Origin of the sequence: Klebsiella sp. MBT K-1, from assembly GCF_002556465.1 — a bacterium.
GTDB classification, from domain to species: domain Bacteria; phylum Pseudomonadota; class Gammaproteobacteria; order Enterobacterales; family Enterobacteriaceae; genus Klebsiella; species Klebsiella grimontii.
On the sequence record NZ_PDEL01000011.1, the window covers coordinates 170397 to 228067 of the forward strand.

Consider the following 57671-nt stretch of genomic DNA (forward strand, 5'->3'; position numbering starts at 1 on the left):
ACGGCGGCAGCGGCCTGCTGGCGGCGATGGACAGTGGGCAAAGCGCGCTGCTGTTACAGGCGGCGAAAGCCCGCGGCGTCACCACCAGCTTTGATTTAATCGCCCCCGACGCGCGCACCCTGGATCTGCTGCGCCCGCTGCTGCCGTCGGTGGACTACTTTATGCCTTCCCTTGAAGAAGCGGCGTATCTCTCCGGGGAAACCCAGCCGGAAGCGATCGCCCGCTTCTTCTTCGCGCTTGGCGTCGGAACCTGCATTCTGAAGGACGGCGAGAACGGCTCCTGGCTGCTGACCCGCGACGGCGCCGTCGAGCATATCGCGCCGTACCGGGTCGATGCCGTAGATACCACCGGCTGCGGCGACAGCTACTGCGGCGGCTTTATTGCCGCGCTGGCCCGGGGGTTAAGCGTCAAAGCGGCGTGCGAGGTGGCTTCCGCCGTCGCCGCGCTGGTGGCGACCGGGATGGGATCGGATGCCGGCGTGGTGGACTGGCAGCATACGCAGGCGTTTATGGCGACCCACCGTCGCGGATAACAAGCTTCGCCGCCGCATTGCGCGGCGGCAAGCGCGGCTTAACGCCACTGATAGAGCAGCGGCTCTCCGGCGACATAGCGCTGGAGGTCGGCGGCAATCATCGCCGTATGCTTAGCAATGCTCTCCCGGGTCGCCCCGGCGATATGCGGAGTAATAATCACGTTATCAAACTCGGTGACAAACGGATGGTCGCGCCACAGCGGCTCGCGATGGTAGACATCCAGCGCCGCGCCGCCCAGCGGGCCGTGGCGCAGCGCGTGAATCAGCGCTTCTTCGTCCACCACCGCCGCGCGCGAGGTATTAATCAATAGCGCGCCCGGCTTCATGCTATTCAACAGCTGCGCGTTCACCAACCCATCGCTGTGCGGGCCGCTGCTCAGATGCAGGCTCACGATATCCGCCTCGCGGAATAGCCCTTCAAGCGTCGTTTTCTGCAAACCCGGTTCGTTGATATCTTCGGCGGCGACAAACGGGTCCACCACCAGTACCGCCATGCCAAAGGCGCGGGCGATACGCGCCACCCGGCGGCCAATATTACCGTAACCGATCAGCCCCAGGGTTTTGTTGCGCAGCTCGCTGCCTTTAAACACTTCATAGGGGCTTTGCGGACTGACGTCCCACACCACATCGCGGCGCAGCCCGCTCTGGGTGGCCTGCGCGGCGTTCTCGGCGTGGGTAAATTCGCCGCGCTTTAGCGCCGCGTGCGATTGCGGAATATGCCGCGCCAGGCTCAGCATCAGCCCCAGCGTCAGCTCTGCGGCGGCGTCGGCGTTGCGCCCCGGCGTATAGAGCACGCGGATACCGCGCGCCTGGGCGGCTTTGGTATCGATGTTCACCGGATTGGCGCGCGTGCAGGCGATCACCTGTAAACGCGGGCAGGCGGCGATCACCGCTTCCGTCACCTCATCATAGCTGGTCACCAGCACCTCGGCGTCATGGGCCAGTTCGATCAGCTGGCCTGCGCTCAGCTTCGGCTTGCCCAGCGCCCAGCCTTCCACCCGCAGTTCGCCCAGTTGCTGAAAAGCGCTGAGGTCGCCGGCGTGCTCGGCGGTAAAAACAATTTTCATATGCGTTATTCCTGAGAAATACGTTGAAGCGCCTCGCGGCGGGCCTGCCACACCGGGAGCATCTGCTCGCGCAGCAGGCGGTAAACCGGATAGAGCGCAGCGTAGCGGCTATGCGCCTGCGGATTGGGCCGATAGCGGGTCTGCTCCAGCGCCGGATAGCGGCTGAGGGCATCGACGCTGCGCGCCGCCAGAATCGCCGCGCCGCGCGCGCTAAGCTCGTTGAAAGGACTGGAAACCACCGTTCTGCCGGTACAGTCGGCAATCATTTGCAGCCAGGTCGCCGAAGCCGCGCCGCCGCCGGTCAGGTACAGTTCGCCGCCCTGCGGGTAGCCCTGAAGCGAGTCGACGATGGCGTAGGCCAGCCCTTCGAACACCGCCCGCTGCAGCTCCGCGCGGGTGGTGTGCTGGCTAATGCCGAAATAACCGGCCCGCGCCTCGGGGCTAAAGAACGGCGCGCGTTCGCCGTTGAGGTAGGGCTGCCAGAAGACGCCGCCGCTGCCCGGTTCGACGCTGGCGATATTCTGTTCCAGCTGCCGTAAATCCGGCTCCAGCGAGATTTGCTGCTGGAGCCAGTCGATGTTCGGCGTCCCGGCCTGCATCGGAAAAAGGTTAATAAAGCTGCCCGCTTCGGTGTGGGTGACGTAGCGCGTCCCCTCGTTGACCGACTGGCGACCGTGGCAGACGATACCGGTGCAGCAGGTGGTGCCGAGAATGGTGTAGATATCGCCGTCGTTGACCGCGCCGCAGCCCAGCGCCGCGCTGCAGACATCCAGCGCGCCGGCCGCCACCGGCGTGTCCGCAGGCAGCCCGGTGAGCGCCGCGACTTCTTCACGCAGCGCGCCCGCCTGCGCGTCCGGCGCCAGCAGCGGCGGGAACAGATGTTGTAAATCTGCCAGGCCCATCTCATTGAGCACCACCGTGGAGAGCTTCCCGCTCTGCTGATTCAGCAAAGAGGTGCTGGCATCGGTGAGATCCAGCGCCGCGACGCCGGTGAGGCGAAAGCGGATCCAGTCCTTGGCGAAAAACAGATAGCGGGCCGCCGCCAGCCGCTCCGGCTGGTGATGCTTGAGCCAGCACAGCTGCATGCTGGTGTTGCAGGGCTGCAGGTGGGTGCCGGTATCGTCAAAGAAACGGCGGTCAAAGCCGGGGCGGCTGAGCAGTTCGCTCATCAGCTCGCGGCTGCGGGTGTCGCTCCACAGAATACCCGGCCCGACCGGTTCGCCTTCGGCGTCGCTGAGCCACACCCCTTCGCCCTGCCCGGCGAGGCCGATGGCGCGTAAACGCCCGTTTTGTAGCGCCGGATGCCGGGCGATATCGCGCAGAATCGCCACCACCGATTGCCATAGCTGGGCCATGTCCTGCTCGGCGTCACCGTTGGCCGACAGCCGCGGGCCGGTATTCTGCGCCGCGCTGGCGTACGCCTGAAAGCGTTGATCAAACAGCACCGCTTTCACGCGCGAAGTGCCGATATCGATTCCGAGATAAAAATCCATGCCTGACCCGTTGGTGAAGAGAAATTTAGTCGCGTTCGTAGCGGCGGCGCATCAGCTCGCATTCGAAGAGAAACTCCAGTCCTTCCAGCTGGCGACGGGCCTCGTTAATGTCTTTGCCCCAGCAGGTCAGGCCGTGGCCGCGCAGCAGGAAGCCGTAGCGCAGCGGGTGGGTCTGGGCATAATCTTCAATACGCGCCGCCAGAGCGTCGATATCCTGGTCGTTATCAAAAATGGCGACCGGTACGGTGTCGAGATGGCTGTGCTGGCCGGTCAGGGTTTTCTGCATTTCATAGCCCTGCAGCGCCAGGGTGGCGCCTTTTTCAATCCGCGACAGCACGGTGGCGTTGACGGTATGCACGTGCAGAACCACGTTCGCCTCCGGGAACAGGCGATACACCAGGGTATGCAGGCCGGTTTCAGCGGAGGGTTTACGCCCGGAAGGCGCTGTGTTGCTGGCGATCTCCACCTGCAGGAAATCCTCCGTCGTCAGGCTGCCTTTATCGCGCCCCGACTCGCTGAGCCAGCACCAGGTCTCATCCTGACGCACCGACATATTGCCGCCGGTAGCCGGCGCCCAGCCTTTCGCGCCGATCCAGTGACAGGTGGTGACCAGTTGCGCGAGTCTTTCTTGCCACATAGCAGTTCCTTAGTTTAGCGATGTTATATTTAGCCGTCTAAATGGCTATTCACCCGATACTAACATCGCCAGCGCAAGCGAACAATATTTCAGGAAAGACTTACTTTGATAATGGTTATATCAGAAAAGAATATGAAATTACGGTTTTTAACAACAATACAACTGAGCATTTTCATGGCGCCAAAATTACCGGCTGCGGGCGGTCAAAAAGACGGGGGATCGTGCCACCGGAAAACGGCGCAAAATTGGCAGCATTTGTCGATTTAGTCCTCCCCGCAGTTCGCGCCACCCGACAGGAATGCGCGTGCAATAGCGCAATCCCCCTGCTCCAGGGCGGTGCAAAACACGTCATTGTGCACACATTTATGGCAAACATCGGCTAAATAACGCCATTTTATGTGCACACTGCCCACCCCATTGTGTTACCCCTGCCCCGCTTTTTCTGGCACACCTCTTGCTACCCCTCAGTGATCGCTTTTCGGATAGCCACTCAGAGGTTCCACCATGTCAAACAGCAATGATTTTCCGCTCGTCGAAGCGCCCGCCTCCGGGCGTAAAGGCGTATTTTCCATCTCGATGGTTCTGTTCAGCTTTACCTTTTTTACCGGCACCATGTTCGCGGGCGGCAAGCTTGGCGTCTCTTTCTCCATCGTTAACCTGCTGTGGATTGCGATAATCGGTAACTTTTTGCTGGCCCTGTACGCCGCGTCGCTCGGCTGGATCGCCGCGCGCAGCGGGCTGAATACCGTGCTGATGGGCCGTTTTTGCTTCGGTGAAATCGGCAGCAAGCTCGCCGATTTTATTCTCGGCTTCGCCGAGCTGGGCTGGTACGCCTGGGGCACCGCGACGGTCGCCATCTCGCTGGTCAAAATCCTCGCCCTGCCTGAGGCGACGACCATTCCGCTGATGATCCTGTTCGGCATCCTGTTCTGCGTCACCGCGCTGGTGGGCTATAAGGGGCTGGATGCGCTGTCGCGCGTGTCGGTACCGCTGATGTTTATTCTGCTGGTGGTGTCGATGTATCTCGCCGCCCATCATGCCGGCGGCTGGCAGGCGATGACCCAAATCGAACCGGGCGAAACCATGAGCTGGTCGGCGGCCATCACCATGGTATTCGGCACCTTTGCCAGCGGCGCGACCCAGGCGACCAACTGGACGCGGCTGGCCAACTCCAGCCGTACCGCCATCGTCGCCAGCATGAGCAGCTTCCTGATCGGCAACGGGCTGATGATTATCGCCGGCGCCTGGTGCGCCATCGTCTACCAGCAGGCCGATATCGTCGAGGTGCTGATTCTGCAGGGGCTGTCGGTCGCCGCGGTGGTGATGCTGTGCCTCAACCTGCTGACGATTCAGGGGCCGACGATCTATAACGTCTCGGCCGCCGCCTGTCATCTGCTGCGCAGCGAGCGTCGCCGCACCCTGACCGTGGTCGCCGCCGGCGTCGGGATTTTGCTGGCCATTGGCGGTATGTATGAAATGCTGATCCCTTTCCTGGTGCTGCTGGGCAGCATCATTCCGCCCATCGGCGGCGTTATCCTCGCCGACTACTGGTTTTATCGCGGCGGCCGCTATCCGCTGCTGCACACCGCCCGTTTGCCGCGTTTTAACTGGCTGGGGCTGGGCGCCTACGCCGTGGGCGCGGTGGTGGCTTACCTGTCGCCGTGGATCGCCCCGCTGGTTGGCATTAGCGTGTCCGCGCTGGCCTATATCGCGCTGACTCGCCTGAGTAAACGCCAGCCCGCCGCTGATTCGGTCGCGGAGCAGTAGCCATGAGCCTGACGGTCGGCGAAATCCTCGCCCTGGAGGGGCTCTCCGCCATGCGCCTGCGCGCCGGTAAACAGGGGCTGCAGCTGGCGGTTCGCTGGTACTACGTGGCGGAAAATGAAAATATCGCCGAATGGATCATGGGCGGGGAGCTGGTGTTTATCACCGGGATCAACCATCCCCGCGATGAAGACAACCTGATCCATTTGCTGATGGAGGGCAAGCAGCGCGGGATCGCCGGCATGGTGATCCTCACCGGCGACGTCTTTATTCAGGCGATCCCGCCGCGCCTGATCGCGCTGGCCGACGCGCTGGGCATTCCGCTAATCGAACAGCCCTATCTGCTGAAGATGGTGATCGTGACCGAACGCATCGGTACCGCGCTGGTGCGCAGCGAAAACGCCCTGCAATCGCAGCGCGATATTCTGCTGCAGCTGTTAACCGGCGACTATCCCGACCTGCAAATTCTGCATCAGCGCGCGCTCCACCAGCAGTTGGATTTTACCCGCCCGCTGCGGGTGGCGGCGCTGCGCCTTGAGGGGATACCGCGTCTGTTTCGCCAGTTTCCGCCGGAGCAGGCCGAAGCCTGGCTGCAGCAGGCCCGCCGCACCGTGCGCCAGCGTCTGCAGCAACAGCTCAATCAGCAGGGCAATCCCTACCCTCTGGTCGAACGCAGCAATATGTTTCTCTTCCTCCTCCCGGATGAAGACGGCGAGTTTTATCAGCAGAAAACCTGGCTCCAGGCGTGGCTGATTGCGCTGGCGGAGAGCGAAGACGGGCTTTCGCTGCTGTGCGGCCTTTCGGCGCCGGTACAGCAGCTGCAGGGATATCAGCGCGCGCTGTCGCAGGCGCGCCAGGCGCTGGACCTCAGCGATAACCTGCGTCCGGCCCAGCGCATCAGCGACTACCAGCAGCTGGGGTTTATCAAGCTGCTCTCCGCCGTTAGCGACCCCGCCCTGCTGAGCGATTTTATGCACGACACCCTCGGCTGCCTGATTGAGCCGGATCGCAAAAGCCCCTGGCTGCTGCTGGAGACGCTGGAAACGCTGCTTCAGGAGAGCGGCAACGTGGTCAGGGCCGCCGAGCGGCTGGGCATTCACCGCAACACGCTGCATCAGCGTATTCAACGTATTGAAAAGCTGACCGGCTATCCGGTCAGCCATCCGCAATTTCATCTCAACGCCTCGGTCGCCTTAGCGATCTGGCGTATGTCGCAAAACCATTTACGGGAACAACCATGAAAATTATCAACGCGCGCCTGCGCCATCAAGAAGCGCTCTATACCCTCGACTTACAGGACGGCGTGATTAAAAGCATCAGCGCGCAGGCCGCGGCGCAGACGGCTGACGCCAGCGATATCGATGCCCAACAAAAGCTGGTTATCCCGCCATTCGTCGAGCCGCATATCCATCTTGACGCCACCCTGACGGCGGGCGAGCCGGAGTGGAATATGAGCGGCACCCTGTTTGAGGGTATCGCCCGCTGGAGCCAGCGCAAAGCGAGCGTCACCGTCGAAGATACGCGCCAGCGGGCGCTGAAAACCATCGGCATGCTGCGCGACAACGGCGTGCAGCACGTGCGTACCCACATTGATGTCACCGACCCTTCCCTGACCGCGCTTGAGGCGATGCTGAGGGTGAAAAAAGAGGCGGCCCATCTTATCGATCTGCAGATCGTCGCCTTCCCGCAGGAGGGCATTGAGTCCTTCCCCGGCGGACGCGAACTGATGACCCGCGCCATCGAAATGGGCGCCGACGTGGTGGGCGGCATTCCACACTACGAAAACACCCGCGATAAGGGCGTCAGCTCACTGGTTTTTCTGATGGATCTGGCCGAGCGCCACGGCTGCCTGGTGGACGTACACTGCGATGAAACCGACGACCCGCAGTCGCGCTTTCTGGAGGTGCTGGCGGAAGAGGCCCGGGTGCGCGGCATGGGCGCGCAGGTCACCGCCAGCCATACCTGCGCCATGGGCTCCTACGACAATGCCTACTGCTCGAAGCTGTTCCGCCTGCTCAAAGCCTCGGGCATTAACTTTATCTCCTGCCCGACCGAAAGCATTCATCTGCAGGGGCGCTTCGACAGCTGGCCGAAACGCCGCGGCGTGACGCGGGTGGCGGAGCTGGACCGCGCCGGGATCAACGTCTGCTTCGCTCAGGACTCTATTCAGGACCCGTGGTATCCGCTGGGCAACGGCAACATCATGCGTATCCTCGACGCCGGGCTGCATATCTGCCATATGCTGGGATACGAAGATTTGCAGCGCTGCCTCGATCTGATTACCGAGAACAGCGCCCGCACCCTGTGCCTCGGCGACAACTACGGCATTGCCGAAGGACGCCCGGCGAACCTGCTGATCCTCGATGCGCAAGACGACTATGACGCGCTGCGCCGCCAGGCCAAAGTGCTGACCTCCATTCGACATGGCAAAGTTATTTTGCAGCGCCAGGCTGAGCAGATTCGCTACCCGGCATAAGCCTGACGTTGACGCGGCGCGCATCCCGCGTCAACCCGCTGCTCGCGCACGGATTTATGTGGTACCTTCTTACTACTTTTTCCGTGCCGGCCTTGGGCTCCAGCGTCGGCGCGGGCTCACTGAGAACAACCCGTACCCTGATACTATGAGCGAAAAAAAATGGATTAAGGCAGAGGACGTTGCCCGGCTCGCTGGCGTCTCCCGTTCCGCGGTTTCCCGTACCTTTACGCCCGGCGCATCGGTGGCGGAAAAAACCCGCCAGAAGGTCCTCGCCGCGGCGGAAACCCTGGGCTATCAGGTGAATATCATCGCCCGCACGATGAACACCGGCAGCAGCAACTTTATCGGCATCGTCACCGCCGGGTTTGATAACCCGTTCCGCAGCAAGCTGCTGTCGCCGCTGGTCCACCAGCTGGCGCTCAACGGTTTTATGCCGCTGCTGATGAACGCCGACGATCCGCAGCAGCTCGCCCCGTCGCTCAGGCAGCTGCTGAGCTATCACGTCGCGGGGGTCATTATCACCTCCGGGGCGCCGCCGCTATCGCTGGCGGAGGAGTATCTGGAGCGAAAAATCCCGGTGACCCTTATCAACCGCCACGCCGAGCTGGCCGGCTGCGACCGCGTGTGCAGCGACAACGCGCAGGGGGCGAAACTGGTGGCCGAGCTGTTTGCCCAGCGCCAGTGGCGACAGGCCGGGTTTATCGGCGAAAGCCTGGATAACTTCAGCACCCGCCAGCGCTACGAAGCGTTTGTCGCCCACACCCAGGGCACGGAAGTTGCCGCGCACTTCTGCGACAGCGCCGGCTATCAGGCGGGGTTTGCCGCCGCCAGGCAGCTGCTCGCCGCGCATCCGCGGCTGCAGGCGCTGTTCTGCGCCACCGATATGCTGGCGCTCGGCGCGCTGGACGGCCTGCGGGCGGACAATCCCACGGCTTCGCTGCCCGCGATTATCGGCTTCGACGATATCCCGCAGGCGGACTGGCAGCCCTATCAGCTGACCACCGTGCAGCAGAATACCGCCCTGCTCGCCCACCATGCGGTGGATCTGCTGGTGACGAGGATCGCCAAATTCAGCCTGCCGTCACGCCACCGTGAAGTACCGGTGAAACTGATCGTTCGTCAAAGCGCGAAATGAAAAATTCATTTTATGCCGGAGCGATCACAGAATAATTTTTTTAATCCATCCACACTCATTTTGCCCTTCGGGGCTGTTTTTTTCAGGCAATTTGCACACGTGTGCAAAATAGGGAGTTATGATGAAATCACTGGAATCAAATGAACTGCAGGCCCGCTACCGTTTAGCCTGCGAGCTGGCGAAAGCCGGCGCTGAGCTGGCGTTCGAATACTATCAACAGCGCGACCGGCTGGCGGTGGATCATAAAGGCGACGACCTGCAGGACGTGGTCAGCGTCGCCGATAAGCGGGTCGAAGCGTTTGTTAAGCAGCGCATTATGGACGCCTTCCCGCAGGACGGTTTTCTCGGCGAGGAGAGCGGGACGCAGATGCCGGACGCGCGCGTGCTGTGGGTTGTCGATCCCATCGACGGCACCAGCTGTTTTCTCAACGGCCTGCACACCTGGTGCCTGTCGCTGGCCATCCTTGCCGACGGCGAACCGGTTATCGGCGTGGTGTACGACCCCAACCATCGCGAGCTGTTCCACGCCCTGAAAGGCCAGGGCGCATGGCTTAACGATGCGCCCATCGCGCCGCATCCGGCGGCGACGGTCAAAGAGGGAGTGATGGGCGTCGGCACCTCGCACCGCGTGACGCCTGCGCTCTTTCTGCCCTTCCTTGATGCGCTGCTGAGCGACGGCGGGATGTTTATCCGCAACGGCTCCGGGGCGCTGATGAGCGCCTGGGCGGCGGCGGGCAGGCTTATCGGCTACTACGAACCGCATATGAACCCGTGGGACGGGCTGCCGGGGCTGGTGCTGATGCGCGAAGCGGGCGGCCTCAGCAATGACTATCTGACAAACGACGGGATTCGTCACGGCAACCCGCTGCTGCTGGCCAGCAAGACGCTCTACCCACAATTAAAAAACATGCTTTGTCACCCATTACCTTAACCGTATCGGGTCAGGCTTTATCTGATTATGTACTCTACACAACGACGATAAACCTCACGGACGAACCACACTAATCAGTCAGGCCTCCGACCTTCGGAGATACCATTATGTCTGGAAGAATTATCGCATTTTTTCGCGCTTCGCCGCCCAAAGCGGGCGGAGAGTTCGATGAACAGCGCTTTCGCAGCGTGCGCTGGCAAACCTTTATTACCATGACCCTGGCGTACGTCACCTTCTACGTTTGCCGGCTGTCGTTCACCGTCGCCAAAAGCGCGCTGGTGGAGCTCGGCATTACCCCGACGGAGCTGGGCATGATCGGCTCAACGCTGTTTTTCAGCTACGCCATCGGCAAGCTGGTCAACGGCTTTATCGCCGATCATGCCAACGTGGTGCGCTATATGAGTCTCGGGCTGCTGCTGAGCGCCGGGATGAACCTGATGATGGGGATGACCAGCAACGCCATGCTGCTGGCTATCTTCTGGGGGATCAACGGCTGGGCGCAGTCGATGGGCGTCGGCCCCTGCGTGGTATCGCTGGCGCGCTGGTACGGCTGTAAAGAACGAGGCACCTTTTACGCCATCTGGTCGACGGCGCATAACATCGGCGAAGCGATGACCTATATGGTGATCGCGGCGGTGATTGCCGGGTTCGGCTGGCAAATGGGCTACCTGTCGACCGCCGCGCTCGGCGCCGCCGGGGTGGTGCTGATGCTGTTGTTTATGCGCGACTCGCCGCAAAGCTGCGGCTTCCCGTCAATCAACGTGATTCGCGACGAACCGCTGGAAGAGACGGAAGCCCGCGGCTCGGTGTTTAAGAACCAGCTGCTGGCGCTGCGCAACCCGGCCCTGTGGACGCTGGCGCTGGCCTCGGCGTTTATGTATATCGACCGCTACGCGGTGAACTCATGGGGAATTTTCTTCCTCGAACAGGATAAAGCCTATTCTACCCTCGAGGCTTCCGGGATTATCGGGGTCAACGCCATCGCGGGTATCGCCGGAACCATTATCGCCGGGATGCTCTCCGACCGCTTCTTCCCGCGCAACCGCAGCGTGATGGCCGGCTTTATCAGCCTGCTCAACACCGCCGGCTTCGCGCTGATGCTCTGGTCGCCGCACGGCTACTACACCGATATTCTGGCGATGATTATCTTCGGCGCCACCATCGGGGCATTGACCTGCTTCCTCGGCGGATTGATCGCCGTCGATATTTCATCGCGTAAAGCGGCGGGCGCCGCGCTCGGCACTATCGGTATCGCCAGCTACGCGGGGGCGGGACTCGGCGAGTTTCTCACCGGCATCATCATCGATAAAACCTCGATGATCGAAAACGGCAAAACGCTGTATGACTTCAGTACGCTGTCGCTGTTTTGGGTAGGCACCGGCCTCGTGTCCGCGCTATTCTGTTTTACCACCGCTGCGATTGTCGCCAGGCGACACGCGATAGAACGTCAGACCTCATTCTCATCATAACTCTTTAACCGATAAGGAATATTTTATGATGCCTGTACGACATCAGGTTTTGCTACGCCTGCTGCTCGCCTGCGCCCTGCCGCTGCTGGCCGCGCCGGGGCACGCCGCCGCGCAGTTTGCGCTGGAAAAGGTGGTTGAACTCAGCCGCCACGGCATTCGTCCGCCGACGGAGGGCAACCGGGAGGCCATCGAAGCCGCGACCCAGCGCCCGTGGACGCAGTGGACCACCCGCGACGGTGAGCTCACCGGCCACGGCTATGCCGCCGTCGTCAATAAAGGGCGCGATGAAGGCGCGCGCTATCGCCAGCTCGGTCTGCTGACGGCGGGCTGTCCGGCGAACGGGGAGATTTACGTTCGTGCCAGCCCCCTGCAGCGCACGCGGGCCACCGCCCAGGCGCTGGTGGACGGCGCATTTCCCGGCTGCGGCGTGGTGATTCATCACGTCAGCGGCGACGCCGACCCGCTGTTTCAGACTGATAAATTTGCCGCCACGCAACCCGATCCCGCCCGCCAGCTGGCGGAAGTGAAGAAGAAGGCCGGCGATCTGGCCCAGCGTCGGCAGGCGCTGGCCCCGGCCATTCATCTGCTGAAAAACGCGGTCTGCGTAGCCGACAAGCCCTGCCCGGTGTTTGATCTACCATGGCAGGTGGAGCAGAGCAAAAGCGGCAAAACGTCGATTAGCGGTCTGAGCGTAATGGCCAATATGGTCGAGACGCTGCGCCTGGGATGGAGCGAAAACCTGCCCCTCAGCCAGCTGGCGTGGGGCCATATTACCCGCGCCAGCCAGATCTCCGCCCTACTGCCGCTGCTGACGGAAAACTACGATCTGAGCAACGACGTGTTTTATAGCGCGCAAAAACGCGGCTCGATTCTGCTCAACGCGATGCTGGAAGGGGTACAAGAAGGCGCCGCGCCGAACGTACGCTGGCTGCTGCTGGTGGCGCACGATACCAATATCGCCATGGTGCGTACGCTGATGGATTTTAGCTGGCAGCTGCCGGGGTACAGCCGCGGCAACATCCCGCCGGGCAGCAGCCTGGTCCTCGAGCGCTGGCGCGATACCCACAGCGGGAAACGCTACCTGCGCGTCTACTTCCAGGCGCAAAGTCTGGACGATTTACGCCGCCTGCAAACGCCGGATAATCAGCATCCGATGCTGCGCCAGGAGTGGCGTCAGGCGGGCTGCCAGACCACCAACGTCGGAACGCTGTGCCCTTACCAGGCTGCGCTGACGGCGCTCGGCAAGCATATCGACCGGCAGTCCGCTCCGGCGGTAGAGATGGTGCTGCCATAAGTTGAAGGCGAAGCGAGGGAGATCGCTTCGCCTTTTTCGCTCAGGTTCAGGCCTTTTCTGGCTTGAACGCCCCGGCGGCGACCTGCTCCGGGGTCACCACGCCGCTATCCAGCACCCAGCCGCTGATTAACGATGCGGGCGTGACGTCGAACGCGGGATTGTAAACCGCGGCCTCTTTCGGCGCCCACTGTACCGCGCCAAAGCTGCCGGCGACGCCGGTCACTTCGGCGGCCGCCCGCTGCTCAATCGGAATCGCCGCGCCGTTCGGGCAATGGCGGTCCAGGGTGGTCTGCGGCGCGGCCACGTAAAACGGGATCTGATGATACTTCGCCAGCACCGCCAGCGAATAGGTGCCGATTTTATTGGCTACGTCGCCGTTGGCGGCAATACGGTCAGCGCCCACCCAAACCGCGTCGACCTGGCCCTGCGCCATCAGGCTGGCGGCCATCGAATCGGTAATCAACCGGTACGGCACGCCCAGCTCACCCAGCTCCCAGGCGGTCAAACGTCCGCCCTGTAACAGCGGGCGCGTTTCATCCACCCAGACGTTGGCCACGTTTCCCTGCTGATGCGCCAGCGCAATCACCCCCAGCGCGGTGCCGACGCCCGCCGTCGCCAGACCGCCGGTATTGCAGTGGGTCAACAGGCGGCTGCCCGGCGTCACCAGCGCGCTGCCCGCCTCGGCGATGCTGGCGCAAAGCTGTTTATCTTCTGCGATCAGGCGCAGCGCCTCCGCTTCCAGCGCCTGCGGATAGCGCTCCTCCGCCAGCGCCAGCTTCATGCGGTCCAGATTATTCATCAGGTTTACCGCCGTCGGCCGCGCGGCGCGCAGCGTTTCCAGCGCCTGAGACAGCTCATCGCGGGTCAGACCACGCTGCGCCAGCAGCGCCAGCAGCAGGCTCGCCGACAGGCCAATCAGCGGCGCGCCGCGCACCCGCAGGGCGTGAATATGCTCCACCAGCAGCGCCACGTTATCCGCCGCCAGCCAGCGTTTTTCCTGCGGTAAGGCCTGCTGGTCAAGAATAAAGAGCTGATTTTCGCTTACCCGCAGGCTGGTGGTCTGTAGTGTCTGCATTTAGTTAAATCCCTGTTGCGTTGTTGTATCACATTGTGTCAGGATGGAATCCAGAAGTATAGACGTCTGAACGGCTTAATCAGAATTTTGAGGATCGAGGCAATGTCGCAATACCATACTTTCACGGCCAGCGATGCGGTGGCTTACGCCCAACAATTTGGCGGTATCGAAAACCCGTCAGAACTGGTGTCCGCGCAGGAAGTGGGCGATGGTAACCTCAACCTGGTATTTAAAATTTTCGATACCGAGGGCGTGAGCCGGATCATCGTCAAACAGGCGCTGCCCTACGTACGCTGCGTGGGTGAATCCTGGCCGCTGACCCTTGACCGCGCGCGCCTTGAGGCGCAAACCCTGGTGGCTCACTATCAGCACTGCCCGCAGCATACGGTGCAGATTGTGCATTTCGACCCCGAGCTGGCGGTAATGGTGATGGAAGACCTCTCCGATCACCGCATCTGGCGCGGCGAGCTGATTAACAACGTTTATTACCCGCGCGCCGCCGGCCAACTGGGGGAATACCTGGCCCAGGCGCTGTTCCACACCAGCGACTTTTATCTGCATCCTCACAAGAAAAAGGTCCAGGTGGCGCAGTTTATTAACCCCGAGATGTGCGAAATCACCGAGGACCTGTTCTTTAACGACCCGTATCAGGTTCACGAGCGCAACAGCTATCCAGCTGCGCTGGAGGCCGACGTCGCCGCCCTGCGCGACGATACGCAGCTGAAGCTGGCGGTGGCCGCGCTCAAGCACCGCTTCTTCTCCCATGCCGAAGCGCTGCTGCATGGCGATATCCACAGCGGCTCGATTTTCGTCGCCGAGGGCAGCTTTAAGGCCATCGACGCCGAGTTCGGCTTTTTCGGCCCGATAGGCTTCGATATCGGTACCGCCATCGGCAACCTGCTGCTCAACTACTGCGGTCTGCCAGGCCATCTGGGGATTCGCGATGCCGCCGCCGCTCGCGAACAGCGCCTCAGCGATATCCAGCAGTTCTGGACCACCTTCGCCGAGCGTTTTCAGGCGCTGGCGGCGGAGAAATCCCGCGATGCCGCGCTGGCCTGGCCCGGCTATGCCTCCGCGTTCCTGAAGAAAGTCTGGGCCGACGCGGTGGGCTTCTGCGGCACCGAGCTGATTCGCCGCAGCGTCGGACTGTCGCACGTGGCGGATATCGATACTATCCAGGACGAAGCCATGCGCCATGAATGCCTGCGCCACGCTATCACGCTGGGTAAAGCGCTTATTCTTATTGCCGACCGTCTCGATAATGTCGAAGAACTGATTGCGCGAATTCGTCAGTACGGTTGAATTCTCTATCCTGTCGTTCCCGGCTCGCGCTGCGCTTAGCAGGGCTACGGGTTCACCACCGTCTGTGATCCGGTAGCCCGGGTAAGGCGTTTACGCCGCGAGCCGGGAAGCAACAACCCACCATCCCCTACCCCAGATACTCAATCACCGACAGCCCGCCGTTATAGTCGGTGCTGTAGATTATGCCCTGCGCGTCAACGAACACGTCGCAGGACTGGATCACCCGCGGACGACCGGGCCGGGTATCCATCATCTTCGCCGGCGCGGCGGGCACCAGCGCCCCGGTTTCCACCGGTCGATAAGGGTTGGAGATATCGTAAGCGCGAACGCCCGCGTTCTGATAAGTGGCGAAAATCAGCGTTGAGCTGACAAAGCTGCCGGGGCGATTCTCATGCAGGTTATGCGGGCCAAAGTGCGCCCCTTTCGCCACGTAGTCAGCTTCATCCGGCTGCGGGAAAGTGGCGATACTCACCGGATTCGTCGGTTCGCGAATGTCGAACAGCCAGATCAGCTTCTCGCCGTCCTGCTGGTTATCCAATACCGCCTCATCGAGCACCACCAGCAGCTCCCGGTCCGGAAGCGGCAGCGCGGTGTGGGTACCGCCGCCAAACGGCGGGCTCCAGTTACGGTGGCTAATCAGCTTCGGCTGCGCGCGGTCCTGCACATCGAGCAGCGTCAGGCCGCCGTCGCGCCAGCTACCGTAGGCGGTGTCGCCGGCGATAATCGCATGATGCAGCGCATAGCGCTTACCTTCCGGCCACTGCGGCGTTTCCCCCGTCGCCTGGTTCATTCCCGGCAGCCACCAGCGCCCGGCGACTTCCGGCTTACGCGGGTCGGCCAGGTCGATAGTCAGGAAAATATAGTCGCTAAAGCCGTCGATCAGCGCGGAAACGTAGGCCCAGCGTCCGCCGACGTACCAGATGCGGTGAATGCCGATGCCGTTAAGCGACAGGAAGCTGATTTCACGCGGTTTCTCCGCAACCGAAATATCAAAAATCCGCAGCCCGGCGCTCCAGCCCTTATCCTGCACGTCGCTGACCGTCTCGCCCACCGAACGGGTGTAGTAAACCTTTTCGTCGGCAAAGCGGGCATCGGCGAACAGATCCCGGGCGTTGATCACCAGCAGCAGATCGTCGTGCGCCTGTAAATGGACGTTCCAGGTACCGGGCGGCGCGGCGATGTAATTGACCGTTCGCGGATTTTTCGGGTCGCGCACGTCCACCACGGAAAAGCCCTGTGAGACCATATGGCCGATATAGGCAAAACCACGATGGACCATCAGCTGGACGCCGTCCGGGCGTCCCCCCTGATCGCTATGCCCAATCAGCCGCATATTGCGGCTGTATTCTGGTGTGGGCAAAACACTCATTTGTTTTTCGCTTCCAGGGTAGCGAACCACGGGGCGATAAAGTCTTCGGTCTGGCCCCAGCCCGGGATAATTTTACCCAGCGAGGCGACGTTCACCGCCCCCGGCTGCGCCGCCAGCAGCGCCTGCGGGATCGCCGCCGCTTTAAAGTCGTAGGTCGCAGGCGTCGGTTCCCCGGCAATCTTATTGGCGATCAGGCGCACGTTGGTGGCGCCGATAAGCTTCGGATCCACCGCCACGCTCACCTTCCACGGGCTGCCGGATTCGCGCATCAGCTGCAGATCCTGGTTGGAAATATCGATGCTGTAGAGTTTGATCTCGGTGCGGCCGTTCTCTTTCAACGCTTTATACGCGCCCTGGCTGAAGGCGTCCCAGGTTCCCCAGATAGCATCAATTTTGCCTTTCGGATATTTCGCCAGGATCGCGCCGACCTTGTTGGCGGTATCGCCCTGCACGTCGGAAGAGACCGCGCCGATGGATTCCAGCTCTTTGATGCCGGGATTTTGTTTAAGCAGCGTCTGGTAGGCCGCCTGGCGACGCTCCATCGGCGGGAAACCCGCGACCCACAGTTTGACGATATTGGCTTTGCCGTTGAAATCTTTTACCAGTTGGCCAAAGGAGAGTTCGGTCAGCGAAGCGTCATCCTGCTGGGTAACGGTAACGCCCGGGATCTCGCCGTTTACCGCGGTATCGAAGACCGATACTTTGATCCCGGCGTCCACCGCTTTTTTCACCAGCGCGGTGGCGTAGGGGTCGCGTCCCTGAGAAAGAATAATGCCGTCGTATTTCTGGCTAATCGCCTGGTTAACGAAGTCCTGGAATTTGGCGTCATCACCGTTGCTGAGGAAGGTGCTGATTTTAAACCCAAGCTTTTTCCCCTCCTGGATCGCCCCGGAGACAAACTGGGTGGTGTTATCGTCGGAGCCCAGATTGCGGATCACCGCGATGCGAATCGGCCCGCTATGTTCGGCAATCGCCGCCGGAAGCGGCGTCGGGGTTTCAGCAAAGGCCGCCGCAGCGTTGAACAACCCCAGTGCGATGAGTGAAAACGTTATCTTTTTCATAGTGTTTACCCTGTAAAATATTAGGTGCGGCGCTGAAAATAGGTCAGTGCGAGCGCGCCAGCCAGCACCAGCCCTTTAATAATGTCCATTGCGTAGTACGGCACCGAGAGCATCACCAGGCCGTTGGAGAGCACGCCCAGAATCACCGCCCCCACTAGCGTACCGAGCGCGTTCGGTTTACCTGAACCGGCCAGCGAGAAGCCAATCCACGCCGCCGCCACCGCATCCATCAGGTAGCCGCCGCCGGCGTTCACCTGCGACGAGCCGATACGCGAAGCCAGCAAAATGCCGCCGAGCCCCGCCAGCAAGGAGGCGATCACGTATGCCGCCACCTTATAACGGGTGATCCGCAGGCCGGAGAGGCGCGCCGCTTCCGGGTTGCCGCCGATGGCGTACATCCGCCGCCCGTGGGTGGTAAAAGAGAGCGCCAGCTGAGCGATAACGGTCACCACCAGCATAATGATCACTATCGTCGGCACCTGCCCCAGCGAACCGAACGCCGCCGGGATCGCGCCTTCCGCCATATCGCCGCTCGGCAGCACCATATTTTCGGTAATTGACCCGCCGTAGCTGTAGGTCATCGCCACGCCCTGAATCACGAACAGGCTGGCAAGCGTCGCCAGCATGTCGGGAATATGCAGGATCACGATAAGAAACGCGTTAAACAGCCCCACTAAGGTACAGAGCGCCAGGGTGACAACAATCGCCTCGGTGGTGCCGAAGCCGTGCCAGACAAACAGCGAAATCACCAGCGCATTGGCCAGCGAGGCGGTGGAGCCTACGGACAAATCGAAGCCGCCGATGGTCAGCGATATCGACACGCCGATGGCGATCACCGTCACGATGGCGATGGAGCGCAGGATGTTGATGATGTTAAACGGGTCGAGGAAGTTGTCCGACGCGAGGCCAAAAACGGCGATCAGCAGGACGACGGTCAGCAACATGCCCCATTTGTAGAGAAAATCGAAAAATCGCTGACGGCCCGATACCGTCGCGTTCACTGCCAGGGCTTTACTCACGCTGCTGCTCCTCCGGTGGAGTAATAAAGAATGTTCTCTTCCCGGGCCTCTGCGCCCGGAATTTCCGCCACGATGCGCCCGTCCCACAGCACGCAGATGCGATCGCACAGCCCGACCAGCTCGGAGAATTCGCCCGAGGCGTAAATCACCCCTTTACCTTCCCGCGCCAGGCCGTCAATCACGTTGAAAAGATCCGTTTTGGCTTTGACATCGACCCCTTTGGTCGGCTCATCGAAAATCAGGACATTGGCGTTGCCGCGCAGCCATTTGCCAATCGCCACCTTTTGCTGATTGCCGCCGGAGAGACGGCGCAAGGTTTGCGCCGGACCCGATGTCCGTATCCCCACCCGGGCGATCACTTCTTCCGCCCACCGCCAGGCCTGACGATGGCCAAACAGGCTCCAGCGAGAGAAGCTGCTGTCGGCGCTAACCGCCAGGTTCATCGCCACCGGCTCTTCGATAAAAATACCCTCCTTGCGCCGCTCTTCCGGCACCAGCGCCAGACCGCGCGCCACCGAATCCGCCGGGTCGCGCGGTCGCCACGGCTGGCTGTTCAGCTCGCCGCGCGTCAACCGGCTTTTGCTGGCGCCAAACAGCGCCTTGCACAGCTCGGTTTTGCCGGCCCCCGCCAGCCCGGCGATCCCCAGAATCTCCCCCTTGCGCAGGCGCAGCGAGATATCCTGCAGCAGCCCTTCGTCGTGCAGCCCTTCAACCTGTAACAGCACCTCATCGCTATGCGGCGGCCGCTTCGGCGGGAAGATATCGCTCAGCTCATGGCCGAGCATCTTTTCGACGATCTGCTCGCCGCTCAGATCGGCCATCGGCCCGCTCTCAATCAGACGACCGTCGCGCAGCACCGTCAGGGTGTCGCAAACCGCGTTTAATTCATGAATGCGGTGCGAGATAAACACGATGCCTATGCCCTGAAGCTGCAGGCGGCGCACCACCGCAAACAGGCGCTCGCTTTCGTGTTGATCCAGCGGCGCGGTCGGTTCATCAAGGATAAGAAAGCGGCAGTGATGCGACAGCGCGCGGGCCAGCAGAATTTGCTGTTTTTCCGCCAACGTGCAGCCGTCGATGGAGCGACGTACGTCGAGGCTGACGTCAAGCTGGGCCAGGGCCTCGCGCGCCAGCTGGCGCAGCCGTCCCCAGCGAAAAGCCAGCCCCGGTTCAGCCAGCCTGTCGAGCATGATGTTTTCCGCGATACTCAGGCCCGGGACCAGCGCGACGTCAACCTCCTGCTGCACCAGGTGAATCCCCAGCTGTTTGGCATCGCGCGGCGAGCGAATGCTGACCGGCTGATTGTTAATCACCACTTCGCCTTCGTAATGGGCGTGCGTGCCGCACAGCACCGCCATGAGCGTTGACTTACCCGCGCCGTTGGCGCCGGTGAGCGCGTGCACCGAGCCCCCCTTCAGGGTAAAAGACACGTTGCTCAGCGCCCGAAAGCCGGAAAAGGCCAGGCTAATATTTTGCATCTCAAGGCGATTGCCGGTCATCCCCTGCACCCTGTCGATTAATGTTCTGATTTAACGAATTTTTCATAGCCGCCCTTGACTGACAAATGCATAAAAGGCATAAGTTAAAGCAAAATAATATTAGCCATCCGGATGTCCAGACATAACATCGGGTTAGCGAAACAGCACAAGGACAGCATTGATGAGTCACAGCGATATCCGCGTGGTCCCCGGCCCCGCCAACTACTATTCCCATCCCGGCAGCCTTGCCCGGCTGCAGGATTTTTATAGCGAAGAACAGCTTTCACGCGCGGTGTGGGTGTACGGCGAGCGGGCTATCGCAGGCGCGCAGGCGTTTCTGCCGGCAGCGTTTAACGTTGCTGGCGCCAAAAAAATCTTATTTAAAGGCCACTGCAGCGAAAGCGACGTCAGCGAACTGGCCCGCGCGTCCGGTGACGATCGGTCGGTGGTGATTGGCGTGGGCGGCGGCGCGCTGCTCGATACCGCCAAGGCGCTGGCCCGCCGCCTCGGCCTGCCGGTGGTGGCCATCCCCACCATCGCCGCCACCTGCGCGGCGTGGACGCCGCTGTCGGTGTGGTATAACGATGCCGGTCAGGCGCTGCAGTTTGAGATTTTCGACGACGCCAACTTCCTGGTGCTGGTGGAGCCGCGCATTATTCTTAACGCGCCGGCGGAATACCTGCTGGCGGGCATCGGCGATACGCTGGCGAAATGGTATGAAGCGGTGGTGCTGGCTCCGCAGCCGGAGACGCTGCCGCTCACCGTGCGCCTTGGCATCAACGGCGCGCTGGCGATCCGCGATGTGCTGCTGGAAAGCAGCGAAACGGCGCTGACCGACCAGCAGCGCGGCGAGCTGACCCAGGCCTTCCGCGACGTGGTGGATGCGGTTATCGCCGGCGGCGGTATGGTCGGCGGGCTGGGCGAGCGCTATACCCGCGTCGCCGCCGCGCACGCGGTGCATAACGGGCTGACGGTACTGCCGCAGACCGAGAAGTATCTGCACGGGACCAAAGTCGCCTACGGCATTCTGGTCCAGAGCGCCCTGCTCGGCCAGGACGAGGTGCTGGCGCAGCTGGTGCAGGCGTATCAGCGCTTTAACCTGCCGACCACGCTGGCGGCGCTGGAGGTGGATATCAACAACCGCGAACAGCTGGATCAGGTGATTACCCATACCCTGCGCCCGGTAGAGTCCATCCATTTTCTGCCGGTTGAACTGAACGCCGAAACCCTGCGCGCCGCGTTTGAAAAAGTCGAACGTTTCGCCGGTTAATCCCCCGTTTTATTCGCCTCTGCCGCCCGGCGGAGGCGCTTTCGAGCCGCCTCGCAAAGCGGATGTTTCTGTCTTTATTCCGCATAAAATCTGCATTATCGTCTCCTATAAGATAATTTAAATTTACTTATAATCTTATTATTTACTTATAATGAGCTTTGACTTAAAGTGGAGGTCAGGATGATCGTTTTTTGGTCGAAAAGCGCAGAAAAACAGCTCGCCGCAATAGATTCCCGCTATCAGGAGAGAATCAAAGAAAAGCTACGCACCATGGATGATAAAAATGCGCCGGCTCCGGACATTAAAAAACTCAAGCAGTCGGGATCCGAAGATCATTATCGATTGCGTGTCGGTGATTATCGCATCATCTTCACACAGTTTGAGGGGCTATCTGAAAGCTGCTATGTCGTAGCGATAAAACGAAGAACCTCAACAACCTATCTTCACGAGGAGGCAACGCCTTATGGCAGTGCAACTAATTAAGGACGACGAGGGCAACCCGCAGTATGTGGTGATCCCCTATAACGAATACTTCCAGATGCGTCTGAAAATGGCGGAATACGATGATGAAAAAGAGGAAGAGTGGGAAGACGTCCCCTACGAATCGGATGAATACGACGATATTCCCTTACCTGACAGCGTCTGCGACATCATGGATAAAGAGAAAGTCAGCCTGCAGGCGGCCTGGCGCATTTTGCGCGGCCTGTCGCAGCAGGAGGTGGCCGATAAGCTCGGAATTAGCCAGTCTGCGGTTTCCCAGCTAGAAGCTATCGACTCCCGCCCGCAAAAGCGCACCCGCGAAAAGCTGGCGGCGATATACGGCTGTACGCAGGAGCAGATCAGCCTGTATTTGCCGAAAGAGGGTTAGCAGCACTTCGCGCCGCCTTTGCCGCCGTAGCGCGCGTCCTGACGCTCGCGAAAAAACTCTTCGTAAGTCATCGGCGTTTGTTCGGGGTGGGTCACGCGGATGTGCTCCACGTAGTTGTCGTAATCCGGGACGCCGATCATCATTTTCGCCGCCTGGCCTAAATATTTTCCTGCTTTCGAAAGGGTATCAAACATTTTCAACTCTCATAATCGCCCCCCTTCTCTCAAAGAGGGGCGATAACGTGATGGCTTAGTGAGCGCGTTTCGCCTGGGTCACCAGGCTATCAGCATCAGCAGGCATCGCCTGGTACGGGGTCTCTTTCGCCGTCGGTTTGTCCTCTTTCAGCGCCGCCAGCGCGGTCTTAATCGAGAACAGCGCCAGCACCACGACCACCACCATAAAGAAGATGGTCAGCCCGGCATCCAGACGGTTGTTAAACACCAGCTGCGCCAGCTGCGACTCGGTGTACTGCGGCGGAATATTACCGCTGTCGATCATCGCCTGGAACTTGTTGGCAATCGCCAGGAAGCCGACTTTGGTGTCGGTGCTGAACGACTTCTGCCAGCCCGCGGTCAGGGTACAAATCAGCAGCCATGAGGTCGGCAGCAGCGCGACCCATGCATAGCGCTGGCGCTTCATCTTAAACAGTACCACCGCGCACAGCATCAGCGCCATCCCCGCTAGCATCTGGTTAGCAATACCAAACAGCGGCCACAGCGTGTTGATGCCGCCGAGCGGGTCAACTACGCCCTGATGCAGGAAGTAGCCCCACGCCAGCACGCACAGCGCCGTGGCGAGAAGGTTCGCCGGCAGCGAGCTGGTTTGCTTCAGCCCGGGGCTTATCACCCCCAGCAAATCCTGCAGCATAAAGCGCGCCGCGCGCGTACCGGCATCCACCGCGGTCAGGATAAATAGCGCCTCGAACAGAATGGCGAAGTGATACCAGAAGGAGACATCCATCAGGCCGCCCAGCGAACCGTGCAGAATGTAGGCCATGCCTACCGCCAGCGTCGGCGCGCCGCCCGCGCGGGAGATAATCGACTGCTCTCCCACTTCGTGAGCGATCTGGTTAAGGGTATCCGGCGTCACGGTAAAGCCCCAGCTGCTCACCACCTGCGCCGCCGACGCCACCACATCGGTCACGCCCGCCGGAGCCAGCACCGCCATCGGGCTGTTCATCGCGAAATAGACGCCCGGGTCGATAATACAGGCCGCCACCAGCGCCATAATCGCCACGAAGGACTCCATCAGCATGCCGCCGTAGCCGATAAAGCAGGCCTGGCCTTCATTGGCCAGCATCTTCGGCGTCGTGCCGGAGGCGATCAGGGCATGGAAGCCGGAAACCGCGCCGCAGGCGATGGTGATAAACAGGAACGGGAACAGGCTGCCGCTCCACACCGGGCCGGTGCCATCGATAAATTTGGTCAGCGCCGGCATCGTCAGCGTTGGGCGCATGATCAAGATACCGATCGCCAGGCCGACGATGGTGCCGATTTTCAGGAAGGTGGAGAGGTAGTCGCGCGGCGCCAGCAGCAGCCAGACCGGCAGCACGGCGGCGATAAAGCCGTAGCCCACCAGAATCCAGGTGAGCTGCACGCCGGTATAATCAAACCACGGCGCCCAGGTCGGGCTTTCCGCCACCCAGCCGCCGGAAATAATGGCGAACACCAGCATCACCAGGCCAATCACCGACACTTCGCCAATGCGCCCGGGGCGCAGATAGCGAATATAGATCCCCATGAAAATCGCCAGCGGGATGGTGAAGGCGACGGTGTAAGTCCCCCACGGGCTGTGGGTCAGCGCTTTCACCACAATCATCGCCAGTACCGCGAGGATAATCACCATGATCATAAAGCAGGCCACCAGCGCCAGCACGCCGGCGGTCGGGCCCATCTCCTCTTTCACCAGCTCGCCGAGCGAACGTCCGTCGCGACGGGTGGAGACGAACAGCACCATGAAGTCCTGTACCGCCCCGGCCAGCACCACGCCCGCAAGGATCCAGATCATTCCCGGCAGGTAGCCCATCTGCGCCGCCAGCACCGGGCCAACCAGCGGCCCCGCGCCGGCAATAGCGGCAAAATGGTGGCCGAACAGCACCTTCTTGTCGGTTGGAACATAGTCGAGGCCGTCGTTGTGACGCACCGCCGGGGTCATGCGCGTCGGGTCGACCGCCAGTACATTTTTGGCGATATAGAGGCCGTAGAAGCGATAGGCGATCAGATAGACGCAGACTGCCGCGACGACAATCCACAGCGCGTTGATCTGTTCACCCCGGTTTAGCGCGATATAGCCCAGGGCAAAGGCTCCGATAACGGAGAGCAGTGTCCAGATGAGGTATTTCCCTGAATTATTCATCATTGTATTCCACTGGTAGGGTAATCAGGATGTTACAAGTTGTTTCTAGAACACAATGGAAGTTTTAACAACTTTGAAACGTTGCAGATGTCGCCTGACGGCAAGGATTTATCTCACATTGCAAGCGAGATCACTTCTGGCAGGAAAATGGATGAAAACGGGGAGGGATAATCTGTCACTGCATCGCATCCTGCTTCCCCGGAGGCGGCGCTTGACGCGCCTGTCCGGGCTACCGGCCCGCAGATGGCGTTGAGTTGGTCACCCGATCGCCGGCGCCACAGACGGCATGTTACCCGTAGCCCGGCTAAGACGTTCACGCCGCCAGCCGGGAACAGGCCAGGCGCATTCCCGACCCGCAGGCGGCGACAACCCCGTAGCCCGGCTAAGGCGTTCACGCCGCCAGCCGGGAACAGGCCATGCTTCAGCCGAGGATCGCCGTACTCAGCCGGCAGGTGCAGCAGCGGCGCCCCCGTTCGTCGAACACCACAATTTCCCAGCTTTGCCCCTGACGCCCCAGGTGCAGCGGTCGGCACTCGCCGCGCACTTTGCCGCTGGAGACCGCCCGGTGATGGGTGGCGTTAAGTTCGGTCCCCACCACGCACTGACCCTCTTCGGTCATCAACCACCCGGCCATTGAACCGAGGGTTTCCGCCAGCGCCGCGGAGGCGCCGCCGTGTAGCAGCCCGAACGGCTGATGGGTTCGCGCATCGACCGGCATTTCCGCCTCCAGCACGCCCTCTTCCAGCCGGGTATACACTATCCCCAGATGCGCCACCATCGTATTGACGCTGGTCGCGTTGAGTTCATCCAGCGTCAGCTGACGTTTCCAGGCCATTTATGCCCCCAGCGTCGAGCCGCCGTCCACCACGATATCCTGCAGCGTGATATGGCTGGCGTGAGCGGAGGCGAGGAACAGAATGGTATTGGCAATCTCCTGCGGACGGGCGATTTTGCCCAGCGGAATGCCCAGCTTAAACTGCTCGCCGAAACCGCGAATGCGCTGCTGTTCAGCGTCATCGCTGACCCACAGCGTGCGCTGCATATCGGTGTCAGTCGAGCCAGGAGAAACCAGATTACAGCGTACCCCGCTGCCCGCCAGCTCAAGGCCAACGGTCAGCGCCAGGCTCTTCAGCGCCGCCTTTGACGCGCCGTAGGCGCTCATGCCGATGCGCGGAGTATGCGCAGCATCGGAGGCCACCGTCACAATTGCCCCGCCTTTCTGGCGGCGAAACTGCGCCATCGTCTGCTGGAACAGGTTAAACGCCCCGCCGACGTTGACGGCGAAGGTCTGCTGCCAGTCTTCCTGGCTCAGCGCATCGGTCGCCCCCATCCGTAAAATGCCGGCGGCATTGACCAGCACATCCAGCCGTTCAATGCCAGCCAGCAGGCGGCCGCATACCTGCGCCACCTGCCGCGCGTCGGCGACGTCCAGCGTCTCGGTGGCGAACGGATAGCTTTCACCGTCGAACGCCAGATCAAAGCCGGTTACCTGCGCGCCAGCCTCAACGAACGCCAGGGCGGTGGCGTAGCCGATCCCCTTGCCCGCCCCAGTGATCCACACGGTCTGGCCGTGAAAATCGAGTCCGTTCATTATTTCACCTCGCGGGACAGCAGCGCCCACCAGGCGTCGATAGTCGGGTTTTTCGCCAGCACCACGAAGTCGATATCGCCGTACACTTTACGCCAGCGCGCGGCGAGCGCCATCATACGCACCGAGTCGAGGCCGTAATCGATCAGGTTTTCATCGTCCATCGGCTCGTCGCTTTCATCCAGCAGCGGCAACACCAGCGCGCGCAGCGCCGCTTTTGACGCCGGCAGCGGCAGCAGCTCTTCGGTCATCACCACGCGACCGGAGCGGCCCGCCACGTAGTTGAGCGCCATCAGATGCTCTTCACGGCTGAAATCGGCCAGCGCATCGGCGACAAAGAACGGCTTAATATCGCGCATAAACGCATCGGTCGCGGTGGTCATGCAGCCGATATGGGCATACACGCCGGTGATGATTAGCTGGTCGCGCCCCGCCTCTTTCAGCATCTCCTCCAGCGGCGAGCGATGAAACGCGCTGTAGCGCCACTTCACCAGCACGGTATCGTTGTCGTCCGGCGCAAGCGCGGCAATCACCTGCTGCTGCTCCGGCGAACGGGTCAGGCCCGGTCCCCACATGTCGTTCAGCAGCGCGCGGTCTTCATCGCTCTGCTCTTTCGGCTGGGCGGTGTAAAAAACCGGAATATGGTTCTGTTTGCAGAACTCGCGCAGGGCGGCGATGTTGGCCACCACTCTCTCCATCATCGGGCTGTTTTCGCCCCAGAAGTTAAGGAAATACTCCTGCATATCGTGGATCAACAGCGCGGCACGGGACGGCTCAAATGCCCAGTTCACTTTGTTCGCCGGGATATCGCTGGCTTCCGGCAGCGCGTAAGCCTGTAATTTTGGGATTGCCATTCTGTCTTCTCCTTCAGCCCAGCTTGCGTTCAGCCAGCCACTGACGTAATTGTTTTTTATCGACTTTGCCCACCGGCGTCAGCGGCAGCGCATCAACGCACTCCACGCGGTCCGGCAGTTTAAATTCTGCGACCCCTTGTTCCCGCAGGAAGCGGCGTACCGCCACCGCGCGCAGAGGCTCTTTTACCACCAGATATGCGCAGCTCTTTTCCCCCAGCAGGCTATCTTCCATGCTGACCAGCGCGACGTGGATCACCGCCTGATGGCGCAGCAGCAGGTTTTCGATCTCTTCCGCCGCGATCTTCTCGCCGCCGCGGTTGATCTGATCTTTTTCCCGCCCCTGCACGGTGATATAGCCATCTTCATCGATCGAGATCAGATCGCCAGAGCAGTAGAAACCATCGGCATCAAAGGCCTCGGCATTATGCTGCGGGCTCTTGTAGTACCCGCGGAAGGTATAAGGGCCACGGGTCATCAGGCGCCCGACTTCGCCGCGCGGCAGCGGATTACCCTGCGCATCGGCCACCCACACTTCGTCATCAGGACACATCGGGCAGCCCTGGGTATTGATAATGCGCTCGGGGCTGTCGTTGAGGCGGGTATAGTTCACCAGCCCCTCCGCCATGCCGAAGACCTGCTGCAGCTGGCAGCCGATTTCCGCCGGAATGCGCGCGGCGAGGGTCGCGGACAGGCGCGCCCCACCTACCTGCAGCAGCCGCAGCGACTGCAGACGGGCATTGCTGCCGGACTCATGGATCTCCTGTAACCACAGGCTTACCGCCGGCGGAACCAGCGAGGTCAGGTTAATCTGGTGCTTTTCGATCAGCGGGAAGCAGAGGGTGGCGCTCGGGTCGTGCGCCAGCACCACCACGCCGCCGGCGAGGAAGACGCCGAGTGAACCCGGCGAGCTCATCGCGTAGTTGTGGGCGGCGGGAAGCGCGTTCAGATAGCGCGTTTCGGCGCTTACGCCGCACAGCTCGTTACTGCGGCGAATGCTGTAGTCGTAGTCGTTATGCGTACGTGGGATGAGCTTCGGCGTCCCGGTACTGCCGCCGGAAAGCTGGAAAAAAGCCACTTCGTCGGCAGGTGTCGGATGCGCAACGAAACTATCGTCAGCGCGCTCGATGGCCGCCGTCAGGCTCTGCTCGCCGTCGTCGTTCAGCAGCAGCGCCACGCGTACCGACGGATGCTGCGCAACAAAAGCGTTAAGAAAATCATCATCGGCAAACAGCGCATGTGCGCGGTCGGCAATCAGTAAGGCGGGTTCAATTTGCGCGGCGTAGGCGTTCAGCTCGCTACGCTGGTGGCTGAACAGCGCGTTGACCGGCGCCACGCCGATGCGCAGCAGCGCGAAAAAGGTAATATAGAACTCCGCGACGTTGCCCAGCTGCACCAGCGCCGTTTCGCCGCGCTTCAGGCCAAGACGCTGCAGCGAGGAAGCGAGGTTATCCACCAGGCGGTTGAATTCACGGTAGCTGTAGCTTTTGTCGCCGTCGATAATCGCCGGGGCGTCGTTTTCCGCATGACGGGTTATCAGTTGAGTTAATGGCAGATCCTGCCAGTAGCCTTTTTGCCGATAGCGGGCCGCGAACGCTTCCGGCCAGCGGGTAAATTCGATCATCATCGTCCCTTATTGCAAGCCGAATACGTTCAGCATGGTGGTCAGTTTGACGCCGGTTTCGCGCCACTCGCCCAACGGCGAAGAGGCCGGAACGATACCTGCGCCGGCAAATAGCCGCAGGGTGCTCTGCTGCAGGCGCGCGCAGCGGATGGTGACCACCCACTCGCCGTTGCCTTCGTCATCACACCAGCCGACAATGCCGCCGAATAGCTGGCGGTCGAACGGCTCCAGTTCGCCGATCAGGCGTTTCGCCGCCTGATGCGGGAAACCGCTCAGCGCCGGAGTCGGATGCAGCAGGCAGGCCAGCGACATGGCATTCTCGTTTGCCAGCGCGGTGCCCTGAATCTGCGTCGCCAGATGCCACAGGGTCGGCGTGGTGATCAGCTGCGGAGAGTCCGGCAGGGAGAGTTCGCTGCTGCGCGGCGCTAATACGGCCTTCATCGCCTGAGTCACCAGCTCATGTTCATGGCGATCTTTTTCCGACGCCAGCAGCCTGTGCCCCGCTTCACGATCCAGCACATCGTCCGGCTGGCGGCGGGCGGAACCGGCCAGCGGCAGAGAGCTGAAATGCGCGCCTTCTTTACGCAGCAGCAGCTCTGGGCTTGCGCCCAGCAGCACGCCGCCGTCTGAGAGCGGCACGTGGAAGTTAAAGCTGGCCGGATTCTGGGCGATCAGGCGCTCGAGCAGCGCCCCGCTATCGACCCGTTCGCGGGTGGTGATATCAATCAGGCGCGACAGGACCACCTTGTCCACTTCCGGCGTCGCGGTGAGGGCCGCCGCGCGCGCCACCATCGCCATAAAGGTGTCCTGCTCGGGGATCTCCCGGCGCTGCACGACATCCATCGGATTTTGCCCCGACGCATAGCGCGCGGAGTGCTGCTTTTCAGTGCGGGAGAACGCAGTCCAGCTCGCGGGGATAAACAGCTCGGAGGGCTCGCTGGTATCGAACGGAATGGCGCCGACCATTACCGGTCTGGCGATCCCGGCAGTGCGCGCCGCTTTAAAGGCGGCGGCCATTTTTTGCTGAAACTCTCCGTCCGGATCATCGCCGTCGGCGGCGGGATGAGAGAATCGGCTAAAGCAGCCAGCGGTGGTGAAACTGCGGTACGGCGACATAAAGAAGAAGCTTTCCGGCGGCAGGGTCATTTTTTTCTCCCGAACTTCCTCAGCCAAAGACGTTTCCATATCATCCTCCAAAAACGATAAAGATATTACGAATAATTATCATTTATATTTTGGTTGGCTAACCTAAAAGGTATTGCGCTTTATGTCAACCGTACAGGTAGCATGTTGTGCGACTTATACCCGTCATACTTCAAGTTGCAGGTGTGTTGGCTGTGTTCGCTCACCCGAATCACTTACTACAGTAAGCTCATCGGGATTCGTTCACTTGCCGCCTTCCTGCAACTCGAATTATTAGGGTATAGACTTGCATCCACGCGGCGCAAAGCTGAAAATGAGAAGCATTTATCACCACTCAATCAGGATGCGAATACGTGAATTTCTCCACCTTTTGCCGCCGTACCCTCCTCGCCAGCGGCCTGGCGATTTTAGGAATGAGCTCAGCGCTGGCGGCAGACTGGCCGCGCCAGATAACCGACAGCCGCGGAACCCATACGCTGGAAAGCCAGCCGCTGCGCATTGTCTCCACCAGCGTGACGCTGACCGGTTCGCTACTGGCGATTGACGCGCCGGTGGTGGCCAGCGGGGCCACCACGCCCAACAACCGCGTCGCCGATGGCCAGGGTTTTTTGCGGCAATGGAGCGAGGTGGCGAAAGCGCGCAAGCTGGCGCGCCTCTATATCGGCGAACCGAGCGCTGAGGCCGTCGCCGCGCAAATGCCGGATTTGATTCTGATTAGCGCCACCGGCGGCGATTCGGCGATGACGCTCTACGACCAGCTTTCCACCATCGCCCCGACGCTTATCATTAACTACGATGATAAAAGCTGGCAGGCCCTGCTGACCCAATTGGGGAATATCACCGGCCATGAACAGCAGGCCGCTGAAAGAATCGCGGAGTTTGATAAAAAGCTGGCGGCGCTGAAAGAGCAGATGAAGCTGCCGCCGCAGCCGGTCACCGCGCTGGTCTACACCGCCGCGGCCCATAGCGCCAATATCTGGACCAAAGAATCCGCTCAGGGACAGCTGCTCGAACAGCTGGGCTTTACCCTCGCCGACCTGCCAGGCGGGCTGCATGCCAGCCAGAGCCAGGGAAAACGGCATGATATCGTGCAGCTGGGCGGGGAAAACTTAGCCGCCGGGCTTAACGGTCAGAGCCTGTTCCTGTTCGCCGGCGACCAAAAAGACGCCGACGCGATTAACGCCAACCCGCTGCTATCGCATCTGCCCGCCGTTGAAGGGAAACGCGTTTATCCGCTGGGGACGGAAACCTTCCGCCTGGATTACTACAGCGCCGTGCTGGTGCTGCAGCGTTTAGCAGCGCTCTTTTCCTAAGCCGATCTCCCGGGGGCGGCGCCAGGCGCCTTGCCCGGGCTACCGGACCGCCGGGAAAGCCCAGCGGAGTTAACTTTCGCTGACCGCTTCCGGGCGCTGAAAGCGGCGCAGTTCGCGTAACAGCCCCACCAGCACCGCGCCCACAATCACCAGCGCCCAACCGCTGGCGCTCGCCGAGGCCACCGGTGTCAGGATCGCGCCCAGGCCGCCGAGCAGCGCCGCGCCTATCGCATCGCCGGTCACGTTCTGCGCGGTCCACAGACCGTTGATGCGCCCGAGCATATTTTCCGGGGTCTGGGTCTGAATCAGCGTATATTGCAGCAGCGAGCTTATCGCGCTTAGCCAGCCAAACAGCGCCAGACACAGCGCGCCCAGCTCCCACACCGGCATCAGGCTGAACAGCGCAATCGCCACAAACGAGCCGACGGTGGTCGCCAGCATCAGCACGCCCGGCTTCGCCGTCTGCGCCAGTTGCCCGCTGGTTAGTGCCCCGAATGCCGCGCCCAGTGGGATCGCAGCATAGAGCAGGCCAATCTGCGACGCCGACATCTGCCAGCTTCCGGCCAGCGCCGGATAGAGCACGCGCACCGCGCTGGCCATCGTCAGCAGACCGCCAAGCAGCGCGATGCCGCCGATAAGCGGGCTGTTAAACAGAAACTTCAGCCCCGCGTTCAGCGATTTCAGCGGGTGCTCGCGCGGCTGCGGCGGCGGCGCCAGCAGCGGTAAACGCAGCAGAGTCAGCGTGGTGATAAAGGTTCCCGCCGCCGCCAGACCGTAGTTCCAGGCCACGCCGCCGGTTGCCAGTAGCAGACCGCCGATCATCGGCGAAATCACCGAGCCCAGCCGCACCGTCAACATGGTGATCGCCCCGGCCTGCATCAGATTTTCCCGGCCAACCAGCGCCGGCGTCGCCGCCAGCAGTGCGGTCACGCCAATAGAGGCGAACAGACCGTCCCAGATACCGAGCAGATAGATGGCGATTAACGACGGCTCCGGCAGCATGGCGTTCAGGCACAGGCCGACGAAACCAATCCCGCAGGTGCCGCGCGCCAGCAGGATCAAACGCTTGCGCTCATAGCGGTCGGCAAGCACGCCGCCGATCATCAAACCGACAAACATCGAAGCGCCGGTCAGGGTCACCGACAGCCCCACTTGCCAGGTTGAATGGGTCATCATCTGGATTTGCACCGGGATCGCCACGCCCAGCAGGCCAAGCGACAGGATTGAAATAAAGCGGGCGATAAAGACGGCGCGAAAGGCCGGGTGAGTTTTCAACAAGCTGAGATTCAGCAGCCAGGATTGTCGGTTCATGACAGCGCCTTGTTATTATTTTCCATACCATTTTTATGGGTGCACATGCTAACATAACTGAATAGAATCGATAACGATAATTACTATCATTATCATGCCAGGGATGTAAGCCATGTCGTGTTCCACGACCGCGGCGCGCGCCTTTGCCGTGCCGGGTCTTTTAATCGTTTTAATCATCGCCGTTGCGCTCAGCCTGCTGATCGGCGCCAAACCCCTACCGTTTAGCGTCGTCCTCGATGCCTTCACCGGCACCTGCCAGAGCGCCGATTGCACCATCGTCCTTGATGCCCGGCTACCGCGAACCCTCGCCGGGCTGCTGGCCGGCGGCGCGCTGGGTCTGGCCGGCGCGCTGATGCAAACGCTGACCCGCAACCCGCTGGCGGACCCCGGGATCCTCGGCGTCAACTCCGGCGCCAGCTTCGCTATCGTGCTGGGCGCGGCGCTGTTTGGCCTTTCTTCGCCGCAGGAGCAGCTGCTGATGGCCTTTTGCGGCGCGTTAGGCGCCTCGCTGCTGGTCGCCTTTACCGGCAGCCAGGGCGGCGGCCAGCTCAGCCCCGTGCGCCTGACCCTCGCGGGGGTCGCCCTGGCGGCGGTGCTGGAAGGGCTTTCCAGCGGTATCGCGCTGCTTAATCCCGACGTCTATGACCAGCTGCGCTTCTGGCAGGCGGGTTCGCTCGACGTGCGCACCCTGCAAACCCTGAAAATTGTGCTGATCCCGGTGCTGATTGCCGGTCTGGTGACCCTGCTGCTGAGCCGGGCCTTAAACAGCCTGAGCCTCGGCAACGATACGGCCACCGCGCTCGGCAGCCGGGTCGCGCGGACTCAGCTTATTGGTCTGCTGGCGATTACCGTTCTGTGCGGTAGCGCCACGGCGGTGGTGGGGCCGATCGCCTTTATCGGCCTGATGATGCCGCATATGGCCCGCTGGCTGGTGGGCGCGGATCATCGCTGGTCGCTGCCGGTGACCCTACTGGCGACCCCCGCCCTGCTGCTGTTTGCCGACGTGCTGGGGCGCCTGCTGGTGCCCGGCGAACTGCGGGTTTCAGTGGTCAGCGCCTTTATTGGCGCGCCGGTGCTGATCTGGCTGGTGCGCCGCCAGCCGCGCGGAGGTGGCATGTGATTGCGCCTTCTCGTCGCCTGATATTGAGCTGTTTGCTACTGCTGGTCGCCAGCGTGCTGGTCTCCCTGTGGGGGCTGGGTAGCGGCCTGGTGCCGTTAAGCGTTGAGCAGGTTATCTCCGCGCTGCTTGGCGATGCGCCGCGTAACGTCGCCATGGTGGTGACCGAGTGGCGTCTGCCGCGCGTGCTGATGGCGCTGCTGATCGGCGCCGCCCTTGGCGTCAGCGGAGCGATTTTCCAGTCGTTGACCCGCAACCCGCTGGGCAGTCCGGACGTGATGGGGTTCAACACCGGGGCGTGGAGCGGCGTGCTGGTGGCGATGGTAATGTTCGGCCAGAACCTGGCGGCCATCGCCATGGCGGCAATGGTTGGCGGTATTCTCACCGCGCTGGTGGTCTGGCTGCTGGCGTGGCGCAACGGCATTGAGACCTTTCGCCTGATTATTATCGGCATCGGCGTGCGGGCCATGCTGGTGGCGTTCAATACCTGGCTGCTGCTGCGCGCTTCGCTGGAAACCGCCCTCTCCGCCGGGCTGTGGTATGCCGGTTCGCTTAACGGTCTGACCTGGGGGAAAACCTGGCCCTCCGCGCCGCTGATTCTCTTGATGCTGGCGTGCGGGGCTCTGCTGGCGCGGCGTATGCGGCTGCTGGAGATGGGCGACGATACCGCCTGCGCGCTGGGCGTGCGGGTTGAACGCTCGCGGCTGCTGCTGATGCTGGTCGGGGTGGTGCTGACCGCCGCCGCTACCGCCCTCGCCGGGCCGATTTCCTTTATCGCCCTCGTGGCCCCGCATATCGCGCGGCGCCTTAGCGGTACCGCCCGCTGGGGGCTGGCCCAGGCGGCGCTGTGCGGCGCCCTGCTGCTGGCGCTGTCTGACTACTGCGCGCAGCGTCTGTTTATGCCCTATCAGTTACCGGTGGGCGTGGTGACCGTCAGCATTGGCGGCCTCTACCTTATCGGGTTATTAATTCAGGAGTCCCGCAAAAAATGACCGCTGTCACCTCCCGTTTGCGCGGCGACCAGTTGACCCTGGCGTACGGCAAAAAAACCATCGCCGAATCGCTGAACGTCACCATTCCCGACGGCCACTTTACCGCCATTATTGGCCCCAACGGCTGCGGTAAATCGACGCTGCTGCGCACCCTGAGCCGCCTGATGACGCCTACCAGCGGTCATGTTTATCTCGACGGCGAGCAGATCCAGCGTTACGCCAGTAAAGAGGTCGCCAAACGCATCGGCCTGCTGGCGCAGAACGCCACCACGCCGGGGGATATAACGGTTCAGGAGCTGGTGGCCCGCGGGCGCTATCCGCACCAGCCGCTGTTTACCCGCTGGCGCAAAGAGGATGAAGAGGCGGTCACCAGGGCGATGAAGGCCACCGGCATTACCGACCTCGCGCGGCAAAGCGTCGATACGCTCTCCGGCGGCCAGCGCCAGCGGGCGTGGATCGCCATGGTGCTGGCCCAGGAGACGGCGATTATGCTGCTCGATGAGCCCACCACCTGGCTGGATATCAGCCATCAGATCGATCTGCTTGAGCTGCTAAGCGAGCTGAATCAGCAGAAGGGCTATACGCTGGCGGCGGTGCTGCACGATCTGAACCAGGCCTGCCGCTACGCGACCCATTTGATTGCCCTGCGCGAGGGTAAAATCGTCGCCGAAGGCGCGCCGAAGGAGATCGTCAGCGCGGAGCTCATTGAAAAGATTTACGGTCTGCGCTGTACGATCATAGAGGATCCGGTGGCGCATACGCCGCTGGTGGTGCCGCTGGGTCGCCGATAGATATTCCCGGCTCGCGCTACGCTTAGCCGGGCTGGCAGAAACGGTAGCCCGGGTAAGGCGTTTACGCCGCAACCCGGGAGTTTTTCTATCCTTCCCCGAGGATCTCCCTGACCACCGGGCCAATCGCCTCAAAGGCCTGCGGGGAGATAATATCCACGTGGGCGCAATCCTGGCTAAACACCTCCAGCTCGCCGACCCACGGCCCCCAGACCCTCTGCGGCTCCATCCCGGGCTGACGGGTTTTCTCCGCCACGAACAGCGTCGCCTTACCGTCAAACTTCGCGCTGTGCGCGGTGGTCAGTAGGCGCACCGCGTCGGCGTAGTTACCCTCGATAACGCTGAACAGCTCACCGGAAGCCTGCCCCTGCTGGGCGGCCAGAAACGCCTCGCGCTCGCGGGCGATCTCCGCCAGCACCTCAGGGTCCAGACCGTTGGCCTCTTTCTCCGCCCAGTTCTGCGTTTCCGGCGGCCAGGTATCCAGCAGGCCGAGAAACGCCACCGCTTCGCCGCGCTGGCGTAAGCGGGCGGCTATTCCCTGCGCCAGGGTGCCGCCGAGCGAATAGCCCAGCAGATAATAGGGGCCGTGGGGCTGCTGCGAAAGCAGGGTTTGCAGATGATGCTCGCAGACCGCATCCAGATCCGCCGCCGTCGCCATCGGCCCGTGCGGTCGCGGCGACTGAATGCCGACGATCGACCAACGCGGGCTTAAATAACGCGCCAGCACGCTGAACTGCCAGGCAAAACCGGAAGCTGGATGGAAGCAAAACAGCGTCGGGCCGTCACTCGCGCGCAGCGGCAGGATCGCGTCGAAGCCCAGCCGTTGCGCCTGCTCATCGCTGAGATCCGATGCCAGCAGCGCGCTCAGCTTGCCGACGGTAGAAGCGACCATCACCTGCCCCGGCGTCACCTGGCGTTGCAGTTCGCGGCCGAGCGTCGCCGCCAGACGCATCGCCAGCAGCGAATGGCCGCCAAGGGCGAAGAAATCGGCGTCGATATCGTTCACCTCGCAGCCCAGCAGCTGGCTGAACGCCGAGGCGACGGTGGTTTCCACGCCCGGCTCCGGCGGACGACCGCGGCTTACGCGGCTCAGCGTCGGCAGCGGCAGCGCTTTGCGATCCAGCTTGCCGTTGGCGCTCAGCGGCAGCGCCGGCAGTTGAATCAGCACCACCGGCACCATATGCGGCGGCAGCTGTTCGCCAAGCCGCGCTTTAAGCGCCTCGGTATCCAGCGGCAGGCCGGATTCAGAAACCAGATAGCCCACCAGCTGGCGGGCATCGCCCCCGGTCGCCGCCGCCTGGTTGAAGACGCAGGCGTGAGCCACCGCCTGCGCAACGTCCGGCAGCGCCGACATTGCGCGATCAATTTCCCCGAGTTCGATCCGCTGGCCGCGGATTTTTAGCTGGTCGTCGCTGCGCCCGAGATACTCGACCGCGCCGTTATCCAGCCAGCGGGCAACGTCGCCGGTGCGGTACATGCGCTCGCCCGGCGCGTAAGGGTCGGCGATAAAGCGGCTGGCGGTTAAATCGGGGCGCCCGAGATAGCCCTGCGCCAGCTGAATGCCAGTCAGGTAGAGATCCCCCGCCACGCCCGGCGGTACCGGGCGCATCGATGCATCGAGGATGCGTAAGCCGGTATTCCACACCGGCCAGCCAATCGGCACGCTGGCGCCGGTTACCGCCGCCAGTTCAGGCCCGCAGGCCGGATACCAGCTGACGTCCACCGCCGCTTCCGTCGGGCCGTACAGGTTATGCAGCGGCGCGCCGGTCAGCTCCTCCCACTCCCGGCACAGCGCCGTCGGCAGCGCTTCGCCGCTGCAGAAGACCCGGCGCAGGGTATGGCACGAGGCGACGTTTTCCGTATTCAGCGAGGCGACAAACGCCGCCAGCATCGAGGGGACAAAGTGGGTGGTGGTCACGCCGTAGCGGGCGAAGAACTGCTGCATCGCCAGCGGATCGCGATGGGCCTCCGGCTCGGCCATCACCAGCTGCGCGCCGGCGATAAACGGCCACCAGAACTCCCAGACCGATACATCAAAGCTGCACGGCGTTTTCTGCGCCACCACATCATCGGCGGTGAGCGGATAGTGGTCCTGCATCCACAGCAGGCGGTTGACGATGGCGGTTTGCCCGACCATGACACCTTTCGGTCGCCCCGTCGAGCCGGAGGTGAAGATGATATACGCGGTATGCTCTGGCCGTGAGAGCGCCAGCGGCGCGGCATCCGCCGCCGCCAGCGGCTGTTGATAGCACAGGCTTTCGAGGCCGGGGATATCGCTGAAGCGCGCCCGCTGATCTTCAGAGGTAATCAGCAGCGAGGGACGGGCGTCTTCCAGCATCATCCGCAGACGATCGTCGGGATAGCCGGTATCCAGCGGCAGCCACGCGGCGCCGGCTTCAACGATGCCGTGCAGCGCCAGGGTCAGGAATACCGAACGCGGCAGCGCCACCGCCACGCTATCGCCCGGCTTGACGCCCCGCGCGCGAAGCTGTTCAGCCAGCGCCACCACCTGCTGGCGCATCTCGCGGTAGCTAAACTGCCAGCGGCCGTCCGCCAGCGCCGGGGCATCCGGGGTTTTCGCCGCCTGCTCCGCCACCCGCGCGCTCAGGGTGGTGAGCGGCAGATCGACGGCGGTGGCGTTCACCCGCTGTAGCTGCTCCGCTTCCGCCGCCGATAGCATATTCACGTCGCCGCAGCGCAGGGCCGGATTATCGGCAAACTGCGCCAGCAGCGCGGAAAGTCGGGCGATATGGTTGCCCAGCGTCTGTTTATCGTAACGCTGCTTATTGGCCAGCACCTCCAGCGACAGGCCGCCGGCTTCATCCGGGAACAGCGCCAGCTCCAGGTCGTTGACCGGACCGGTCGCCAGGGTATGGGTAATCGCCTGTACGCCATCGATATCCAGCTGATAATCAAAAACTTTAATATTAAGCACCGGGCCAAACAGCGGTTCGTCGCCCGCCGCCTTGCCGCTGTCGCGGACAATCTGTTCGGCGTCATAGCGCTGATGGCGGCGCATTTTCTTCAGCTGTCCGGCAAGACGCGCGGCCAGCTCCGGCAGCGTTTCCCCGGCGTCAATGGTGACCGCCAGCGGCAGAACGTTGAGCACCGGACCGGTGGCGGTGAGCGCCGAGGAGCCCATACGACGCATAAAAATAAAGCCTGCGGCATACTCCGTTCGGCTGCACAGCCGTCCCAGCCATAGGGCGGTCAGCGCCAGAGCCAGGTCCGCGCGCTGGCACTGCGGCGCGCTTGCCGCCAGCCGGCTAAAGACGCCGGCATCCACCTCCAGCTTCATGCGCCAGATATCGCTGCTGGTCGCCCTTCCCGCCAGCGGCGCATCCGACAGTGAGGCCGGAGACGGCAGCGCCTGACGCTGCGCCTGCCAGAACGCTTTGTCGCGCTGCCAGGCATCGCTGCCGTAATAGCGCTGGTACTCTTCCACCACCTCGGCAAAGGGCGTAAACGGCGAGGCGGGCGTCTCTTCGCCGCGCTGCCAGGCGCGATAAATCGCGGCGATCTGGCGGGTAATGGCCGGGAAGCTGAAGCCATCGACCAGCAAATGGTGGTAACGCTGATACCAGTACCAGCGGTTATCGCCTACCCGCAGCAGCTGATGGCAGACCAGCGGATTACCGCCGTCCACCCGCAGATTCTGCCCGAGGTCGGCCTGCATCCTCGCCAGCGCGGCGGCGTGCGGGTCGCTCGCCGCGCGCAGATCCTGATAGTCCGGTTCGGCAAAAACGCGGCGTTCATCAACCCACTGCCAGGCTTCGCCGCTATCTTCACAAAAGCGCATGCTGAGGGTGTCGGCCTGAGAGAGCCCGGTGATAATCGCCCGCCCGAGCAGGACTGGGTCAATATCGCCGCGCAGCTCAACATAGTGGGCGACGCTCCATGCGCCGGGCAGCGTCGAGAGGCGCTCCGCCATCCAGATCCCCGGCTGCGCCGCAACCAGCGGTAAACGTGTGGTCATTATCGGCTCCTCAGGACGCATGGTGGGCGGGGGTCAAGGTAGACCAGTTCGCCGCCAGCCAGGCGTTGCACGCCTCTAACGACTGCGGCGGGCACTCTACCGACCAGCCTTGCGGCAGCGCGCAGTGGCGCGGCCACAGGCTGTACTGCTGCTGCTCATTGCGCAGGATGTAAAACTGCCCTTGTGGATTGTCGAAGGGATTACTGAATTGCATGTCAAATTCCTCGTAAAGCGCGCGTTGCTACTCGTCACGGCATAAAGGTTGCCACAGCTGGATGAGCCCCGCCGTCAGCCCGCCGCGCCAGCACAGCGCATCATGCCCGCCATCAACCTGACGCCAGAAAATCGTCTGCTGTTCCAGATGCGCCAGCAGCGCCTGGTTGGCGCGAAAAATGATCGGCTCGCGAAGACCGGCTTCCAGCCAGATACGTAGCCCTTGCGGATGTAATTCGCCGCGGCTCAGGCGGTCAATCAGCAGGCCCGTCTGCGCGCCGCCGCGATGCGGCCACCAGTAGGAGCCGGACTGGCTGAGCACGCAGCCAAAGCGCCGGGGCCAGTAGAGGGCGGCGAACATCGCGGCCAGGCCGCCAAAGCTCTGGCCTGCCACCACGGTTCGGTCGGCGCGATCGCTGAAAGGTGCTAGTCGGTGAACCATTGGCAGCAGCTCTTCCTGTACCGCCAGCCAGAACGCGTCATTGCAGGGCAACTCTGCGGCCCGGTGCGGGTTATCAATCGCGTCAATCAGCAGATAAACCGCCGGCGGCAGCCGTTTTTCGCGGGTTAAGCCTGCCAGCGGCGACCATACCGGCATACTTTCGGCCCAGAACTGGCCGTCGAGCAGGATCGCCAGCGGGCGCTGCTGCGGCTGCGCGTCGCCGGTGGCGTAAACCCATATTCGTCTGCGGTTGCCGAGCCGCTGGCTGCGCCACTCAATGCAGATCGGAGGCTGATAAGGTTCTTCACCCAGCGCCCAGCCCGGCTGCTCCGGGGCTTCCGGCAGCTCCAGCGCGGAGACCGCGTGACCGCGCCCGCCCTTCCAGCTTTGCGGATTGAGCGGGTCGGCAATCGCCCGCGGCAGCAGCCTGCGCCAGCCTTCGCGCAGCAGCGCGCGGTCCGGGCCGTCGCCGTTAAAAAGCTGAGGAGAAAAGTCGTCGTCGCGCTCGGAAGGGATAAAGCAGTAGCTGCCGCGCCAGGTGGGAGAAAGCGTGGTTTGCCAGCGCCAGGCATCGGTGCCGGGAATGCGCTGCAGCGTTTGCGGCACGGCGTTTTTATGATGGTCAGTCACGCCGGTAATATAAATCCACACCCGGCGGGTTGCCGAAGACGCTTCGTCGCCCGCCGGATCGCGCCACCAGAAGGTCACCCGATACGCGTCGTCCACGGCCTCTATTTGCGGACCGGAGATAGTGCGCCACCAGTCGTCGCATCCTGTCTTATGCATTCCTTTTCAACCCTATGTTTATCGTGACATTTATCAACAAACGCATTAATAAACGCAATATTTATTGATAATATTATTGATAACTATTTTCATTTGCAATAGCGTATTAGCGCGCTGTGGGAAGCGCGTCTTTCAAAAATAAACATGTCAGAGAGGGCTCATTTAGCCAGCGATGGAATGCCTTTGCCCTCTACCGGCACTATTGATTCCGCCTCCCCTCCCGACGGGAAGGGCCTTTGGGGAAGGCGGCGACGAAAAGCAGGAATTACAATGAATAACAGGATCAAATCCCTGGCCTTGCTGGTCAATCTGGGAATCTACGGGGCTACCTTTCCGCTGAGCGCGGCGGAAACGGTCTCCGATAGCAAAGCCGCATCCGCTGATGAAACCATGGTCGTCACCGCCGCCGAGCAGAACCTGCAGGCCCCCGGCGTTTCAACCATTACCGCGGATGAAATTCGTAAACGCCCGCCCGCGCGCGACGTGTCGGAAATTATTCGTACCATGCCCGGCGTTAACCTGACCGGCAACTCCACCAGCGGCCAGCGCGGCAACAATCGCCAGATTGATATTCGCGGCATGGGCCCGGAAAACACCCTGATCCTGATTGACGGCAAGCCCGTGACCAGCCGCAACTCCGTACGTCTGGGGTGGCGCGGCGAGCGCGATACCCGCGGCGATACCTCATGGGTACCGCCGGAGCTGATCGAACGTATTGAAGTCATTCGCGGCCCGGCGGCAGCGCGCTACGGCAACGGCGCGGCGGGCGGCGTGGTCAATATCATCACCAAGAAGAGCGACGGCGAATGGCACGGTTCATGGAATACCTACATGAACGCCCCGGAGCATAAAGACGAAGGCTCGACTAAACGCACCAACTTTAGCCTCAGCGGCCCGCTGGGCGGCGATTTCAGCTTCCGCCTGCTGGGCAACCTCGACAAAACCCAGGCCGATGCCTGGGATATCAACGACGGACATCAGTCCGAGCGTACCGGCGCCTATGCCAATACCATGCCTGCCGGGCGCGAAGGGGTGAAAAATAAGAACATTAACGGCGTCGTGCGCTGGGATTTCGCGCCGATGCAGTCGCTGGAGTTTGAATCCGGCTACAGCCGTCAGGGCAACCTCTACGCGGGCGATACGCAGAACACCAATACTAACGATCTGGTGAAAGAGAACTATGGTAAAGAGACGAACCGCCTCTATCGCCAGACTTACTCCGTCAACTGGAACGGCGGCTGGGATAACGGCGTGACCACCAGCAACTGGGCGCAGTACGAACGTACCCGTAACTCGCGTAAAGGCGAAGGTCTGGCGGGCGGCACGGAAGGTATCTTCAACAGCAACCAGTTCAGCGATATCGACCTCGCCGACGTGATGCTGCACAGCGAAGTCAGCATTCCTCTGGATCTGGTGTTCAACCAGAACCTGACGCTGGGTACCGAGTGGAATCAGCAGCGGATGAAGGATCTGGCGTCAAATACCCAGACTTTTATGGGCGGCGATATCGATGGCTATGACAGCACCGGCCGTAGCCCGTACTCGAAGGCCGAGATCTTCTCCCTGTTTGCCGAAGACAACGTGGAGCTGACCGACACCACCATGCTGACGCCGGCGCTGCGTTTCGATCATCACACGATCGTCGGCAACAACTGGAGCCCGTCGCTCAACCTGTCTCAGGGTCTGTGGGATGACTTCACGTTAAAAATGGGCATCGCCCGCGCCTACAAAGCGCCGAGCCTGTACCAAACCAACCCGAACTATATTCTCTATAGTAAAGGCCAGGGCTGCTACGCCAGCGGTAACGGCACCGGTTGCTACATGATGGGTAACGATGACCTGAAAGCCGAAACCAGCATCAACAAAGAGATTGGCCTTGAGTTTAAGCGCGATGGCTGGCTGGCGGGGGTGACCTGGTTCCGCAACGACTACCGCGATAAAATCGAAGCGGGCTACGCGCCGATTGCAAAAACGTCGAAAGGTAACGTCAAAACCGATATCTATCAGTGGGAAAACGTGCCGAAAGCGGTGGTTGAAGGTCTGGAAGGCACCCTGAACGTGCCGGTCAGCGAAACGGTGAACTGGACCAATAACATCACTTATATGCTGCAAAGTAAAAACAAAGAGACCGGCGATCGTCTGTCGATTATTCCGGAATACACCCTGAACTCCACCCTGAGCTGGCAGATTCAGGAGGATATTTCCGTACAGTCGACCTTCACCTGGTACGGCAAGCAGCAGCCGAAGAAATATAACTACAAAGGCCAACCGGCGGTGGGTTCTGAAACGGACGAAGTCAGCCCGTACAGCATCGTTGGCCTGAGCGCCACCTGGGATGTGACCAAAAACGTCAGCCTGACCGGCGGCGTGGATAACGTCTTCGACAAGCGCCACTGGCGCGCGGGGAATGCGCAAACCACCGGTAGCCTGACCGATGTTTCGTATATGGCTGGCGCTGGCGCCAATACCTATAACGAATCAGGCCGCACCTGGTATCTGGGCGTCAATACCCACTTCTGATTGTCTGGCCGTTCCCTCCGCCCTCTTCTCCTGGAGGGCGGACGGGAGAATCTGTTAACATCGCCTGATGCACATCCAACACTCGATCATTCAACTTGCCGGTCACTCGCTGCAGCGGGTGGATTTCGACCCGTTGACCTTCCAGCCTGAAGACCTCCTCTGGCTCCCGCATCATGCCCGGTTAAGCGGCTGCGTCCACAAGCGGCAGTCCGAGCATCTCGCCGGGCGTATCGCCGCGGTTTACGCGCTGCGGGAAGTGGGCGAAAAAGGCGTCCCTGCCATTGGCGACCAACGCCAGCCCCTGTGGCCGGCCCCGTGGTACGGCAGCATTAGCCACAGCGAACGCAGCGCGCTGGCGGTGGTCTCCGCCCGGCCGGTCGGCGTTGATATCGAACGAGTCATGGCACCTTCGCTGGCGGCGGAGCTGGAAAGCAGCATCATCAATAGCGCGGAAAAAAAACGGCTGGACGCCAGCGGCCTGCCGCCTGAACTGGCGCTGACGCTGGCCTTTTCGGCGAAAGAGAGCGCGTTTAAGGCCAGCCATTCGGCTATCCAGGCCAGGATGGGTTTCAGCGATTTTGAAGTGACGTATATAAAGGAAGAAAATCTGCGGCTTCGGCTCTCCGCCGGGGAGTATCGGCTGCAATGGATTAAGGCCGGTGAATACGTCATCACGATCTGCGCGCCGTAAAAACATAACCCGCGCGGTAGCCGCACGGGTTATCGGTTTAAGGCGCCGTAAAATCAGCGCATTTTCTGCGCCAGTTCGGCGACGGAAGCGGCATCGAAACCGTGGTGTTTACGCAGCCAGCCGCGATCTGCCGCCGCCGCATACTCGCCATCCGGGATCCCCAGACGTTTGAGCGGGATTCCCGCGCCGGCTTCAGCCAGCACTTCCGCCACCAGGCTCCCAAGACCGCCGTTGACGTTATGCTCTTCCACCGTTATCACCGCCTTGCACGGCTTCAGGGCCGCCAGCAGCGCGGCGGTATCGCAAGGACGGATGGACGGCACGCTCACCACTTTGGCCTGAATTCCCGCGTCGGCCAGCCTCTGCGCGGCATCGACGATTTCGTGCACCGTCGATCCGGTGGCGACCAGCGCGATATCTTCGCCTTCCCGCAGCGTGACGACCGCTCCCGGCACAAAGCGATAGCTTTCATCGTGCAGCTCCGGCAGCGCCTTACCGTCAAGACGAATATAGACCGGCCCCTGATAGCCGATGGCGTAATCGATAATCTGTCGACATTCGCGCGGCGAAGACGGGGCGAAAATCTGGATATTGCCGAAACCGCGCATCACCGCCAGGTCATCAATCGCGTGATGGGTGCTGGCCAGCGGGCCGTAGCTGGCGCCGGCGTTGAGGCCAAATAGCTTAACGTTGGTGTTGTTGTAGCAAACGTCGACTTTAATCTGCTCATTAGCGCGGGAAATCAGGAACGGCGCGGCGTTACAGGTAACCGCCACTTTCCCCCCCAGCGCCAGGCCCGCCGCCGTCCCGACCATGCTCTGCTCGGCGATGCCCATGTTCACCAGACGCCCGGGGAACTGTTTAATAAACGGCGCGATTTTGGCCGTTGAGGTGGAGTCAGCGACGACCGGCACCAGATCGACGCCGCGGTCAACCGCATCAATAAAGGCCTGAACCATCACGCTCGCCAGGTGTTCTGCATTACTCATCTTTCAGTTCCTCCAGTGCCAGTGCAATCTCTTCACCTTTCGGTACCCGGTGGTGCCACTCCGGGCGCCCCTGAATAAAGGAAATACCGGCGCCTTTGGTGGTGTTGGCGATAACGACGTTCGGTTTACCTTCCTGCTTCAGCCCTTCCAGGGTCGCGACAACCGAGGCCATGTCGTTGCCCTGACATTCGGTGACCGTCATCCCGAAGGCCTTCCATTTGTCGGCCAGCGGATCGGTATTCATAATTTCGCGCGTCGGGCCCGCCAGCTGGAGATTGTTCTTGTCATTAATAATGATCAGGTTATCAAGGCCGTAATGCGCCGCGGCCAGCGCCGCTTCCCAGTTACTGCCCTCCGCCAGTTCGCCATCGCCGGTAATTAAAAAGATGCGGCGGGTGCTGTTGCTTTTTTTTGCCGCCAGCGCCAGCCCCACCGCAACAGGCAAACCGTGGCCCAGCGCGCCGGTGTTGAGCTCAATGCCCGGCGTTTTCTGACGAACCGGGTGACCGGGAAGATGGGAATTGGCATGCTGATAGGTGTCCAGCCAGTCAACCGGGAAGAAGCCCGCCTCGGCCAGCACGCAGTAGTAGCAGCCCACCGCATGGCCTTTCGACTGGATGTAGATATCGCGCTGGTCATCAGCAAGGCGCTCCGGCGCGACGTTCAGAATGCGGAAATAGAGCGCGGTGAGCAGTTCAACCTGCGACAGGTCGGCGCCGGTGTGCCCACCCGCAGGGCTGTTGGCGTTCAATCTGACGATATGGCGACGTACGGCGCGGGCTTTGCGCTCGAGTGCCTGGACATCATAGCTATAGGGATTCATTTAATACCTCTGAATTTATTTTCAACTTGGAATATTTATTCCGTCAGGAACTAAAAAAACCAGACATCCCCAGGCAACGCATCGTAAGGCTTACGCCGCTGCATCATACTCAGGAACATTCTGCCTCCTTACCACCGGGCGTGACGTCACCCGGGCACTTTTCAGTTGACCTGAAATCGCTATGAATATATATTCAATATCGACTCTTTATTCAATTATGCGGCTACTGTTCTGTTTTTGTCCATAGCTGATTTTGAGGATTGGCGAAAGTTAGATATCCATCACACTTAACTGTCTTTTCTTTTCGCGTATGATAATGAGCTCTAAGATAATGGCTGCACGTAAATGATTTTCGGGGAAATATATGGCTAAGCAGGATGAACAACGGCTATTAGTTAAGATTGCCACGCTCTACTATCTCGAAGGACGAAAGCAGTCCGATATTGCTCAAATTCTCTCCCTTTCTCAGTCATTTATCTCCCGAGCGATCGCCCGCTGCCAAAAAGAGGGCGTGGTCAAAATCAGCGTTGTTCAGCCATCGAATATTTTCCTCAATCTTGAAAAGGGCCTCGAGGATCGCTACGGAATTAAGCAAGCCATCGTCGTGGATACCGAAGAAGACGCCAGCGATCACACCATCAAGCGCGCCATCGGTTCCGCCGCCGCCCACTATCTCGAAACGCGATTAAGACCAAAAGATCTGATTGGCGTCTCTTCGTGGAGTTCGACTATCCGCGCAATGGTTGATGAGGTCCACGCGCAAAACCTGAAGGCCAACGGCGTGATTCAACTGCTCGGCGGCGTGGGCCCAAATGGTAACGTGCAGGCGACTATCCTCACCCAGACTCTGGCGCAGCATCTGAACTGCGAAGCCTGGCTACTGCCTTCCCAGAGCATTGAAGGCTCCACTGAGGAGAAAAATCGCCTCGTGGCCAGCAAAGATGTCGCCGACGTCATTGCCCGCTTCGATGAAGTCGATATCGCCATCGTCGGCATTGGCATCCTTGAGCCTTCGCAGCTGCTCAAAACTTCCGGTAACTACTATCACGAAGATATGCTCCAGGTGCTGGCGGAACGCGGCGCCGTGGGCGACATCTGCCTGCACTACTACGATAAAAACGGCAGAGCGGTGTTACGCGATGATGAAGATCCTGTGATCGGCATGGCGCTGGAGAAGGTGAAAAAGTGTCCTAATGTGGTGGCCCTTGCCGGTGGCAGCGAGAAGGTCGCGGCTATCAAAGGCGCGCTTTCGGGCGGTTATATCGATGTTCTGATCACCGATTACCCAACGGCCAGGCTGCTGATTGCCGGTTAATTTCCTCACTCAAACGCTTTCCCACAACCTTTACGCTTTCTCCGAAGCGTAAAGGTAACGCAAATAAAACATTATATTTCAATAACATAAAACCTTAAAATCACCTCATTCCCCATCCGTACCTGAACGCTTCGCCGATCGGATAAGTGTGATTGCCAGCACAATTGATAACTTTTCCAGTAGCCCGACGGGAAGTTTCTGGCTAAGGTATCAAATAAATAATCACTATCGAATATATATTCAGTGATTAAAAAAGTGAAAACGAATTGTCACATCATGGCCTGCTAAGAAGCAATGCGATCAAGAGGAGTGCCTACCTTCCCCCTCCGCGCCAGGACGAAGTGTGACTCAGGAGACTACCTAATGCAGGCAACACGTAAAGAGTTCATCATTGCGCTGGATGAAGGCACCACCAATGCCAAAGCCGTCGTACTCGATAGCCGCGGCCAGGTCGTGGTGAAATTCTCTCAGCCGCTGGCGATCCAAACGCCGCGTGAAGGCTGGGTCGAGCAGTCGGGAGAAGTCCTGGTTGACGCTTCGCTGGAGGTTATCGCGAAAGCGGTAGCGCACGTTGGCGCAGAAAACGTCGCGGCATTAGCCATTAGCAACCAGCGCGAGACCGCGATCGGCTGGTATCGCCAGAGCGGTAAGCCAATCAACGCCGCGATCACCTGGCAGTGCAGCCGCAGCGCCGCGTTTTGCGATGAACTGCGCCACAGCGATAAAGAGCAGCAAATCAAGGCCGTGACCGGCCTGCCGATCGCGCCTCTGTTTTCGGCCTCGAAAATGCGCTGGCTGCTGGAATCCCTTCCTGAGGGGCGCGCGCTGGCTGAGCGCGGAGAAATCTGCCTCGGCACTATCGACAGCTGGCTGCTGTGGAACTTAACCCAGGGCGATGCGTTCTCCTGCGATTACTCCAATGCCGCGCGTACCCAGCTGCTGAACCTGCAAACCGGCCAGTGGGACGACGACATGCTGGCGCTGTTCCAGATCCCGCGCGCCGCGCTGCCGGAGATTAAACCCTCCAGCGGATTGTTTGGCTATACCCGGGGGTTGAACGCTATCCCTGACGGTATTCCGGTGATGGCGATGGTCGGAGATTCCCACGCCGCGCTGTTTGGTCACGCGCTGGGCGAACTCGGCTGCGTTAAGGCCACCTACGGTACGGGGTCATCGGTGATGGCGCCGGTAAAATCCGCACAGTGCGATATCGACGCGCTGGCCACCACCATCGCCTGGCACGACGGCGACAGCATCACTTACGGACTCGAAGGTAATATTCCGCATACCGGCGATGCCGTAGCGTGGATGGCGGACAGCACCGGCTTGAGCGAACTTTCCGATGCCGAACTGGCGCATGAACTCAACACCCTGCCCGCCTCCGTGGACTCCACGCTGGGCGTCTATTTTGTGCCGGCGTTAACCGGCCTGGGCGCCCCGTGGTGGGATGACAGCGCCCGCGGCGTGATTTGCGGCCTGAGCCGCGGCGTCAAGCGCGCCCATCTAATTCGCGCCGCGCTGGAATCCATTACCTATCAAATCGCCGATGTCGTGGTGGCGATGCGCCAGCAGGACGACTTCCACTTGACGGCGCTGATGGTCGACGGCGGCCCAACCAAAAATGACTGGTTAATGCAGTATCAGGCTGACCTGCTCGGCTGTCCGGTGATGCGCAGCGACGTTGCCGAGCTGTCGGCGATTGGCGCGGCCCTGCTCGCGCGCAAAGCCCTGAATCCCGGATCGGTGACCGACCTGAAAGCGTTTTTAACTGAACACAGCGAATTTATCCCCGATATGGCCCGCCACCAGCGCCTGCAGAAAAGATGGCAGGAGTGGCGCCATGCGGTGAACAGAACATTATGGAAACCGGCAACGTCCGCCTGACGCCCACCAGGGAATCGAACGCGTGACGCACCTTACTCATCAACAAAAGGAGACCCCCGGCCCATAAATTTGATTTACAGGCCTTACGTTGTTTCACCGTACCCGACAATAACAACCAAGAGAGAAAATTGTCATGAAATTACGTTTAACGCTTTTAACCGCTGCTACCCTGACCGCCTTTTCTTTCGCTGCCCAGGCGGCAGAAAAAGGCACCATCATGATCATGGTAAACTCGCTGGATAACCCCTATTACGCCTCTGAAGCCAAGGGCGCCAGCGAGAAAGCCAAAGAGCTGGGATATCAAACCACCATTTTGTCGCATGGCGAAGATGTCAAAAAACAGAATGAGCTGATCGATACCGCCATCGGTAAAAAAGTTCAGGGCATTATTCTGGATAACGCCGACTCCACCGCCAGCGTCGCCGCCATTGAAAAAGCGAAGAAAGCGGGTATTCCGGTGGTTTTAATCAACCGCGAAATTCCTGTCGATGATATTGCGCTGGAGCAAATTACCCATAATAACTTCCAGGCCGGTTCTGAAGTCGCCAACGTATTTGTCGAGAAAATGGCCGAGAAAGGAAAATACGCCGAGCTGACCTGTAACCTTGCGGATAATAACTGCGTGACCCGCTCTAAATCATTCCACCAGGTGATTGACCAGTACCCGGATATGGTCAGCGTCGCTAAACAGGACGCGAAAGGCACCTTAATCGACGGCAAACGCATTATGGACAGTATTCTGCAGGCGCATCCCGACGTTAAAGGCGTGATTTGCGGCAACGGTCCCGTCGCCCTCGGCGCCATTGCCGCACTGAAAGCGGCGAATCGCAACGACGTGGTGGTGGTCGGTATCGATGGCAGCAACGATGAACGCGACGCGGTCAAAGCCGGCACCCTGCAGGCCACCGTGATGCTTCAGGCGCAGGCCATCGCCGCTCAGGGGGTGACCGACCTCGATAACTACCTGCAAAAAGGCGAAAAACCGGCCAAGCAGCGCGTGATGTTCCGCGGCATTCTGATTACTCAGGACAATGCAGACAAAGTGCAGGACTTCAATATCAAATCCTGATTTCGGGTTGTTGCGCCCCTTGCGGGGCGCACAGGAGCGTATTATGTATAAAAAAATCTCGCTGATGCTGGTCGTTCTCGCGCTCGGAGGCTGTCGTATCGTCTCTCAGCAGGAACTGGCCGATCTTAAATCTCCGCCCAATCCGCATATGGCGGATATCGATCGGACATGGCAAGACCAGCTGGTTCCCCAGGTTGTGGCTAAAGCTCGCCCCGTCGCCGAGCTGATGACCTCCCTGCGCGCGGCGAAAGATATTGAAAGCGCCTGCAAAGCGTTAGGCTATCGCGCTCAGGACGAAAACCCGTGCGTGTTTTACGTCAAAGTCGAAGGCAATATCAGCAAAATTGATTCCGCCTCGCGCAGCGGAAAAATGACGATTGAGGATACCCGCGGCGGCAACGTGGTGGTACAAATTGGCCCGACGCTGCGCGGCACATTATTACGCGACGGCTATCAGGGCGCCAGCTATCAGGACTTTAACGATCAGGTGCTGTTTGGCGAATATAGCCGGAAGATTAACGAGCACGCGGTAAAAATGATCCAGACGGCGCAGGTGAAAACCGGTGAAGCAGTCCAGGTGTACGGCGTATTCTCGGCCTGGGATATTCCACAGACCGTTCCTGATATTACGCCAGCAAAAATTGTTCGTTTGGGAGGACAATAACATGCAGCGGCAAGAACTCGTCAATTCCCAACCAGTCGACTCTGAAGTTATTATCGAAACCCGCGAATTATCTCGCGTTTATCCGGGGGTTGTCGCCTTAGATAACGTGAATTACCGGGTCTATCGAAATAAAGTAAACGTTCTGATCGGTGAAAATGGTGCGGGTAAATCCACCATGATGAAAATGCTTGCTGGCGTTGAAACACCCTCCTCCGGTCAAATTATTCTTGATGGCGCGCCGGTGACCCTTAGCTCGACGCACCAGGCTGAAAAGCAGGGAATCAGCATCATATTTCAGGAATTAAATTTATTCCCAAATATGAACGTCATGGATAATATTTTTATGGCTAACGAATTCTTTCAAAAAGGGAAGATTAACGAAAAATATCAATATGAGTTAGCCAAATCATTACTGGAAAGGCTGGAACTTGATGTCGATCCCTACACCCAGCTCGGCGAATTAGGCATCGGCCATCAGCAGCTGGTGGAAATTGCGCGCGCGCTTTCAAAAGACACCCGGGTATTAATTATGGATGAACCCACTTCCGCGCTCAGCCAGTCGGAAGTCAAAATCCTGTTTAACGTCATTGAACAACTTAAACGCCGCGGCGTCACCATTATCTATATTTCCCACCGTCTGGAAGAGCTGATGGAAATTGGCGACCACATCACCATTTTCCGCGACGGACGCTTTATCAGCGAGCGCGAGGTCAGCGACGCCAGTATTCCGTGGATTATCGAACAGATGGTCGGCGATAAGAAAAAACATTTCGACTACCAGCCGGCGCCGAAAGGCGAAGCGGTACTTGCGGTTGAAGGTCTGACGGCGCTTCATTCCAGCGGCGGCTATAAGCTCAACGATGTGACCTTTACCTTAAGTAAGGGAGAGGTGATCGGCATCTATGGCCTGCTCGGCGCCGGGCGCACGGAGCTGTTTAAAGGCCTGGTCGGTCTGATGCCCTGCCAGGGCGGGAACGTCCATCTCAACGGCGAAAATATCGACAAGGCGCCGTTCCAGGCGCGGCTGAAAAAAGGGCTGGCGCTGGTGCCCGAAGACCGTCAGGGCGAAGGCGTGGTGCAGATGATGTCGATTCAATCGAATATGACCCTCTCTGATTTCAGCCTGCAGGGCTTTCGCCGGGCGTGGAAGTGGCTGAATCCGCAGAAAGAAATCGCCTGCGTCAAAGAGATGATTCGCGAACTGGCGATCAAGGTCAGCGACCCCGAGCTGCCCATCACCTCGCTCAGCGGCGGCAACCAACAGAAAGTGGTGCTTGGCAAAGCGTTGATGACGAAGCCGGAGGTGGTGTTTCTCGACGAGCCCACTCGCGGTATCGATGTCGGCGCGAAAACTGACGTTTATCACCTGATCGGCAAAATGGCCCAACAGGGTCTGGCGGTGATGTTCTCTTCATCGGAGCTGGATGAAGTGATGGCGCTGGCGGATCGCATCCTGGTGATGGCCGATGGCCGGATTACCGCCGATTTACCGCGTCATGCGGTAACCCGCGAAAAGTTAATCGCGGCTTCAACACCTCAAGATTAATCAGGCTGGAACCCATCATGAACCAGAAATATATGATTTATATGTACCTGCTGAAGGCCAGAACGTTCATCGCTCTGCTGCTGGTTATCGCGTTCTTCAGCGTGATGGTACCGAATTTCCTGACCACATCTAACCTGCTGATTATGACCCAGCACGTGGCCATCACCGGCCTGCTGGCCATCGGCATGACGCTGGTTATCCTGACGGGCGGTATCGATCTTTCCGTTGGCGCCGTGGCCGGCATCTGCGGCATGGTGGCCGGGGCGCTATTAACTAACGGCCTGCCCTTGTGGAACGGCAGCGTCATCTTTTTTAACGTGCCGGAAGTGATTCTGTGCGTCGCGCTTTTCGGCGTGCTGGTCGGCTTTGTGAACGGCGCGGTGATCACCCGCTTCGGCGTCGCGCCCTTTATCTGCACCCTGGGCATGATGTATGTCGCCAGGGGTTCAGCGCTGCTGTTCAACGACGGCAGCACCTACCCGAACCTTAACGGCATGGAAGCGCTGGGTAATACCGGTTTCTCCACCCTGGGATCCGGGACGCTGATGGGCATTTATCTGCCAATCTGGCTGATGATCGGCTTCCTGCTGCTGGGCTACTGGCTGACCACCAAAACTCCGCTGGGCCGCTATATCTACGCCATCGGCGGTAACGAATCCGCCGCTCGTCTGGCCGGCGTGCCTATCGTTAAGGCAAAAATCTTCGTCTACGCCTTCTCCGGCCTGTGCTCGGCGTTCGTTGGCCTTATCGTCGCCTCCCAGCTGCAAACCGCGCACCCGATGACCGGCAATATGTTCGAAATGGACGCCATCGGCGCCACCGTGCTCGGCGGAACCGCGCTGGCGGGCGGTCGCGGCCGGGTGACCGGCTCAATCATCGGCGCGTTCGTCATCGTCTTCCTCGCCGACGGCATGGTGATGATGGGTGTCAGCGATTTCTGGCAGATGGTCATTAAGGGCGTGGTTATCGTCACCGCCGTCGTCGTCGACCAGTTCCAGCAAAAACTGCAGAACAAAGTCATCCTGATGCGTCGTCATGAGGAGAAGCTGGCTGCGGCAGGCGCCACCAGTTAATCACGTCTTTATTACCCCGCCGGACGCTCTGCCGTCCGGCCTCTATAAGGGATGAAAAATATGCAAAGAAATTTCACACATAAAACGGTGGTTATCACCGGAGCCTGCCGCGGAATTGGCGCCGGTATTGCCGAGCGCTTTGCTCGCGACGGCGCGAATCTGGTGATGGTCTCTAACGCCGAGCGCGTTCATGAAACCGCGGAAACCCTGCGCCAGCGCTACCAGGCCGATATCCTGTCGTTACAGGTTGATGTCACCGATGAAGCGCAGGTGCAGTCGCTGTACGAGCAGGCGGCGGCGCGTTTCGGCGCCATCGACGTCTCTATCCAGAACGCGGGCGTGATCACCATCGACTATTACGATCGCATGCCGAAAGCCGACTTTGAAAAAGTGCTGGCGGTTAACACTACCGGCGTCTGGCTGTGCTGCCGCGAGGCCGCCAAATATATGGTCAAACAGAACCACGGCAGCCTGATCAACACCTCTTCCGGCCAGGGCCGCCAGGGGTTTATCTACACCCCGCACTATGCCGCCAGCAAAATGGGCGTGATCGGCATCACCCAGAGCCTGGCCCACGAGCTGGCGCCGTGGAATATCACCGTCAACGCCTTCTGTCCGGGCATTATCGAAAGCGAAATGTGGGATTACAACGACCGCGTCTGGGGCGAAATCCTCAGCACCGAGCAGAAACGCTACGGTAAGGGCGAGCTGATGGCGGAGTGGGTCGAAGGCATTCCGATGAAGCGCGCCGGTAAACCGGAAGACGTTGCCGGGCTGGTGGCGTTTCTCGCCTCCGACGACGCGCGCTATCTCACCGGGCAGACCATCAATATCGACGGCGGCCTGATTATGTCGTAATGCGGTCCCCCGGGTTGCGGCTGATGCCTTACCCGGGCTTCCGGTCGGCACAATTTTGTAGCCCGGATAAGGCGTTTACGCCGCAATCCGGGTAAATAACAGATCAGCACCGTCTGGTAGCCCGGACAGGCGCAACGCGCCGCCTCCGGGAACGCCAACTCCGGGCATGCTAAAGAATATTTTTTAGAGAGTGATAACTATGATCGCAAAAGATTTCGCCCAACAGCTGTTTAATCTGCAGGACCGCGTGGCCTTTGTAACCGGCGCGGGCAGCGGCATCGGTCAAATGATTGCTTACGGCCTCGCCAGCGCGGGCGCTCGGGTCGTCTGCTTCGATCTCCGCGAAGACGGCGGCCTTGCCGAAACCGTCAAAAATATCGAAGCCATCGGCGGCGAGGCCTGTTTTTACACCGGCGATGTACGCCAGCTTAGCGACCTACGCGCTGGGGTGGCGTTGGCAAAAAGCCGCTTCGGCCGCCTTGATATCGCCGTCAACGCCGCCGGTATCGCCAACGCCAATCCGGCGCTGGAGATGGAAACCGAGCAGTGGCAGCGGGTAATCGATATTAACCTCACCGGCGTGTGGAACTCCTGTAAAGCGGAAGCCGAACTGATGCAGGAAACGGGCGGCGGTTCGATTATTAATATCGCGTCCATGTCCGGCATTATTGTTAACCGCGGCCTCGATCAGGCCCATTACAACTGCTCCAAGGCGGGCGTTATCCACCTGTCGAAAAGCCTGGCGATGGAGTGGATCGGCAAAGGGATTCGGGTCAACTCCATCAGCCCCGGCTATACCGCCACGCCGATGAACACCCGCCCTGAGATGGTTCATCAGACCCGCGAATTCGAAAGCCAGACGCCGATCCAGCGTATGGCGAAGGTTGAGGAGATGGCCGGCCCGGCGCTGTTCCTCGCCAGCGATGCCGCGTCGTTCTGTACCGGCGTTGACCTGGTGGTCGATGGTGGTTTTGTCTGCTGGTAGAACGGACCGAATGCCAGTATGGATGTCAATATACTGTCAGCGACCGGCGAAGCAGTATGCAGGGTGGCGGCGCGATTGTTTTAACCGGTCGTTGTTCTCTCGCCGTCCATCCTGCTCCCATAAGCAGAAAAAAGGTGCCTTAAGGTTCCTTACCCAGCCTGCGGATAAGCGGGGATAGCTCCCCGCATACCGGCTACTTCTTTGTTTCGTAAGCGAGAACGGCCTCAAACTCCATACTACGTTCTTTGATGCTCAGCTCGCACAGCGAGTCGCGCACCATTAACGTCACTCCCAGCGCTGTCAGACACAGCACGATGATTGCCACCAGGGCGTATTTTGTCAGCATCTCGTTGCCTCCATGCGAAGAAGAGGCTACTATCCAACGTGCTAGGGTTGGATCGTGAGCCTCAGGTTGATGGGAACATCTCCTGGGGCTTCGTCTTTCTGAATCCTCACCTAAGCCTGAACGCAGAAAGCCTCAGGCACCCGCCGCCATCATACGCTTCCCTGCGCAATCCACTGTATATTTAACCATCTCAATCCCTTTTTCAGAAAACGTTTAGACGGCCTACATTCCGGGGAAGGTCACGCTGTTGCCCGGCGCTTCGCGATGCAGATGAATAAAGTTCAGATGGCGCTCGTACTGGTCAAGAATATCGGTGATCACCTGCTCTTTGCTGTAGTCCATCAGGTCGTTGCCCTGACTCCCCTCCAGCAGGAAGGTCTCCAGACGATAGTAGGTCGACTTCCCGCTGCGCGCCCGGTAGGTAAAACCGGGAATGGAGTACTGCTGCGGCCAGATCTGATAAACAAAGTTCTGCTCGTCGCCCATATGCACCAGCAGGTCGAGATGGCCCAGGCTGTCCCCCTCTTCCGGCGGCAGGCTTTTCAGCTCGACGTAAGCGCCGCGCAGCTTCAGCTCCTGCGCCACCTCTTCCATCGCCGGGAAGCACACCGTCTCCATCATCTGGCGGGTATAGCGCGTGCCGGGATAGTTCATCAGCCGCGACAGGCGCTTCTTCCAGCTCAGGCGATCCTGCACGCCCAGCGGTCGCGGGGCGGTGTCGCGGTTGGCGCTCTCGCGGCGATAATCTTCCACCTTCAACGACTTATACAACCCCGCCATCACGAAGAAGATCACAAAGCTAAACGGCAGCCCCATAATCACCGTCGCGTTCTGCAGAGCGGAAATGCCGTTAGTCATCAGCATCCCCAGGGTCAGCAGGCCGATGACCACCGACCAGAAGATGCGCAGCCAGTTTGGCGCATCGCTGTTGATATCCTTCAGCTTCGAAGTGAAGTTACCCAGCACCAGCGCCCCGGAATCCGCGGAGGTCACGTAGAACAGCAGGCCGGTAATGGTGGCGACCGAAGCGCTAAACGTAAACGCCGGATACTGCGCCAGCAGGTTATAGAAGCCGCGCTCCGGGTGGGCGACCGCCTCGGCGGCGAAGGCCGCATTGCCGTGGATGATTTCATACAGCGCGCTATTGCCGAACACCGACAGCCATAGCAGGGTAAAGGTGAACGGGATAATCAGCGTTCCCACCACAAACTGACGAATGGTGCGTCCACGTGAAATACGCGCCAGGAACAGACCGACAAACGGCGACCACGCCACCCACCACGCCCAGAAGAACAGGGTCCAGTTGTTCATCCACTCGACCGGGCGATCGAAGGCGAAGCTGTTGAGGGTCATGCCCATAAAACGATTCACGTAGTCGCCAACGTTAAGCACCAGCGCGTTGAGCAGGAACTCGGTATCGCCCATAAACAGGATGAACAGGATTAGCCCAAGGGCCAGCACCACGTTAAGCTCGGAAAGAATACGGATGCCTTTATCCACCCCGGAGGTCACCGAGATGGTGGCGATTATCACCGACAGTACGATCAGCGCCGCTTTCGCCCCCAGCGAATCCGGAATATTGAACAGCACGCTGAGGCCGTAGTTAAGCTGTACCACGCCAATTCCGAGGGTAGTGGCGATACCGAAGATGGTGCCGATCACGGCGGCGATATCCACGCTGTGGCCAATCGGCCCATTAATCTTCTTGCCGAAGATCGGATAGAGCGCGGAGCGGATGGTCAGGGGTAAATTATAACGATAGCTAAAGTATCCCAGCGCCATCCCCATCAGGGCATACATCGACCATCCGGTCAGCCCGTAGTGAAACAGCGTCCACACCATCGCCTGGCGCGCCGCCTCCATGGTCTGCCCCGCCCCTTCCGGCGGCTGCATATACTGGGTCACCGGCTCGGCGACGGAGAAGAACATCAGGTCGATGCCAATACCGGCGGCGAACAGCATTGCCGCCCAGCTGAGCACGCTAAATTCCGGCTTCGAGTGCTCCGGCCCGAGCTTCACCGAACCGAAACGCGAGCAGGCGATGCACACCACAAACACGATATAGAGCGTCGCGGCCAGCAAATAGTACCAGCCGAAGGTGCGGGAAACCCAGTTCAGGGTGCGGCCAATCCAGGCCACGGAAAAATCGCTGAAGAAGAGAGTCATCA

General features: G+C 60.4%; 50 protein-coding genes (2 of these 50 cut by a window edge). 27 read left to right on the top strand and 23 right to left on the bottom strand.

The genetic code is table 11. The features are described from left to right. On the top strand, positions 1 to 533 hold the 3' portion of the coding sequence (locus CMQ96_RS18025) for a carbohydrate kinase family protein (protein ID WP_049130977.1). It extends 412 nt beyond the left edge of the window; 533 of the gene's 945 nt are visible here — the last part of the coding sequence; its start codon lies off the left edge, out of view; its stop codon occupies positions 531 to 533. Positions 534 to 571: 38 nt separating this feature from the next. Here the strand turns inward: CMQ96_RS18025 and CMQ96_RS18030 are convergent, their stop codons facing one another. The 3 genes from CMQ96_RS18030 to CMQ96_RS18040 are packed head-to-tail and all read right to left on the bottom strand — an operon-like array spanning position 572 to position 3730. Continuing rightward, a complete protein-coding gene (locus tag CMQ96_RS18030) occupies positions 572 to 1600 on the bottom strand; it encodes a 2-hydroxyacid dehydrogenase (protein WP_004130378.1) in 1029 nt (342 codons plus the stop codon). Positions 1601 to 1605: 5 nt separating this feature from the next. Further along, positions 1606 to 3093 (bottom strand): FGGY-family carbohydrate kinase, encoded by a 1488-nt coding sequence (locus CMQ96_RS18035; protein ID WP_098067100.1) that lies wholly within the window; start codon positions 3091 to 3093, stop codon positions 1606 to 1608. A 25-nt stretch (positions 3094 to 3118) separates the two neighbouring features. Continuing rightward, positions 3119 to 3730 (bottom strand): methylthioribulose 1-phosphate dehydratase, encoded by a 612-nt coding sequence (locus CMQ96_RS18040; protein ID WP_004135408.1) that lies wholly within the window; start codon positions 3728 to 3730, stop codon positions 3119 to 3121. A gap of 41 nt (positions 3731 to 3771) precedes the next feature. Between CMQ96_RS18040 and CMQ96_RS28395 the strand changes: the two genes are divergently transcribed. The 8 genes from CMQ96_RS28395 (at position 3772) to CMQ96_RS18075 (ending at position 12799) form a co-directional block, all read left to right on the top strand. Beyond that, positions 3772 to 4113: a hypothetical protein gene (locus CMQ96_RS28395; protein ID WP_141522394.1), complete on the top strand. Its 342-nt coding sequence runs from the start codon at positions 3772 to 3774 to the stop codon at positions 4111 to 4113. Positions 4114 to 4234: 121 nt separating this feature from the next. Beyond that, a complete protein-coding gene (codB, locus tag CMQ96_RS18045) occupies positions 4235 to 5497 on the top strand; it encodes a cytosine permease (protein ID WP_098067101.1) in 1263 nt (420 codons plus the stop codon). Positions 5498 to 5499: 2 nt separating this feature from the next. Beyond that, positions 5500 to 6735: a PucR family transcriptional regulator ligand-binding domain-containing protein gene (locus tag CMQ96_RS18050; protein ID WP_004135410.1), complete on the top strand. Its 1236-nt coding sequence runs from the start codon at positions 5500 to 5502 to the stop codon at positions 6733 to 6735. Beyond that, positions 6732 to 7970, top strand: coding sequence for a cytosine deaminase (gene codA / locus CMQ96_RS18055; protein ID WP_049089677.1), 1239 nt, complete (start codon positions 6732 to 6734; stop codon positions 7968 to 7970). Before CMQ96_RS18050 ends, codA begins: the two co-directional genes overlap by 4 nt. 145 nt (positions 7971 to 8115) lie before the next feature. Then, the gene (locus CMQ96_RS18060; RefSeq protein WP_004135413.1) at positions 8116 to 9105 is read left to right on the top strand and encodes a LacI family DNA-binding transcriptional regulator; all 990 of its coding nucleotides are present in this window, start codon (positions 8116 to 8118) and stop codon (positions 9103 to 9105) included. Between the two features lie 121 nt (positions 9106 to 9226). Continuing rightward, the gene (locus tag CMQ96_RS18065) at positions 9227 to 10036 is read left to right on the top strand and encodes an inositol monophosphatase (RefSeq protein WP_004135414.1); all 810 of its coding nucleotides are present in this window, start codon (positions 9227 to 9229) and stop codon (positions 10034 to 10036) included. 107 nt (positions 10037 to 10143) lie between these two features. Continuing rightward, on the top strand, positions 10144 to 11505 hold the full coding sequence (locus tag CMQ96_RS18070; protein ID WP_004135416.1) for an MFS transporter: 1362 nt from the start codon (positions 10144 to 10146) through the stop codon (positions 11503 to 11505). 25 nt (positions 11506 to 11530) lie between these two features. Further along, positions 11531 to 12799, top strand: a complete 1269-nt coding sequence (locus tag CMQ96_RS18075) for a histidine-type phosphatase (protein WP_098067102.1) — start codon at positions 11531 to 11533, stop codon at positions 12797 to 12799. A 46-nt stretch (positions 12800 to 12845) separates the two neighbouring features. Here the strand turns inward: CMQ96_RS18075 and mtnA are convergent, their stop codons facing one another. Further along, positions 12846 to 13874: an S-methyl-5-thioribose-1-phosphate isomerase gene (gene mtnA, locus CMQ96_RS18080; RefSeq protein ID WP_004135421.1), complete on the bottom strand. Its 1029-nt coding sequence runs from the start codon at positions 13872 to 13874 to the stop codon at positions 12846 to 12848. A gap of 102 nt (positions 13875 to 13976) precedes the next feature. Here mtnA and mtnK point away from each other — a divergent pair, with 102 nt between their 5' ends. Next, a complete protein-coding gene (gene mtnK / locus CMQ96_RS18085) occupies positions 13977 to 15176 on the top strand; it encodes an S-methyl-5-thioribose kinase (protein WP_098067103.1) in 1200 nt (399 codons plus the stop codon). Positions 15177 to 15303: 127 nt separating this feature from the next. Here the strand turns inward: mtnK and CMQ96_RS18090 are convergent, their stop codons facing one another. From CMQ96_RS18090 to CMQ96_RS18105, 4 genes are read right to left on the bottom strand one after another with little or no spacing between them, the layout of a single operon-like run. After that, complete coding sequence (locus CMQ96_RS18090) at positions 15304 to 16545, bottom strand: LVIVD repeat-containing protein (RefSeq protein ID WP_098067104.1); 1242 nt, start codon at positions 16543 to 16545, stop codon at positions 15304 to 15306. Beyond that, on the bottom strand, positions 16542 to 17606 hold the full coding sequence (locus tag CMQ96_RS18095; protein ID WP_024358834.1) for a sugar ABC transporter substrate-binding protein: 1065 nt from the start codon (positions 17604 to 17606) through the stop codon (positions 16542 to 16544). The genes CMQ96_RS18090 and CMQ96_RS18095 overlap by 4 nt, the downstream gene beginning before the upstream one ends. 20 nt (positions 17607 to 17626) lie before the next feature. Continuing rightward, positions 17627 to 18625 (bottom strand): ABC transporter permease, encoded by a 999-nt coding sequence (locus CMQ96_RS18100; RefSeq protein WP_098067105.1) that lies wholly within the window; start codon positions 18623 to 18625, stop codon positions 17627 to 17629. Further along, the gene (locus CMQ96_RS18105) at positions 18622 to 20124 is read right to left on the bottom strand and encodes a sugar ABC transporter ATP-binding protein (RefSeq protein ID WP_024358835.1); all 1503 of its coding nucleotides are present in this window, start codon (positions 20122 to 20124) and stop codon (positions 18622 to 18624) included. The genes CMQ96_RS18100 and CMQ96_RS18105 overlap by 4 nt, the downstream gene beginning before the upstream one ends. A 160-nt stretch (positions 20125 to 20284) precedes the next feature. Between CMQ96_RS18105 and CMQ96_RS18110 the strand changes: the two genes are divergently transcribed. The 3 genes from CMQ96_RS18110 (at position 20285) to CMQ96_RS18120 (ending at position 22241) form a co-directional block, all read left to right on the top strand. After that, on the top strand, positions 20285 to 21373 hold the full coding sequence (locus CMQ96_RS18110; protein ID WP_098067106.1) for an oxidoreductase: 1089 nt from the start codon (positions 20285 to 20287) through the stop codon (positions 21371 to 21373). Positions 21374 to 21553: 180 nt separating this feature from the next. After that, positions 21554 to 21856, top strand: a complete 303-nt coding sequence (locus CMQ96_RS18115) for a type II toxin-antitoxin system RelE/ParE family toxin (RefSeq protein WP_024358837.1) — start codon at positions 21554 to 21556, stop codon at positions 21854 to 21856. After that, positions 21837 to 22241, top strand: coding sequence for a helix-turn-helix transcriptional regulator (locus CMQ96_RS18120; protein WP_004135430.1), 405 nt, complete (start codon positions 21837 to 21839; stop codon positions 22239 to 22241). Before CMQ96_RS18115 ends, CMQ96_RS18120 begins: the two co-directional genes overlap by 20 nt. Here the strand turns inward: CMQ96_RS18120 and CMQ96_RS18125 are convergent. The 7 genes from CMQ96_RS18125 to entC all read right to left on the bottom strand — a co-directional run bounded on the left by CMQ96_RS18125 (position 22238) and on the right by entC (position 29844). After that, positions 22238 to 22435: a YbdD/YjiX family protein gene (locus tag CMQ96_RS18125; RefSeq protein ID WP_004100083.1), complete on the bottom strand. Its 198-nt coding sequence runs from the start codon at positions 22433 to 22435 to the stop codon at positions 22238 to 22240. The genes CMQ96_RS18120 and CMQ96_RS18125 overlap by 4 nt on opposite strands. Positions 22436 to 22490: 55 nt before the next feature. Beyond that, positions 22491 to 24596: a pyruvate/proton symporter CstA gene (gene cstA, locus CMQ96_RS18130; RefSeq protein ID WP_004135432.1), complete on the bottom strand. Its 2106-nt coding sequence runs from the start codon at positions 24594 to 24596 to the stop codon at positions 22491 to 22493. A 421-nt stretch (positions 24597 to 25017) separates the two neighbouring features. After that, on the bottom strand, positions 25018 to 25431 hold the full coding sequence (entH, locus tag CMQ96_RS18140) for a proofreading thioesterase EntH (protein WP_098067107.1): 414 nt from the start codon (positions 25429 to 25431) through the stop codon (positions 25018 to 25020). Then, a complete protein-coding gene (entA, locus tag CMQ96_RS18145) occupies positions 25432 to 26187 on the bottom strand; it encodes a 2,3-dihydro-2,3-dihydroxybenzoate dehydrogenase EntA (protein ID WP_004135435.1) in 756 nt (251 codons plus the stop codon). Further along, the gene (gene entB, locus CMQ96_RS18150) at positions 26187 to 27038 is read right to left on the bottom strand and encodes an enterobactin biosynthesis bifunctional isochorismatase/aryl carrier protein EntB (protein WP_098067108.1); all 852 of its coding nucleotides are present in this window, start codon (positions 27036 to 27038) and stop codon (positions 26187 to 26189) included. Before entB ends, entA begins: the two co-directional genes overlap by 1 nt. A gap of 13 nt (positions 27039 to 27051) precedes the next feature. Next, the gene (gene entE / locus CMQ96_RS18155; protein WP_098067109.1) at positions 27052 to 28659 is read right to left on the bottom strand and encodes a (2,3-dihydroxybenzoyl)adenylate synthase EntE; all 1608 of its coding nucleotides are present in this window, start codon (positions 28657 to 28659) and stop codon (positions 27052 to 27054) included. A 9-nt stretch (positions 28660 to 28668) separates the two neighbouring features. Then, entirely contained in the window at positions 28669 to 29844 is a 1176-nt protein-coding gene (gene entC, locus CMQ96_RS18160; RefSeq protein ID WP_064342334.1) for an isochorismate synthase EntC, read from the bottom strand. A gap of 371 nt (positions 29845 to 30215) precedes the next feature. Between entC and fepB the strand changes: the two genes are divergently transcribed. Beyond that, on the top strand, positions 30216 to 31115 hold the full coding sequence (gene fepB / locus CMQ96_RS18170) for a Fe2+-enterobactin ABC transporter substrate-binding protein (protein WP_221343804.1): 900 nt from the start codon (positions 30216 to 30218) through the stop codon (positions 31113 to 31115). Positions 31116 to 31184: 69 nt separating this feature from the next. Here fepB and entS read toward each other — a convergent pair whose 3' ends face one another. Further along, positions 31185 to 32426 (bottom strand): enterobactin transporter EntS, encoded by a 1242-nt coding sequence (gene entS / locus CMQ96_RS18175; protein ID WP_024358844.1) that lies wholly within the window; start codon positions 32424 to 32426, stop codon positions 31185 to 31187. Between the two features lie 112 nt (positions 32427 to 32538). Between entS and fepD the strand changes: the two genes are divergently transcribed. Genes fepD through fepC form a run of 3 tightly spaced genes read left to right on the top strand, consistent with a single transcriptional unit; the run spans position 32539 to position 35326 of the window. Next, positions 32539 to 33546, top strand: a complete 1008-nt coding sequence (gene fepD / locus CMQ96_RS18180) for a Fe(3+)-siderophore ABC transporter permease (protein ID WP_049089658.1) — start codon at positions 32539 to 32541, stop codon at positions 33544 to 33546. Continuing rightward, positions 33543 to 34535 carry an iron-enterobactin ABC transporter permease gene (fepG, locus tag CMQ96_RS18185; RefSeq protein ID WP_049089657.1) on the top strand — a complete coding sequence of 331 codons (993 nt, stop codon included), beginning with the start codon at positions 33543 to 33545 and terminating at the stop codon, positions 34533 to 34535. The genes fepD and fepG overlap by 4 nt, the downstream gene beginning before the upstream one ends. Continuing rightward, positions 34532 to 35326, top strand: coding sequence for an iron-enterobactin ABC transporter ATP-binding protein (gene fepC / locus CMQ96_RS18190; RefSeq protein WP_082237451.1), 795 nt, complete (start codon positions 34532 to 34534; stop codon positions 35324 to 35326). The genes fepG and fepC overlap by 4 nt, the downstream gene beginning before the upstream one ends. A gap of 85 nt (positions 35327 to 35411) precedes the next feature. On the opposite strand, the gene entF is transcribed toward fepC, so the two are convergent. From entF to fes, 3 genes are read right to left on the bottom strand one after another with little or no spacing between them, the layout of a single operon-like run. Further along, positions 35412 to 39299: an enterobactin non-ribosomal peptide synthetase EntF gene (entF, locus tag CMQ96_RS18195; protein WP_098067111.1), complete on the bottom strand. Its 3888-nt coding sequence runs from the start codon at positions 39297 to 39299 to the stop codon at positions 35412 to 35414. A gap of 10 nt (positions 39300 to 39309) precedes the next feature. Further along, positions 39310 to 39513 (bottom strand): MbtH family NRPS accessory protein, encoded by a 204-nt coding sequence (locus CMQ96_RS18200; RefSeq protein ID WP_004135449.1) that lies wholly within the window; start codon positions 39511 to 39513, stop codon positions 39310 to 39312. A 27-nt stretch (positions 39514 to 39540) separates the two neighbouring features. After that, positions 39541 to 40740 (bottom strand): enterochelin esterase, encoded by a 1200-nt coding sequence (fes, locus tag CMQ96_RS18205; RefSeq protein WP_098067112.1) that lies wholly within the window; start codon positions 40738 to 40740, stop codon positions 39541 to 39543. A gap of 270 nt (positions 40741 to 41010) precedes the next feature. On the opposite strand from fes, the gene CMQ96_RS18215 reads away from it, so the two are divergent. Together CMQ96_RS18215 and entD are read left to right on the top strand one after the other, a co-directional pair. After that, positions 41011 to 43260 (top strand): TonB-dependent siderophore receptor, encoded by a 2250-nt coding sequence (locus tag CMQ96_RS18215; protein WP_098067113.1) that lies wholly within the window; start codon positions 41011 to 41013, stop codon positions 43258 to 43260. A gap of 67 nt (positions 43261 to 43327) precedes the next feature. Then, positions 43328 to 43951, top strand: coding sequence for an enterobactin synthase subunit EntD (gene entD, locus CMQ96_RS18220; protein ID WP_098067114.1), 624 nt, complete (start codon positions 43328 to 43330; stop codon positions 43949 to 43951). Positions 43952 to 44004: 53 nt separating this feature from the next. Here the strand turns inward: entD and CMQ96_RS18225 are convergent, their stop codons facing one another. Beyond that, positions 44005 to 44940 carry a transketolase family protein gene (locus CMQ96_RS18225; RefSeq protein WP_098067115.1) on the bottom strand — a complete coding sequence of 312 codons (936 nt, stop codon included), beginning with the start codon at positions 44938 to 44940 and terminating at the stop codon, positions 44005 to 44007. Continuing rightward, positions 44933 to 45763: a transketolase gene (locus CMQ96_RS18230; RefSeq protein WP_024358849.1), complete on the bottom strand. Its 831-nt coding sequence runs from the start codon at positions 45761 to 45763 to the stop codon at positions 44933 to 44935. Before CMQ96_RS18230 ends, CMQ96_RS18225 begins: the two co-directional genes overlap by 8 nt. Before the next feature lie 364 nt (positions 45764 to 46127). Here CMQ96_RS18230 and CMQ96_RS18235 point away from each other — a divergent pair, with 364 nt between their 5' ends. The 8 genes from CMQ96_RS18235 to CMQ96_RS18270 all read left to right on the top strand — a co-directional run bounded on the left by CMQ96_RS18235 (position 46128) and on the right by CMQ96_RS18270 (position 55157). After that, positions 46128 to 47078: a sugar-binding transcriptional regulator gene (locus CMQ96_RS18235; RefSeq protein ID WP_024358850.1), complete on the top strand. Its 951-nt coding sequence runs from the start codon at positions 46128 to 46130 to the stop codon at positions 47076 to 47078. A gap of 363 nt (positions 47079 to 47441) precedes the next feature. After that, positions 47442 to 48962: a glycerol kinase GlpK gene (locus CMQ96_RS18240; protein WP_004135470.1), complete on the top strand. Its 1521-nt coding sequence runs from the start codon at positions 47442 to 47444 to the stop codon at positions 48960 to 48962. A gap of 133 nt (positions 48963 to 49095) precedes the next feature. Then, positions 49096 to 50031: a D-ribose ABC transporter substrate-binding protein gene (locus CMQ96_RS18245; protein WP_004130307.1), complete on the top strand. Its 936-nt coding sequence runs from the start codon at positions 49096 to 49098 to the stop codon at positions 50029 to 50031. Positions 50032 to 50074: 43 nt separating this feature from the next. Beyond that, positions 50075 to 50695: a DUF2291 family protein gene (locus CMQ96_RS18250; protein ID WP_098067116.1), complete on the top strand. Its 621-nt coding sequence runs from the start codon at positions 50075 to 50077 to the stop codon at positions 50693 to 50695. 1 nt (position 50696) lies between these two features. After that, positions 50697 to 52241 (top strand): sugar ABC transporter ATP-binding protein, encoded by a 1545-nt coding sequence (locus CMQ96_RS18255; RefSeq protein ID WP_024358852.1) that lies wholly within the window; start codon positions 50697 to 50699, stop codon positions 52239 to 52241. A 17-nt stretch (positions 52242 to 52258) separates the two neighbouring features. Further along, positions 52259 to 53314, top strand: a complete 1056-nt coding sequence (locus CMQ96_RS18260) for an ABC transporter permease (protein ID WP_004100048.1) — start codon at positions 52259 to 52261, stop codon at positions 53312 to 53314. 60 nt (positions 53315 to 53374) lie between these two features. Continuing rightward, positions 53375 to 54172 (top strand): SDR family oxidoreductase, encoded by a 798-nt coding sequence (locus tag CMQ96_RS18265; protein WP_004132240.1) that lies wholly within the window; start codon positions 53375 to 53377, stop codon positions 54170 to 54172. 199 nt (positions 54173 to 54371) lie between these two features. After that, entirely contained in the window at positions 54372 to 55157 is a 786-nt protein-coding gene (locus tag CMQ96_RS18270; protein ID WP_004130297.1) for an SDR family oxidoreductase, read from the top strand. Between the two features lie 193 nt (positions 55158 to 55350). Here CMQ96_RS18270 and CMQ96_RS18275 read toward each other — a convergent pair whose 3' ends face one another. Next, positions 55351 to 55503, bottom strand: a complete 153-nt coding sequence (locus CMQ96_RS18275; RefSeq protein ID WP_049089648.1) for a Hok/Gef family protein — start codon at positions 55501 to 55503, stop codon at positions 55351 to 55353. 222 nt (positions 55504 to 55725) lie between these two features. Further along, a protein-coding gene (locus CMQ96_RS18280; protein ID WP_098067117.1) for a choline transporter crosses the window boundary here: on the bottom strand, positions 55726 to 57671 show its 3' portion. Its footprint extends 88 nt past the window's final position; 1946 of the gene's 2034 nt are visible here — the last part of the coding sequence; its start codon lies beyond the right edge, outside the window — the gene reads right to left on this strand; its stop codon occupies positions 55726 to 55728.

Bases quoted from the DNA above. Each gene is read 5' to 3' on its own strand.
- CMQ96_RS18030 (WP_004130378.1), bottom strand. From the start codon at position 1,600: ATGAAAATTGTTTTTACCGCCGAGCACGCCGGCGACCTCAGCGCTTTT.
- CMQ96_RS18035 (WP_098067100.1), bottom strand. From the start codon at position 3,093: ATGGATTTTTATCTCGGAATCGATATCGGCACTTCGCGCGTGAAAGCG.
- CMQ96_RS18040 (WP_004135408.1), bottom strand. From the start codon at position 3,730: ATGTGGCAAGAAAGACTCGCGCAACTGGTCACCACCTGTCACTGGATC.
- CMQ96_RS28395 (WP_141522394.1), top strand. From the start codon at position 3,772: ATGGCTATTCACCCGATACTAACATCGCCAGCGCAAGCGAACAATATT.
- codB (WP_098067101.1), top strand. From the start codon at position 4,235: ATGTCAAACAGCAATGATTTTCCGCTCGTCGAAGCGCCCGCCTCCGGG.
- CMQ96_RS18050 (WP_004135410.1), top strand. From the start codon at position 5,500: ATGAGCCTGACGGTCGGCGAAATCCTCGCCCTGGAGGGGCTCTCCGCC.
- codA (WP_049089677.1), top strand. From the start codon at position 6,732: ATGAAAATTATCAACGCGCGCCTGCGCCATCAAGAAGCGCTCTATACC.
- CMQ96_RS18060 (WP_004135413.1), top strand. From the start codon at position 8,116: ATGAGCGAAAAAAAATGGATTAAGGCAGAGGACGTTGCCCGGCTCGCT.
- CMQ96_RS18065 (WP_004135414.1), top strand. From the start codon at position 9,227: ATGAAATCACTGGAATCAAATGAACTGCAGGCCCGCTACCGTTTAGCC.
- CMQ96_RS18070 (WP_004135416.1), top strand. From the start codon at position 10,144: ATGTCTGGAAGAATTATCGCATTTTTTCGCGCTTCGCCGCCCAAAGCG.
- CMQ96_RS18075 (WP_098067102.1), top strand. From the start codon at position 11,531: ATGATGCCTGTACGACATCAGGTTTTGCTACGCCTGCTGCTCGCCTGC.
- mtnA (WP_004135421.1), bottom strand. From the start codon at position 13,874: ATGCAGACACTACAGACCACCAGCCTGCGGGTAAGCGAAAATCAGCTC.
- mtnK (WP_098067103.1), top strand. From the start codon at position 13,977: ATGTCGCAATACCATACTTTCACGGCCAGCGATGCGGTGGCTTACGCC.
- CMQ96_RS18090 (WP_098067104.1), bottom strand. From the start codon at position 16,545: ATGAGTGTTTTGCCCACACCAGAATACAGCCGCAATATGCGGCTGATT.
- CMQ96_RS18095 (WP_024358834.1), bottom strand. From the start codon at position 17,606: ATGAAAAAGATAACGTTTTCACTCATCGCACTGGGGTTGTTCAACGCT.
- CMQ96_RS18105 (WP_024358835.1), bottom strand. From the start codon at position 20,124: ATGACCGGCAATCGCCTTGAGATGCAAAATATTAGCCTGGCCTTTTCC.
- CMQ96_RS18110 (WP_098067106.1), top strand. From the start codon at position 20,285: ATGAGTCACAGCGATATCCGCGTGGTCCCCGGCCCCGCCAACTACTAT.
- CMQ96_RS18115 (WP_024358837.1), top strand. From the start codon at position 21,554: ATGATCGTTTTTTGGTCGAAAAGCGCAGAAAAACAGCTCGCCGCAATA.
- CMQ96_RS18120 (WP_004135430.1), top strand. From the start codon at position 21,837: ATGGCAGTGCAACTAATTAAGGACGACGAGGGCAACCCGCAGTATGTG.
- CMQ96_RS18125 (WP_004100083.1), bottom strand. From the start codon at position 22,435: ATGTTTGATACCCTTTCGAAAGCAGGAAAATATTTAGGCCAGGCGGCG.
- cstA (WP_004135432.1), bottom strand. From the start codon at position 24,596: ATGAATAATTCAGGGAAATACCTCATCTGGACACTGCTCTCCGTTATC.
- entH (WP_098067107.1), bottom strand. From the start codon at position 25,431: ATGGCCTGGAAACGTCAGCTGACGCTGGATGAACTCAACGCGACCAGC.
- entA (WP_004135435.1), bottom strand. From the start codon at position 26,187: ATGAACGGACTCGATTTTCACGGCCAGACCGTGTGGATCACTGGGGCG.
- entB (WP_098067108.1), bottom strand. From the start codon at position 27,038: ATGGCAATCCCAAAATTACAGGCTTACGCGCTGCCGGAAGCCAGCGAT.
- entE (WP_098067109.1), bottom strand. From the start codon at position 28,659: ATGATCGAATTTACCCGCTGGCCGGAAGCGTTCGCGGCCCGCTATCGG.
- entC (WP_064342334.1), bottom strand. From the start codon at position 29,844: ATGGAAACGTCTTTGGCTGAGGAAGTTCGGGAGAAAAAAATGACCCTG.
- fepB (WP_221343804.1), top strand. From the start codon at position 30,216: ATGAGCTCAGCGCTGGCGGCAGACTGGCCGCGCCAGATAACCGACAGC.
- entS (WP_024358844.1), bottom strand. From the start codon at position 32,426: ATGAACCGACAATCCTGGCTGCTGAATCTCAGCTTGTTGAAAACTCAC.
- fepD (WP_049089658.1), top strand. From the start codon at position 32,539: ATGTCGTGTTCCACGACCGCGGCGCGCGCCTTTGCCGTGCCGGGTCTT.
- fepC (WP_082237451.1), top strand. From the start codon at position 34,532: ATGACCGCTGTCACCTCCCGTTTGCGCGGCGACCAGTTGACCCTGGCG.
- entF (WP_098067111.1), bottom strand. From the start codon at position 39,299: ATGACCACACGTTTACCGCTGGTTGCGGCGCAGCCGGGGATCTGGATG.
- CMQ96_RS18200 (WP_004135449.1), bottom strand. From the start codon at position 39,513: ATGCAATTCAGTAATCCCTTCGACAATCCACAAGGGCAGTTTTACATC.
- fes (WP_098067112.1), bottom strand. From the start codon at position 40,740: ATGCATAAGACAGGATGCGACGACTGGTGGCGCACTATCTCCGGTCCG.
- CMQ96_RS18215 (WP_098067113.1), top strand. From the start codon at position 41,011: ATGAATAACAGGATCAAATCCCTGGCCTTGCTGGTCAATCTGGGAATC.
- entD (WP_098067114.1), top strand. From the start codon at position 43,328: ATGCACATCCAACACTCGATCATTCAACTTGCCGGTCACTCGCTGCAG.
- CMQ96_RS18225 (WP_098067115.1), bottom strand. From the start codon at position 44,940: ATGAGTAATGCAGAACACCTGGCGAGCGTGATGGTTCAGGCCTTTATT.
- CMQ96_RS18230 (WP_024358849.1), bottom strand. From the start codon at position 45,763: ATGAATCCCTATAGCTATGATGTCCAGGCACTCGAGCGCAAAGCCCGC.
- CMQ96_RS18235 (WP_024358850.1), top strand. From the start codon at position 46,128: ATGGCTAAGCAGGATGAACAACGGCTATTAGTTAAGATTGCCACGCTC.
- CMQ96_RS18240 (WP_004135470.1), top strand. From the start codon at position 47,442: ATGCAGGCAACACGTAAAGAGTTCATCATTGCGCTGGATGAAGGCACC.
- CMQ96_RS18245 (WP_004130307.1), top strand. From the start codon at position 49,096: ATGAAATTACGTTTAACGCTTTTAACCGCTGCTACCCTGACCGCCTTT.
- CMQ96_RS18250 (WP_098067116.1), top strand. From the start codon at position 50,075: ATGTATAAAAAAATCTCGCTGATGCTGGTCGTTCTCGCGCTCGGAGGC.
- CMQ96_RS18255 (WP_024358852.1), top strand. From the start codon at position 50,697: ATGCAGCGGCAAGAACTCGTCAATTCCCAACCAGTCGACTCTGAAGTT.
- CMQ96_RS18260 (WP_004100048.1), top strand. From the start codon at position 52,259: ATGAACCAGAAATATATGATTTATATGTACCTGCTGAAGGCCAGAACG.
- CMQ96_RS18265 (WP_004132240.1), top strand. From the start codon at position 53,375: ATGCAAAGAAATTTCACACATAAAACGGTGGTTATCACCGGAGCCTGC.
- CMQ96_RS18270 (WP_004130297.1), top strand. From the start codon at position 54,372: ATGATCGCAAAAGATTTCGCCCAACAGCTGTTTAATCTGCAGGACCGC.
- CMQ96_RS18275 (WP_049089648.1), bottom strand. From the start codon at position 55,503: ATGCTGACAAAATACGCCCTGGTGGCAATCATCGTGCTGTGTCTGACA.